Annotated in this window: 51 protein-coding genes (2 of these 51 only partly in view); 23 read left to right on the top strand and 28 right to left on the bottom strand. The window is 58.1% G+C overall.

The window, feature by feature from the left end; genetic code table 11:
- Positions 1-623 carry the 5' portion of an IclR family transcriptional regulator domain-containing protein gene (locus BJF97_RS06995; RefSeq protein ID WP_014228177.1) on the bottom strand. Its footprint begins 136 nt before the window's first position, so 623 of the gene's 759 nt are visible here — the first part of the coding sequence; the start codon lies at positions 621-623; its stop codon lies beyond the left edge, outside the window.
- Positions 624-776: 153 nt separating this feature from the next.
- On the opposite strand from BJF97_RS06995, the gene BJF97_RS06990 reads away from it, so the two are divergent.
- The 9 genes from BJF97_RS06990 to BJF97_RS06945 all read left to right on the top strand — a co-directional run bounded on the left by BJF97_RS06990 (position 777) and on the right by BJF97_RS06945 (position 12,174).
- Positions 777-1,598, top strand: a complete 822-nt coding sequence (locus BJF97_RS06990; RefSeq protein ID WP_014837586.1) for a shikimate dehydrogenase family protein — start codon at positions 777-779, stop codon at positions 1,596-1,598.
- On the top strand, positions 1,595-3,268 hold the full coding sequence (locus BJF97_RS06985) for an FAD-dependent oxidoreductase (protein ID WP_014837585.1): 1,674 nt from the start codon (positions 1,595-1,597) through the stop codon (positions 3,266-3,268). The genes BJF97_RS06990 and BJF97_RS06985 overlap by 4 nt, the downstream gene beginning before the upstream one ends.
- Before the next feature lie 13 nt (positions 3,269-3,281).
- Complete coding sequence (locus BJF97_RS06980) at positions 3,282-3,602, top strand: NIPSNAP family protein (RefSeq protein ID WP_014228174.1); 321 nt, start codon at positions 3,282-3,284, stop codon at positions 3,600-3,602.
- Positions 3,603-3,612: 10 nt separating this feature from the next.
- On the top strand, positions 3,613-5,316 hold the full coding sequence (locus BJF97_RS06975; RefSeq protein ID WP_032694149.1) for an FAD-dependent oxidoreductase: 1,704 nt from the start codon (positions 3,613-3,615) through the stop codon (positions 5,314-5,316).
- 65 nt (positions 5,317-5,381) lie between these two features.
- Positions 5,382-6,200, top strand: a complete 819-nt coding sequence (locus BJF97_RS06970) for a sugar phosphate isomerase/epimerase family protein (RefSeq protein WP_032694148.1) — start codon at positions 5,382-5,384, stop codon at positions 6,198-6,200.
- Between the two features lie 10 nt (positions 6,201-6,210).
- Positions 6,211-7,575 (top strand): MFS transporter, encoded by a 1,365-nt coding sequence (locus BJF97_RS06965; protein ID WP_032694147.1) that lies wholly within the window; start codon positions 6,211-6,213, stop codon positions 7,573-7,575.
- A gap of 407 nt (positions 7,576-7,982) precedes the next feature.
- A complete protein-coding gene (locus tag BJF97_RS06955; RefSeq protein WP_004129763.1) occupies positions 7,983-9,383 on the top strand; it encodes an MFS transporter in 1,401 nt (466 codons plus the stop codon).
- A gap of 92 nt (positions 9,384-9,475) precedes the next feature.
- A complete protein-coding gene (locus BJF97_RS06950; RefSeq protein WP_014228169.1) occupies positions 9,476-10,654 on the top strand; it encodes a Gfo/Idh/MocA family protein in 1,179 nt (392 codons plus the stop codon).
- A 155-nt stretch (positions 10,655-10,809) separates the two neighbouring features.
- Positions 10,810-12,174 carry an MFS transporter gene (locus BJF97_RS06945; RefSeq protein ID WP_004848226.1) on the top strand — a complete coding sequence of 455 codons (1,365 nt, stop codon included), beginning with the start codon at positions 10,810-10,812 and terminating at the stop codon, positions 12,172-12,174.
- Positions 12,175-12,277: 103 nt separating this feature from the next.
- Here BJF97_RS06945 and BJF97_RS06940 read toward each other — a convergent pair whose 3' ends face one another.
- Positions 12,278-12,769, bottom strand: a complete 492-nt coding sequence (locus BJF97_RS06940; RefSeq protein ID WP_004129715.1) for a YajQ family cyclic di-GMP-binding protein — start codon at positions 12,767-12,769, stop codon at positions 12,278-12,280.
- Positions 12,770-12,911: 142 nt separating this feature from the next.
- On the opposite strand from BJF97_RS06940, the gene panE reads away from it, so the two are divergent.
- Together panE and yajL are read left to right on the top strand one after the other, a co-directional pair.
- Positions 12,912-13,823 carry a 2-dehydropantoate 2-reductase gene (gene panE / locus BJF97_RS06935; protein WP_004848223.1) on the top strand — a complete coding sequence of 304 codons (912 nt, stop codon included), beginning with the start codon at positions 12,912-12,914 and terminating at the stop codon, positions 13,821-13,823.
- The gene (gene yajL, locus BJF97_RS06930) at positions 13,786-14,376 is read left to right on the top strand and encodes a protein deglycase YajL (protein WP_070082855.1); all 591 of its coding nucleotides are present in this window, start codon (positions 13,786-13,788) and stop codon (positions 14,374-14,376) included. The genes panE and yajL overlap by 38 nt, the downstream gene beginning before the upstream one ends.
- 57 nt (positions 14,377-14,433) lie before the next feature.
- On the opposite strand, the gene thiI is transcribed toward yajL, so the two are convergent.
- Complete coding sequence (gene thiI, locus BJF97_RS06925) at positions 14,434-15,882, bottom strand: tRNA uracil 4-sulfurtransferase ThiI (RefSeq protein WP_014228166.1); 1,449 nt, start codon at positions 15,880-15,882, stop codon at positions 14,434-14,436.
- Between the two features lie 198 nt (positions 15,883-16,080).
- Between thiI and xseB the strand changes: the two genes are divergently transcribed.
- Genes xseB through BJF97_RS06905 form a run of 4 tightly spaced genes read left to right on the top strand, consistent with a single transcriptional unit; the run spans position 16,081 to position 20,139 of the window.
- Positions 16,081-16,323 carry an exodeoxyribonuclease VII small subunit gene (gene xseB / locus BJF97_RS06920; RefSeq protein WP_004099468.1) on the top strand — a complete coding sequence of 81 codons (243 nt, stop codon included), beginning with the start codon at positions 16,081-16,083 and terminating at the stop codon, positions 16,321-16,323.
- Entirely contained in the window at positions 16,324-17,223 is a 900-nt protein-coding gene (gene ispA / locus BJF97_RS06915; protein ID WP_004848218.1) for a (2E,6E)-farnesyl diphosphate synthase, read from the top strand. It abuts the gene before it with no gap.
- Positions 17,224-17,241: 18 nt separating this feature from the next.
- Positions 17,242-19,104 (top strand): 1-deoxy-D-xylulose-5-phosphate synthase, encoded by a 1,863-nt coding sequence (gene dxs / locus BJF97_RS06910; RefSeq protein WP_004129698.1) that lies wholly within the window; start codon positions 17,242-17,244, stop codon positions 19,102-19,104.
- Positions 19,105-19,164: 60 nt separating this feature from the next.
- Positions 19,165-20,139, top strand: a complete 975-nt coding sequence (locus BJF97_RS06905) for an aldo/keto reductase (RefSeq protein WP_014228165.1) — start codon at positions 19,165-19,167, stop codon at positions 20,137-20,139.
- Between the two features lie 189 nt (positions 20,140-20,328).
- Here the strand turns inward: BJF97_RS06905 and pgpA are convergent, their stop codons facing one another.
- The 6 genes from pgpA to nrdR form a co-directional block, all read right to left on the bottom strand.
- Entirely contained in the window at positions 20,329-20,796 is a 468-nt protein-coding gene (pgpA, locus tag BJF97_RS06900; RefSeq protein ID WP_029669799.1) for a phosphatidylglycerophosphatase A, read from the bottom strand.
- Positions 20,797-20,824: 28 nt separating this feature from the next.
- Positions 20,825-21,799 (bottom strand): thiamine-phosphate kinase, encoded by a 975-nt coding sequence (thiL, locus tag BJF97_RS06895; protein WP_032694146.1) that lies wholly within the window; start codon positions 21,797-21,799, stop codon positions 20,825-20,827.
- A gap of 75 nt (positions 21,800-21,874) precedes the next feature.
- Positions 21,875-22,294, bottom strand: coding sequence for a transcription antitermination factor NusB (nusB, locus tag BJF97_RS06890; RefSeq protein ID WP_004099457.1), 420 nt, complete (start codon positions 22,292-22,294; stop codon positions 21,875-21,877).
- Between the two features lie 19 nt (positions 22,295-22,313).
- Positions 22,314-22,784: a 6,7-dimethyl-8-ribityllumazine synthase gene (gene ribH / locus BJF97_RS06885; protein ID WP_004129690.1), complete on the bottom strand. Its 471-nt coding sequence runs from the start codon at positions 22,782-22,784 to the stop codon at positions 22,314-22,316.
- A 93-nt stretch (positions 22,785-22,877) separates the two neighbouring features.
- Positions 22,878-23,981, bottom strand: a complete 1,104-nt coding sequence (ribD, locus tag BJF97_RS06880) for a bifunctional diaminohydroxyphosphoribosylaminopyrimidine deaminase/5-amino-6-(5-phosphoribosylamino)uracil reductase RibD (protein WP_032694145.1) — start codon at positions 23,979-23,981, stop codon at positions 22,878-22,880.
- A 4-nt stretch (positions 23,982-23,985) separates the two neighbouring features.
- Complete coding sequence (gene nrdR / locus BJF97_RS06875; protein WP_014228162.1) at positions 23,986-24,435, bottom strand: transcriptional regulator NrdR; 450 nt, start codon at positions 24,433-24,435, stop codon at positions 23,986-23,988.
- 147 nt (positions 24,436-24,582) lie between these two features.
- Between nrdR and BJF97_RS06870 the strand changes: the two genes are divergently transcribed.
- Positions 24,583-25,125, top strand: a complete 543-nt coding sequence (locus tag BJF97_RS06870; RefSeq protein WP_004848204.1) for a DUF3251 domain-containing protein — start codon at positions 24,583-24,585, stop codon at positions 25,123-25,125.
- Between the two features lie 296 nt (positions 25,126-25,421).
- Positions 25,422-26,306, top strand: a complete 885-nt coding sequence (locus BJF97_RS06865; RefSeq protein WP_004848202.1) for a nucleoside-specific channel-forming protein Tsx — start codon at positions 25,422-25,424, stop codon at positions 26,304-26,306.
- A 43-nt stretch (positions 26,307-26,349) separates the two neighbouring features.
- On the opposite strand, the gene BJF97_RS06860 is transcribed toward BJF97_RS06865, so the two are convergent.
- From BJF97_RS06860 to queA, 8 genes are all read right to left on the bottom strand, one after another.
- Complete coding sequence (locus BJF97_RS06860) at positions 26,350-27,039, bottom strand: helix-turn-helix transcriptional regulator (RefSeq protein ID WP_014228161.1); 690 nt, start codon at positions 27,037-27,039, stop codon at positions 26,350-26,352.
- A gap of 14 nt (positions 27,040-27,053) precedes the next feature.
- Positions 27,054-27,419 (bottom strand): VOC family protein, encoded by a 366-nt coding sequence (locus BJF97_RS06855; protein WP_014228160.1) that lies wholly within the window; start codon positions 27,417-27,419, stop codon positions 27,054-27,056.
- A 64-nt stretch (positions 27,420-27,483) separates the two neighbouring features.
- Positions 27,484-28,875 carry a M24 family metallopeptidase gene (locus BJF97_RS06850; RefSeq protein WP_032694144.1) on the bottom strand — a complete coding sequence of 464 codons (1,392 nt, stop codon included), beginning with the start codon at positions 28,873-28,875 and terminating at the stop codon, positions 27,484-27,486.
- 116 nt (positions 28,876-28,991) lie between these two features.
- On the bottom strand, positions 28,992-29,963 hold the full coding sequence (gene secF, locus BJF97_RS06845; RefSeq protein ID WP_004848195.1) for a protein translocase subunit SecF: 972 nt from the start codon (positions 29,961-29,963) through the stop codon (positions 28,992-28,994).
- Between the two features lie 10 nt (positions 29,964-29,973).
- Positions 29,974-31,821 carry a protein translocase subunit SecD gene (gene secD, locus BJF97_RS06840; protein WP_071846141.1) on the bottom strand — a complete coding sequence of 616 codons (1,848 nt, stop codon included), beginning with the start codon at positions 31,819-31,821 and terminating at the stop codon, positions 29,974-29,976.
- A 27-nt stretch (positions 31,822-31,848) separates the two neighbouring features.
- Entirely contained in the window at positions 31,849-32,181 is a 333-nt protein-coding gene (gene yajC / locus BJF97_RS06835; RefSeq protein ID WP_004099423.1) for a preprotein translocase subunit YajC, read from the bottom strand.
- 22 nt (positions 32,182-32,203) lie between these two features.
- On the bottom strand, positions 32,204-33,331 hold the full coding sequence (tgt, locus tag BJF97_RS06830) for a tRNA guanosine(34) transglycosylase Tgt (protein WP_004129667.1): 1,128 nt from the start codon (positions 33,329-33,331) through the stop codon (positions 32,204-32,206).
- Between the two features lie 109 nt (positions 33,332-33,440).
- The gene (gene queA, locus BJF97_RS06825; RefSeq protein ID WP_032694142.1) at positions 33,441-34,505 is read right to left on the bottom strand and encodes a tRNA preQ1(34) S-adenosylmethionine ribosyltransferase-isomerase QueA; all 1,065 of its coding nucleotides are present in this window, start codon (positions 34,503-34,505) and stop codon (positions 33,441-33,443) included.
- A 91-nt stretch (positions 34,506-34,596) separates the two neighbouring features.
- On the opposite strand from queA, the gene acpH reads away from it, so the two are divergent.
- Positions 34,597-35,178 carry an ACP phosphodiesterase gene (gene acpH, locus BJF97_RS06820; protein WP_014228156.1) on the top strand — a complete coding sequence of 194 codons (582 nt, stop codon included), beginning with the start codon at positions 34,597-34,599 and terminating at the stop codon, positions 35,176-35,178.
- Positions 35,179-35,348: 170 nt separating this feature from the next.
- On the top strand, positions 35,349-35,951 hold the full coding sequence (locus BJF97_RS06815) for a peroxiredoxin (RefSeq protein WP_004099418.1): 603 nt from the start codon (positions 35,349-35,351) through the stop codon (positions 35,949-35,951).
- 47 nt (positions 35,952-35,998) lie between these two features.
- Here BJF97_RS06815 and BJF97_RS06810 read toward each other — a convergent pair whose 3' ends face one another.
- The 5 genes from BJF97_RS06810 to BJF97_RS06790 form a co-directional block, all read right to left on the bottom strand.
- Positions 35,999-37,393: a DUF3999 domain-containing protein gene (locus tag BJF97_RS06810; protein WP_032694141.1), complete on the bottom strand. Its 1,395-nt coding sequence runs from the start codon at positions 37,391-37,393 to the stop codon at positions 35,999-36,001.
- Positions 37,390-40,047 carry a DUF2339 domain-containing protein gene (locus BJF97_RS06805; RefSeq protein ID WP_032694140.1) on the bottom strand — a complete coding sequence of 886 codons (2,658 nt, stop codon included), beginning with the start codon at positions 40,045-40,047 and terminating at the stop codon, positions 37,390-37,392. Before BJF97_RS06805 ends, BJF97_RS06810 begins: the two co-directional genes overlap by 4 nt.
- A gap of 136 nt (positions 40,048-40,183) precedes the next feature.
- The gene (locus BJF97_RS06800) at positions 40,184-42,052 is read right to left on the bottom strand and encodes an amidohydrolase (protein ID WP_032694139.1); all 1,869 of its coding nucleotides are present in this window, start codon (positions 42,050-42,052) and stop codon (positions 40,184-40,186) included.
- Between the two features lie 24 nt (positions 42,053-42,076).
- On the bottom strand, positions 42,077-42,622 hold the full coding sequence (locus BJF97_RS06795) for an antibiotic biosynthesis monooxygenase (RefSeq protein WP_014228152.1): 546 nt from the start codon (positions 42,620-42,622) through the stop codon (positions 42,077-42,079).
- 505 nt (positions 42,623-43,127) lie between these two features.
- The gene (locus tag BJF97_RS06790; protein WP_004848179.1) at positions 43,128-43,769 is read right to left on the bottom strand and encodes a hydrolase; all 642 of its coding nucleotides are present in this window, start codon (positions 43,767-43,769) and stop codon (positions 43,128-43,130) included.
- A 291-nt stretch (positions 43,770-44,060) separates the two neighbouring features.
- On the opposite strand from BJF97_RS06790, the gene BJF97_RS06785 reads away from it, so the two are divergent.
- Positions 44,061-44,963 (top strand): LysR family transcriptional regulator, encoded by a 903-nt coding sequence (locus BJF97_RS06785; protein WP_014228151.1) that lies wholly within the window; start codon positions 44,061-44,063, stop codon positions 44,961-44,963.
- On the opposite strand, the gene malZ is transcribed toward BJF97_RS06785, so the two are convergent.
- The 5 genes from malZ to phoB form a co-directional block, all read right to left on the bottom strand.
- The gene (malZ, locus tag BJF97_RS06780; protein ID WP_032694138.1) at positions 44,960-46,777 is read right to left on the bottom strand and encodes a maltodextrin glucosidase; all 1,818 of its coding nucleotides are present in this window, start codon (positions 46,775-46,777) and stop codon (positions 44,960-44,962) included. The two genes, BJF97_RS06785 and malZ, sit on opposite strands and share 4 nt — an antisense overlap.
- A 153-nt stretch (positions 46,778-46,930) precedes the next feature.
- Positions 46,931-48,301, bottom strand: a complete 1,371-nt coding sequence (gene proY / locus BJF97_RS06775; RefSeq protein ID WP_014228149.1) for a proline-specific permease ProY — start codon at positions 48,299-48,301, stop codon at positions 46,931-46,933.
- 123 nt (positions 48,302-48,424) lie between these two features.
- Positions 48,425-49,744: a branched-chain amino acid transporter carrier protein BrnQ gene (gene brnQ, locus BJF97_RS06770; RefSeq protein WP_032694137.1), complete on the bottom strand. Its 1,320-nt coding sequence runs from the start codon at positions 49,742-49,744 to the stop codon at positions 48,425-48,427.
- A 418-nt stretch (positions 49,745-50,162) separates the two neighbouring features.
- Positions 50,163-51,452, bottom strand: coding sequence for a phosphate regulon sensor histidine kinase PhoR (phoR, locus tag BJF97_RS06765; protein ID WP_004848171.1), 1,290 nt, complete (start codon positions 51,450-51,452; stop codon positions 50,163-50,165).
- A 21-nt stretch (positions 51,453-51,473) separates the two neighbouring features.
- On the bottom strand, positions 51,474-52,163 hold the full coding sequence (phoB, locus tag BJF97_RS06760; protein WP_004099401.1) for a phosphate response regulator transcription factor PhoB: 690 nt from the start codon (positions 52,161-52,163) through the stop codon (positions 51,474-51,476).
- 278 nt (positions 52,164-52,441) lie between these two features.
- Here phoB and sbcD point away from each other — a divergent pair, with 278 nt between their 5' ends.
- The 3 genes from sbcD (at position 52,442) to BJF97_RS06745 (ending at position 57,426) form a co-directional block, all read left to right on the top strand.
- Complete coding sequence (gene sbcD / locus BJF97_RS06755) at positions 52,442-53,644, top strand: exonuclease subunit SbcD (protein WP_014228147.1); 1,203 nt, start codon at positions 52,442-52,444, stop codon at positions 53,642-53,644.
- Positions 53,641-56,775: an exonuclease subunit SbcC gene (gene sbcC / locus BJF97_RS06750; protein ID WP_032694136.1), complete on the top strand. Its 3,135-nt coding sequence runs from the start codon at positions 53,641-53,643 to the stop codon at positions 56,773-56,775. The genes sbcD and sbcC overlap by 4 nt, the downstream gene beginning before the upstream one ends.
- A gap of 288 nt (positions 56,776-57,063) precedes the next feature.
- Positions 57,064-57,426 carry an NUDIX hydrolase gene (locus BJF97_RS06745; RefSeq protein WP_014228145.1) on the top strand — a complete coding sequence of 121 codons (363 nt, stop codon included), beginning with the start codon at positions 57,064-57,066 and terminating at the stop codon, positions 57,424-57,426.
- Positions 57,427-57,474: 48 nt separating this feature from the next.
- Here the strand turns inward: BJF97_RS06745 and mak are convergent, their stop codons facing one another.
- On the bottom strand, positions 57,475-57,671 hold the final stretch of the coding sequence (gene mak / locus BJF97_RS06740; RefSeq protein ID WP_014228144.1) for a fructokinase. 709 nt of this gene lie beyond the right edge of the window; 197 of the gene's 906 nt are visible here — the last part of the coding sequence; its start codon lies off the right edge, out of view; its stop codon occupies positions 57,475-57,477.

The following is a 57,671-nucleotide window of genomic DNA, read 5'->3' as shown; positions in this document are numbered from 1 at the left end:
ACGGCCAGGACCAGCATGCCAATTTCAAACTCCTGCTCAATCGCGGCGTATCCCTGGCGACGAACCTGAGCGATCTTTTCCATTAACGCCGCCACGTCCGTCACCGTATAGGGCGTACGCTGCTCGCGGCGGATCCGCTGCAAAACGGTTTCACACTCGGCTTCCTCTAACGAAGCCAGCCATAGTCGCCCTCCGGCGGTACAGTAAATCGGCACTCTCTCCCCCAGACGCACTGAAGTCGAGTTAAACGGCGTGTGTTTACTGCGGGCGATATACACCAGCTCATCATCATCGATCACGCCGACCGAAGCGTGCTCTTCCGTCCGGCTGGCGATGTACTCCACGATCGGTCGTACCATGCGTGGGAACTGCGCCGAATCGACATACGCCTGCCCCAGCCTTAACGCTTTAGGCGTTAGCCAGTAATGGCGTCCGTCGGTTTGCAGATAGCGCTCATGGAGCAGGGTAAGGAAAAAGCGCCGCGCGGCGCTTTGCGTCAGGCCGCTCATTTTCGCCGCCTGCGGCACGGTGAGCCGGGGGAACTCTTTTGAAAATAGCTGGATCAGCGCCAGCCCTTTTTGCAGGCCGACGATCAGATCGCGGGTATGAATCTGGTTTTGCATACTTGTTCACACTTTCGCAACAATACAATCAGTTTAGCGCGATTATCGCAGTGGTAGTGCGATTAACAACCAGTATGGCCGAATTCTGCGTTGTCGCTCTCAGCTTCCGCTGAAATACTTTCACAACATTCATTTAACAAAATGAGGTTTGAAATGGTCAGTGGATTCACTCAGGTCGTCGCCGTCATCGGCCACCCGATTACCCAGGTTAAGTCGCCGGAGAATTTCAACCGCTTCTTTGCTGACCAGCAGATGGACAGCGTCATGATCCCGGTTGATATCGCCCCCGAAGCCGTTACTGACTTTCTGCAGGCCCTGCGCGGCTGGCACAACATGAGCGGCGTCCTGGTCACCGTTCCGCACAAACAGCGGGCCGCCGCCCTGGTCGACGAGTTAACCCCGCGAGCTCAGCACCTTAATGCCATTAACGTCATCCGTAAGCTGGCCGATGGCCGTTTACAGGGCGATATGCTCGACGGCGTCGGTTTTCAGCTTGCCGCAGAGGCGCACGGCTTTAGCGCCGGCGGTAAAAAGGGGCTGCTCTCCGGCTGCGGCGGCGTCGGCAGCGCTATCGCGTGGGGGCTTTGCGAAGCGGGCATCCGCCAGTTGGCCCTTTATGATCAGAATCCCGCCACCCTTCAGCTGCTGCATAACCGGCTGGCCACCCATTTTCCGCACGTTCATCTCGTCGACCTGCCCGCTACGCTTGCCGGCCTGGATTTGCTGGTGAATGGTTCCCCGGCGGGAATGGCCGGTTTCGAGCCGTTGCCGCTGCCGCAGTCGCTGCTGGAAACCCTTCCGCTATCCACGCATGTCGCCGACGTGGTGACCGCCCCGATCATCACCCCGCTCCTCGCCTTCGCCCGGGATCGCGGCTGCGCGATCCAGACCGGGCCGGAGATGGCGCTGGCGCAGATGAAACTGATGGGGCAATTCATCGGCGCCATTGCGCAGGAACAAGGAGCGGCGGCATGAAAAGCTGGGATGTCATCGTTATCGGCAGCGGCGCCGCAGGCTTTGCCGCGGCGGTGACCGCCAGCTGTAAGGGACTGTCGGTACTGATGCTGGAAAAAGCCCCGCAGTTTGGCGGCACCTCCGCCATTTCCGGCGGCGCGGTGTGGATCCACGATAGCGATCAGGCGCGGAAAATGGCCGTGGGCGGCAGCCCGCAGGCTATCGAAACCTATCTGCGGACGATTATCGGTGAGCCTCATTATCGTCAGGATCTGGTGGATGCCTTTATCGCTTCAGGGCGTGAGGCGCTGGCATTTCTTGAAAAAGAGGGCGCGGTGAAATATAGCCTGCGCCCGCTCTCTCCGGATTATTACCCGGATGAGCCCGGCGCCGTCGATGTCGGGCGGGCGCTGGAGGTGGTGGAGTTTGACGGACGGGAACTGGGTGCGCATTTTCGCGACCTCCGCTCTCCCCCACCGGGAATGCTGCTGTTTGGCGGGATGATGGTTAACCGGGTTGATATCCAGCACTTTCTCGATATGCGCCGCTCCCCGCGCTCGTTCGCGCACTGCTGCAGACTGCTGCTGCGCTTCGGTCGCGATCGCCTGCGGTACCCTCGCGGTACCCGCCTGGCGATGGGCAACGCGCTGATCGCCCGCATGGCGACGCTCGCCTTTCGCAAAGGTATGCAGCTCAGGCTCAACGTCAACGTGCTTTCGCTGAGCGAACGCAATGGCGAGGTGACCGGTGTAGTAATTGAGCGCGAGGGTCAAAAGCAGGCTCTTGAAGCCCGCTGCGGGGTGGTACTGGCGGCGGGTGGTTTTGCCGCAGGCAGGCTGGCTGAACGCTATCGCCCCCAGACCCGCGAGCACTACACCATGTCCGCCGCCAACGACGGCGCCGCGCTGCGCCTTGCCGCCGCGGTCAATGCCCGGGAAGGGGCTGACCTGCCGTCTAACTTTTTCTGGGCGCCGGTCTCGGTTTTACAGCATCCCGACGGCACGCAAGAGCGCTTCCCTCACCTGGTCACCGATCGCGCCAAACCCGGAGTGATTGCCGTCAACCAGCGCGCGGTGCGCTTCGTGAACGAATCTAACTCTTATCACCACTTCGCCAGCGCCATGCAAAGCCGGGCAGAAAATGCGCCCTGCTTTCTGATTTGCGACGCCCTGGCCATGAAGCGCTACGGCCTCGGCCTGGCGCGCCCTGCCCCGGTCAATAACGACGCGCTGGTGAAAGCGGGCTATCTGCATAAGGCCGATACGCTGCCTGAACTGGCGCAGCGGCTCGGCCTGGATCCGCAGACGCTCGCTGACACGGTGGCACGCTACAACCGCGATGCCGCTCAGGGCCTCGATCCGGCGTTCACCAAAGGCGGCAACAGCTATAACCGCGCGATGGGCGACCCCGGCCACCGGCCAAACGCCTGTAACGCTCCGCTGACCCGCGCGCCGTTTTATGCCGTCACCCTCTATACCGGCGATCTCGGTACCTCGCGCGGCCTGGTCACTACCGCCGATGCTCAGGTCATTAACCAGCACGGTGAGCCGATCAAAGGCCTCTATGCCGTGGGTAATGATATGGATTCGATGATGGCCGGAACCTACCCCGGCCCAGGTATTACGCTCGGTCCGGCGCTCACCTTCGGCTATCTCTCAGCCAGCCATATGGCGCAACAACACGCACTATAAACAGGAGAAAATCATGATCTATGAAAAACGCACCTACACCATCAATCCGCTGAAAATGGCCGACTGGCTGGCGCTGTACAAAAGCGATGCTTACGCCGTGCAAACCGAGCACCTCGGTAAGCTCATCGGCTTCTTCTTTACCGAAATTGGCGTGGTCAATCAGGTGGTGCATATCTGGGCCTATGAAAGTCTGGACGATCGCCTGGCGCGTCGGGCGCGCATGACGCAGGACGAACGCTGGCTGACGTTCTCGCGCAAAAACCGCGAGCTGGCCGCCGTCGAGCGCCTGGAGTCGGTGCTTCTGCGCCCCACTGATTTTTCACCACTGCAATAAGGAGAGGGTCATGAGCGGGCAGATGAACGTGGATGTTCTGGTCGTCGGCTCCGGCGCGGCGGGGCTCTCTGCCGCCGTCACCGCCGCGCTCGGCGGCGCCAGCGTACTGGTTGCGGAGAAAGAGTCGGTCATTGGCGGCACCAGCGCCTGGTCCGGCGGCTGGCTGTGGATCCCGCGTAACCCGCTGGCTCGTGAAGAAGGGATTGAAGAAGAGCCCGGCGCGCCGCTCGCTTATTTACGCCATGAAATGGACGGTGAGCCTGCCGATGCGCGTCTGCTTGCCTTCTTACAGTACGGACCGGAGATGATCGACTTTTTCCGCCGCCGCACCGCCGTGCAGTTTCTTTCCGGCAGCAAAATGCCCGATTTTCACGCTTCACCGGGCGCTGCGCTGGGCGGCCGCTCGGTCACGGCGCAGCCTTTTGACGGACGGCTGCTGGGCGACTGGCTGCATCGCCTGCGGCCTCCGCTGGAGACCATCAGCCTTGCGGGTATGGGCATTGCCGGCGGCACGGACATGGCGCACTTTTTCAACGCGACCCGCTCACCGGGCTCGGCGCTGTATGCGACCCGCCGCCTGCTGCGTCACGGCTGGCAGCGGCTGCGCGCCGGTCGCGGACAGCATCTGGTTAACGGCAACGCGCTGGTCGCCCGCCTGCTGCGTTCGGCGCTGGATGCGGGGGTTAATTTTCAGCTTAACGCGCCGGTAGAACGTCTGCTTACCGACAACAACGGCGTTGCAGGCGCCATATTACGCAGCGACGGCGGCGCGCTGGAGGTTCGCGCCGGCGCGGTGATCCTCGCCTGCGGAGGCTTTCCTCACGACAGGCAGCGTCTGGCCGAAAATGTGCCGCACGCCGCCAGCGGCTACGGCCACTTCTCCGCCGCGCCCCCGGGCAATCAGGGGGATGGCATTCGGCTCGGCGAAGCGGTCGGCGGCCAGTTTGATACCTCACTCAGGCACGCCATGGCCTGGGCGCCGGTGTCGCGCGTTACCCTCGCCAGCGGACTGCAGCTGCCGTTCCCGCATCTGGTTGAGCGCGCCAAGCCCGGCTTTATCGCCGTGTTGCCCAACGGTAAACGCTTCACCAATGAGGCCGACTCTTATCATGATTTTATTGCCGCGCTGCTGGACGCGACGCCGCCGGGCGAAACGCCGCAGGCGTGGCTAATTGCCGACGGCCGTGCGCTGCGGCGCTACGGATTGGGCCATGCTCGCCCCTTCCCGTTTACCCCCGAGGCCTGGCGACGAACCGGCTATCTGTACGTCGGTGAGACGCCGGAAGCGCTGGCGAAAACATGCGCCATCAATCCGCAGCAGCTAACGGAAACGATCGCCCGGTTTAACGGCTTTGTAGACCAGGGAGAGGATAAGGATTTTCGGCGCGGCGCCTCGGCCTATAACCGCGCGCAGGGTGACGCCAGCCGCTCGCCCCACCCCACGCTCGGGAAACTCAGCCATGGGCCTTTTTATGCGGTACGCATATTGCCCGGCTCGCTGGGTTCCTTCAGTGGATTAATCACCGATGAAAATGCCCGTGTTCTCAACGCCCAGCGGCAGCCGATCCAGGGGCTTTTCGCCATCGGCAACGATATGTCGAGCGTGATGCGGGGATTCTATCCCAGCGGCGGTATCACGCTTGGTCCGGCCATGACTTTTGGCTATCTGGTCGGAAAAAACCTGGCAGAAAATCTCAATAAAACAACACAGTAAAAGCATTCCACCAGGGACGGCAATACGCATAACAACAATCACCTGCAACTGCACTGGAGTCCTTTATGAACATGCGAACCCTCTCACTCGCCGCGCTTACCCTCCTCGACGTTCCGCCGCCGGAACAGGTACGCATTGCGGCCCAGACCGGATTCACCCACGTTGGTCTGCGCCTGCTTCCCGCAACCCCATCAGATCCGGATTACGACATGCTCGGCGACACCGCCGCCGTACGCGATACCCTGGCGGCGCTGATGGAAACCGGCGTTCGCGTTTCGGACGTTGAGATCGTCCGCCTGACGGCAGATTTTTCATTGGACGCTCGTTTGCAGCTTTTTCTGACGACCGCCGCGCGCCTTGGCGCAAAGCAGGTTTTAGTGGCAGGAAACGATGATAACCGCGCGCGCAGCGCGGAAAATCTCGCCCGACTTGCCGAAGCCGGCCAGGAGCATGGATTAATCATGAACCTGGAGCCCATGCCCTGGACCCACCTGCGCACCATTGCCGAAGCCCGGGCGCTCATCAACGCCAGCGGCCGCAGCGATATCGGTATTTTGATTGACGCTATTCACTTCTGGCGGGCCGGCGAATCCCTGTCCACGATCGCGGCGCTACCGCAAAATTGCCTCAACTATATGCAGCTTTGCGATGCCTTACCGCAACCCCCCGCTGACGAGCAGGAGCTGATTTACCAGGCCCGCGCCGCGCGCCAGGTCCCCGGCGAAGGCGGACTCGACCTGCACGGTCTGATGGCGGCGCTTCCGGCCACGCTGCCGGTATCCATCGAGGTCCCGTTAAGCGGCGCTCGGGGTGCGCTGCCGGCGCTCGCTCGCGCTCAGCTACTGTTTAACGCCGCGCAGTCCTACCTGCGCCCTTGCGCATAAGGAGAGTCCCATGACACAGACTCAACGCCTGGACGTCAGGGAGTTAATCAACGCCAATCCGCTAAGCCGCTTTCAGAAGCTGGTGGTGTTTTTAGGCTTCTGCGTTATCGCGCTGGACGGCTTTGATATCGCCATCATGGGATTTATCGCCCCGACGCTGAAGCAGAAATGGGGAGTAAGCAATCACCAACTCGGTTTTGTCATCAGCGCCGCGCTGATAGGCCTGGCGCTGGGGGCCATTTTCTCCGGGCCGCTCGCCGACTGGCTGGGACGGAAAAAAATTATCATTAATAGCGTCTTCTTCTTCGGCTTCTGGACCATCGCCACCGCCCTTTCACAAAATATTGAGCAGATGATGGTTTTCCGCTTCCTGACCGGGCTGGGATTAGGCGCCGCCATGCCGAATATCGGCACCCTGGTGTCAGAGTATGCGCCGGAGCGCCAGCGCTCGTTCCTGATTACGATTATTTTTTGCGGCTTCACCTTTGGCGCGGCGGCGGGCGGTTTCTCCGCATCCTGGCTAATCCCGCAGTTTGGCTGGCACTCGCTGATGCTGCTTGGCGGGATCCTCCCGCTGCTGTTCGCTCCGGTCCTGATCTGGCTGTTACCGGAATCGGTGCGTTTTCTGGTCGTTAAGCGCGCGCCTGCCGAACGTATTCGGCGGATTATGCAGCGCCTCTATCCGGGACAAATCCCCGATGAGGCCGAGTTCAGCCTCCCGGCCCAGCCCGTTCAGGCAAATGCCATGCGCATCGTTCTCTCTCGCCAGTATCGCTTCGGTTCGATGATGCTCTGGCTGGTTTACTTTATGGGCCTTTTTTTGGTTTACCTCCTCGGCAGCTGGCTACCGACGCTGGTAAAAGAGGTGGGCTTAACGGTCGGCCAGGCGGCGGTAATGACCGCAATGTACCAGGCGGGAGGAACCCTTGGCTCGCTGTTTGCGGGCTGGCTAATGGACCGGATCAACCCACATCGGGCGCTCGGGCTGATTTACGCGGTTGGCGGCCTGTTTACGATGGCGATGGGCTATGCCGCGGCAAGCTTTGCGCTCATCTGCCTGTTGGCGTTTATCAGCGGAGCCTGCTTGAACGGCGCCAATACCGGCATGAACGCGCTCTCCGCCCGCTACTATCCTACCGAAGCACGGGCTACCGGCTCCAGCTGGATGCACGGCATTGGCCGCATGGGCGCGATCCTGAGCGCCTTTGCCGGGGCGGAGATGCTGGCGCTGAATATCAGCTTCGAAAGCGTTTTCCTGATCCTTGGCATTCCCGCCGCGATAACCGTCGCCGGGCTGGCGGCCAAAGGTATTTTCGCGGCTGGCCCGACGGCAAGGGCCACCGCGTCAACCGCGCCCGTCAGAAGTACATTTTAAACGTTGACGCGAAGGCGGGCGTGTTTCAAAAACACGCCTGCCAAAAAAAGAAAAATTAATTTCATTTAAATGAACAATGAAAAATAAAAATGCCATGCAGTATCGATTCACTTCACAAAATCACAGCGCAAAATCATTAAATCCATACAATAAACAAATCAAACATCGTCCAGAAAAACACTTAATAACCTTATCAATCAGAATGACTTGATAGCTGTAGCCAAAAAATTTACGGCTCAATTTTTACGGTTTTTCGATCCGCCTCGCATATACAGAAATTAAATTCCAAACAAACATTGAAATGAAATAAATATTTCCTTATGTTCTGGCTGATATTCAGGATAAGGTCGTGCCGGTGGAACTGGCGCAGAGGTCCTGACTTGTCCTTCCAGACAAAGGAATTGACCATGAGTGAACAGCAGATTCTTCTCTCTCCCGCGGCAGCACGCGGCGATAAGCTAAGCTGGGCTACCCGAATCGCTTACGGCGGCGGCGATACCGCCTGTAACGTCGTTTTCGGCATGATCGGCACGGTTTTAACCCTGTTTTATACCGACTATGTCGGCATCAGCATCGCCACCGTTGGCCTGGTGATGCTGATCTCACGTCTGTTTGACGGCGTTTCCGATGTCATAATGGGCCTGATGGTGGAACGCACGAACTCTCGCTGGGGTAAATCACGACCCTGGCTGCTGTGGATGAGCGTACCCTACGCCGTATCGGCAATTTTACTGTTCACCGTCCCGCAGACCACCGGCACGCTGCAGTTTCTCTATCTGCTGGTCGCCTATAACTTCTGCACCACCGTGTGCTATACCGCCATCAACCTCCCCTACGGCAGCCTCTCTGCGATGATGACCCGCGCCTCATGGGAAAGGGATATGCTCAGCATCACCCGAATGTCGATGTCGCCTTTTGGTCGTATTCTCGCCGTTGCCTGCACATTGCCGCTGGTGAAGTACTTTGGCGACGATCAGGCGGCGTGGATCAAAACCATGTCTATTTGGGCTTTTCTGGCGCTGCTGTTGCTGCTGTTTTGCTTTTATAAATGCGAAGAGAAGGTGGTCATCAAAGCGCGAGAGAAACAGGGAAACGTACCGGTAAAAACCCAGCTTTCCGCGCTTTTTCGTAACCAGTACTTCTGGGCCAGCGCCATCCTGTGGACCGCGCAAAGCGTGTACTACACCGTGGTAGGGATCGCGCTGCCTTACTACTGCCGCTACGTGCTCGGTGACGATACCTTCTATAGCTCCATTTTCGTTGCCGAAACCGCCTGCATTATTATTTTCACCTTCCTGAGCTCCGTGCCCATCCGCAAATACGGTAAACGCAACGTTGCCCTCTGCGGCATCGTGCTGGCGACCATCGGCCAGGTGCTGTTTATGTTTAACTCTGATGATTACCACTGGGCGCTGGCTAACGCGATTATTCGCGGTATTGGCTTCGCCCCGCTGAACGCCGTGCTGTTCGGCTTCTGCGGCGATGCCGTCGAATTCGGCCAGTGGAAAACGCGCGTCAGACAGGAAGGGATGATCTTCTCCGCCGGTTCCGTTGGAACGAAACTCGGCGCAGGTATTGCCGCCGCGGTTATCTCGGGCCTGCTGAGCATGGCGGGTTACGTCAGCTCCAGCAGCGGATCCGGCGTTCAGCCGCAAAGCGCTATCGACATGATTAACCACGTTTATCTCTACGGCTCTTTCTTCCTGTGGATCGTGGTCATTATCACCCTGCTGTTTTATCGCCTGGATAAGCAATACCCGCAGATCATGCATGACCTGAAAGAACGCGAAGCCCGTGGCGAGATGTAAAACCTTAGAACCAGGCCCGCGCTCGGCGAGCGCGGGTACACAGAAGAACATCTGAAATCCGTAGGATCTCTATCATTGAGGAGTGCACCATCATGTTAAACGGCATGAAACCCTTATCCCGCTCCCTGCGCTGGGGCATGGTCGGCGGCGGCGGCACCAGCCAGATTGGCTACAGCCACCGCTGTGCGGCGCTTCGCGACAACGTCTTTACTCTGCTCGCCGGCGCGCTTGATATCGATGCCGAGCGCGGTCGTCAATTCGGCGAACAGCTCGGCATCGCTCCTGAACGCTGCTACGCCGATTACCAAACGCTGTTCGCGGAGGAGGCCAAACGCCCTGACGGCATTGAAGCCGTATCGGTCACTACGCCGAACAATACTCACTTCGCTATCACTAAAGCGGCGCTTGAAGCCGGGCTGCACGTGATTTGCGAAAAACCGCTGTGCTTTACCGCCGACGAAGCGCGCGAGCTGCTGGCGCTAAGCAAAAAGCAGAATAAAATTATCGGCGTCACGTACGGTTATGCCGGACACCAGATGATCCAGCAGGCGCGGCAGATGATAGCGGAAGGGAAGCTCGGCGAGATCCGCATTATTAATATGCAGTTCGCCCACGGTTTTCATAATGAAGCCGTTGAGCTGCAGGCTGAATCCACCCGCTGGCGGGTAACGCCCAAATATGCCGGCCCTAGCTATGTGCTGGGGGATCTGGCAACCCACCCGCTATTTATTGCCGAGACGATGGTGCCGAACCTGAACATCACCCGCCTGATGTGCGCGCGTCAAAGCTTCGTCAAATCTCGCGCGCCGCTGGAAGATAACGCCTTTGTGCTGATGGAATATAACAACGGCGCCGTTGGCTCACTGTGGACCAGCGCGGTCAACAGCGGCGCGATGCACTCGCAAAAAGTCCGCGTTATTGGCGAAAAAGCCAGCATCGAATGGTGGGATGAGCGTCCAAATCAGCTCAGCTATGAGGTACAGGGCGAACCGGCCCGCGTCCTCGAGCGCGGGATGCCCTATCTCAGCCAGCAGGCGCTGGCGGACGACCGCATTGGCGGCGGTCACCCTGAAGGGCTGTTCGAGGCGTGGGCCAACCTCTATCGCCGCTACGCTATCGCCATCGACGCGATGGATCGCGGGGACCAGGCGTTCCTGGAGACCTTCTGGTATCCGGACGTCGAAGCCGGTCTTCACGGTGTTTACTGGGTTGAGCAGTGCGTCAAATCCGCCGACGCAGGCGGCCAGTGGGTTGACTTTAACTGCCAATAACCGCTGAACACCAGTGGAGGCCCCTCCACTGGTTTTTTCTTTCTACCGTACTCACCTCATCATGCAACACAGTCGTAATATCTGTTAAACAAACATTTATTTACGCTTCTGTTTCCCCCCACTACACTATGCGCAGTTTTTATATTGAGGTGGTAATGAACGATAATAAAATGACGCCAGGCGAACTGCGTGCGACCTGGGGTTTGGGGACCGTATTCTCTTTGCGCATGCTTGGCATGTTTATGGTCCTGCCGGTTCTGACCACTTACGGCATGGCGTTACAGGGCGCAAGCGAAGCCCTTATCGGACTGGCAATTGGAATTTACGGGCTGGCCCAGGCGCTATTCCAGATACCTTTCGGACTGCTTTCTGACCGCATTGGCCGTAAGCCGCTGATCGTCGGCGGCCTGTTAATCTTCGTTGTCGGCAGCGTTATCGCCGCGCTTTCTGACTCTATCTGGGGCATTATTCTTGGCCGCGCGCTGCAGGGCTCCGGGGCGATTGCCGCTGCGGTCATGGCGCTGCTTTCCGATTTAACCCGCGAGCAAAACCGCACTAAAGCCATGGCGTTTATCGGCGTCAGCTTTGGCGTTACCTTTGCTATCGCTATGGTTCTCGGGCCTGTCGTTACCCACCAGCTCGGCCTGCACGCCCTGTTCTGGATGATTGCTGTTCTGGCGACGCTCGGCATCCTGCTGACGCTATGGGTTGTGCCGAACAGCCAGAATCACGTGCTGAACCGCGAGTCCGGTATGGTGAAAGGCTGCTTCAGCAAAGTTCTTGCCGAACCAAAACTCCTGAAGCTCAATTTCGGCATTATGTGTCTGCATATCATGCTGATGTCCACGTTTGTCGCTCTGCCGGGCCAGCTTGAGGCCGCCGGTTTCCCCGCCGCCGAGCACTGGAAAATCTATCTGGTCACCATGCTGGTCTCATTTGTCGCGGTGGTGCCGTTTATTATCTACGCCGAAGTGAAGCGCAAAATGAAGCGCGTCTTCCTGCTGTGCGTCGCCATCCTGCTGATTGCTGAAATCGTACTCTGGGGTGCCGGAGGCTATTTCTGGGAGCTGGTCGCCGGCGTTCAGCTATTTTTCCTCGCGTTTAACCTGCTGGAAGCGCTGCTGCCGTCGTTGATCAGCAAAGAATCACCGGCCGGATATAAAGGCACCGCGATGGGCATTTACTCCACCAGCCAGTTCCTTGGCGTGGCCATCGGCGGAGCGCTCGGCGGCTGGGTGGATGGCTTTTTTGATTCGCAAACCGTCTTCCTGCTCGGCGCCCTGCTGGCGATGCTGTGGCTGCTGGTGGCCAGCACCATGAGCGAGCCGCCCTACGTTAGCAGCCTGCGGGTCGAAATCCCGGAGGATATCGCCGCGGACAAAATGCTCGAAGCGCGCTTACGGGCTAAAGAGGGCGTCAAAGAGGTGCTGGTGATTAGCGAAGAGCGTTCGGTGTATATCAAAATCGACAGCAAGATCACTAACCGCTTTGAAATTGAGCAGGCAATCAAAGGGATATAAAAGCGAGCACCTTTGTTCAGGCAGGCAAAAACGGTTCTGAGCGGTGCTTTGTGTCCTGCCGGGCGGCGGCTAACGCCGAGCCCGGCCGACAGACGGGACTCTTTTAATCGCGGAAGTTTTTGAACTGGAACGGCTGGCCTAAATCACCGCCGCGCACCAGCGCCATAACCGCCTGCAGGTCGTCGCGAGATTTACCGGTAACGCGAATCTCTTCGCCCTGGATCTGCGCCTGTACTTTCAGCTTGCTGTCTTTAATCAGCTTGACGATTTTTTTCTGCGTCGCGCTCTCAATGCCCTGCTTCAGCTTCGCATCGACAAACCAGGTTTTACCGCTGTGCACGAACTCGTCCGGCACTTCGATAGAACTGCCCTCAATTCCGCGTTTCAGCAGCTTGGCGCGTAGAATATCCAACAGCTGGTTAATCTGGAAATCAGACTCGCTGAGGACCTTGATGGTCTCGTTTTTTTCGTTCAGCTCAAAGCTCGCTTCGACGTTACGGAAATCAAAACGCGATTCAACTTCGCGGGTCGCGTTCTCTACGGCGTTTCGAACTTCCTGAAGATCGACTTCAGAGACAATATCGAAAGATGGCATCTTTTCCTCTCCTTCAGTTTCTTTTGCGTTGCATAATACCCGCAACGCGACATAACTCAACTTGTTATCCCGAAAGGATAACTGATAACGCTATACTTTAGCCATGAGCACCTGATGCAGCACTCACAGGTGAGGAGGAATAATGAAAGTAACCGTACTCGGATGCGGTGCACTGGGACAGTTATGGCTAACTGCGCTGTACAAACACGGACATGAAGTCCAGGGCTGGTTACGCGTCCCACAGCCATTCTGTAGCGTCAATGTGATTGAAACCGACGGCAGCGTGTTTAATGAATCGTTTACCGCTAACGATCCTGATTTTCTCGCCAGCAGCGACCTGCTGCTGGTCACCCTCAAAGCCTGGCAGGTCTCTAACGCGGTAAAAAACCTGAGCGCCATCCTGCCGTCGTCAGTACCTGTTCTGCTCATGCACAACGGTATGGGTACCGTTGACGAGCTTAAGAGCCTCAAACAGCCGCTACTTCTGGCTTCGACAACGCAGGCGGCCCGCCGCGACGGCAACGTGATCGTCCACGTCGCCAACGGCACCAGCCATATTGGCCCGGCGAAAGCCTATCCTGAGGATTATAGCTATCTCGCCGATGTACTGCAGAGCGTGCTGCCCGACGTCGCCTGGCATAACAATATCTACCCCGCGACCTGGAGCAAGCTGGCGGTAAACTGTGTGATTAACCCGCTGACGGCGTTAAAAAACTGTCAGAACGGCGATTTACGCGAATACCCGCAGGAGGTCGCCGCGATTTGTTATGAAGTTGCGGCGGTGATGGATCGCGAGGGGATGCATACCTCGCCGGAAAACCTGTTATTCTATGTACATCAGGTTATTGAAAGTACGGCAGAAAATACCTCCTCCATGCTGCAGGATATTCTCGCCCAGCGCCATACGGAAATCGACTATATCACCGGTTATCTGTTAAAACGCGCCCGAGCCCACGGTATCGCCGTACCTGAGAATACCCGCCTGTTTGAACTGGTAAAGCGTAAGGAGAATGAATATGAGCGCGTCGGCACTGATTTGCCTCGCCCCTGGTAGCGAAGAGACCGAAGCGGTCACCACCATTGATTTACTCGTTCGCGGAGGCGTAAAGGTCACGACCGCCAGCGTTGCCAGCGATGGCAGCCTGACCATTGTCTGCTCGCGCGGCGTTAAGCTGCTGGCCGATGCGCCGCTGGTCGAAGTGGCCGATGGCGATTTCGATATCCTTGTTCTACCCGGCGGCATTAAGGGTGCGGAGTGCTTTCGCGACAGCCCGCTGCTGGTTGAAACAGTACGTCAATTCCATCTTTCCGGGCGCATCGTTGCGGCGATTTGCGCCGCGGCGCCGACCGTGCTGGTGCCGCACAACCTTTTCCCCATCGGCAATATGACCGGCTTTCCGGCGCTGAAAGAACGCATTCCCGCCGAGCAGTGGCAGGATAAGCGCGTCGTCTGGGACGCTCGCGTTAAGTTGCTCACCAGCCAGGGGCCGGGAACTTCAATTGATTTCGCCTTGAAGATGATCGACCTGCTGGTTGGACGCGAAAAAGCGCACGAAGTCGCTTCACAGCTGGTGATGGCGGCAGGAATTTATAGCTACTACGAATAAATGCAAAACGGCAACCCAGGGTTGCCGTTTTCATGATTGCGCCTTGCTCCTGAAGAACTAGGGGCGATATACCTTCACGTTTTCAAAGCCCTGCTCGCGCAGATACAGCGCCTGCAGGCGGCTCATCACCCCACGCTCGCACCACAGCAGCCAGGTTTTACTCTGGTCGAGATCGCCAAATTTGGTGCTCAGCTTATAGAACGGCAGAGAAACCACGTCCACGCCTTCCACCTTCAGCGGCTTATCGTCCTGCTCGTCGATAGAGCGGATATCGAGGATCGCGTCGTCAGGGCCAAAACCGCTGACGGTTTCCACTTCCACTACGTCCTGCTCGGTCTGCTGAGCGATATCGCGGATATCAATGTTGCTCGCTTCCGCCACCACTTTCTCAAGGATGCTGAAATCGAAGTGCTCTTCTTCCGCCTCGATCTTCGCCTTCACCGCTTTCACGGTGGGGCTCTTCGAGATAACGCCGCAGTATTCCGGCATGGTGCGGGCAAAATCTTCGGTGCCGATTTCACGCGCGAGGTCAATAATGTGCTCTTTATCGTGCGAAATCAGCGGACGCAGAATCAGCGTATCCGAGACGTTGTCGATCAGGCGCAGGTTGGTCAGCGTCTGGCTGGAAACCTGGCCTAACGCCTCGCCGGTGACCAGCGCCTGGACGCCGTAGCGCTCGGCGACTTTTGACGCCGCGCGCACCATCATCCGCTTGAGCACCACGCCCATCTGACCATCGTCGACTTTCTCAAGGATCTCACCCACCACCGGCTCGAAGTTAATCGCCACGAAGCGCACGCGGTGTGAGCTGCCGAAGCGGTTCCACAGATAGTGCGCGACCTGACGCACGCCGATTTCATGGGCCGCGCCGCCGAGGTTAAAGAAGCAGTAATGCACGCGGCAGCCGCGGCGCATCAGCATATAGCTGGAAACGCCGGAGTCGAAACCGCCGGAAATGAGCGACAGCACGTCTTCCTGGGTGCCGATCGGGAAACCGCCGATACCTTCGTAGCGCCCTTTAACCAGCAGCAGGCGATCGTTTTCGATCTCGAGGTTAACCGTCACATCGGGGTCGGTCAGCTTCACCCGCGCCGTTTCAATATGCTGGTTCAAACCGCCGCCGACGTAGCGCTCCACTTCGATTGAGGTAAACTCATGCTTACCGCGACGCTTAACGCGCACGCAGAACGTTTTACCTTCCAGCGCGTCACGCCACAGCGGCAGCGTCTGCTCGAAAATATCGTGCAGGGAGGTATAAGGAACGTCTTCGACTTCCAGAATATGGTGGATACCGGGGATACGGGTCAGGGCATCGCGAATAGCCGGACGCTGGTTTTCATCCTTCGCCCGGACCTCGATATGATCCCAGTGACGAACGACGGCAAGCGTCTCATCATAGTTTTTGAGAACGTTACGAATGTTCCCGGTTAAAATTTTAATGAAGCGCAATCGCACAGATTGGCTTTTGATGGTGATTTCCGGGAACAATTTAATGATAAACTTCATGGCGACACTATTCGTTGGCAAGCCCGACGGGGCTTTAAGCATAAAAAGTTGTACAGGCGCGACTGGCGTCTGCATCCAGGGCGCGGAGTATACCACTATTGGACGCTTTTCACCTGGCATTGCGCGTTATTTGATTAACCGCGCGACTTCGTTACCATATTGATAGCCATCGAGACATTACAAGAGTCTATATTCACTATGCCAAAGAAAAATGAGGCCCCGGCCAGCTTTGAAACCGCCCTGGGCGAGCTGGAGCAAATTGTTAATCGTCTGGAAAGCGGCTCGCTGCCGTTAGAAGAAGCGCTCGGCGAATTCGAGCGCGGGATCCAGCTGGCGCGCCAGGGGCAGGCAAAGCTGCAGCAGGCCGAACAGCGCGTACAAATTCTGCTGGCGGATAGCGAAGACGCGCCGCTTACCCCTTTTACGCCGGACGCTGAATAAATGGACTTCCCGCAACAGCTACAGGCGTGCGTCGAGCAGGCTAACGAAGCGCTGCGCCGTTTTATCGCTCCGCAGCCCTTTCAGAACACTCCGCTGGTCGAAGCCATGCAGTATGGCGCACTATTAGGCGGCAAACGCCTGCGCCCGTTCCTGGTTTACGCGACCGGCGATATGTTTGGCGTTAGCCGCGCTACGCTGGATGCCCCTGCCGCCGCCGTCGAATGCATCCATGCCTATTCGCTGATGCACGATGATCTTCCGGCGATGGACGATGACGATTTACGCCGCGGCCAGCCGACCTGCCATATAAAATTCGGCGAAGCGAACGCAATTCTTGCCGGAGACGCCCTACAAACGCTGGCGTTTTCTATACTAAGTGATGCGCCGATGCCGGAAGTGCCGGATCGCGATCGCCTGGCGATGATTTCTGAGCTGGCCCAGGCCAGCGGCATCGCCGGTATGTGCGGCGGTCAGGCGCTGGATCTGGAAGCGGAAGGCCATCAGGTTGATCTGACGTCGCTGGAGCGAATTCACCGCCATAAGACCGGCGCGTTGATTCGCGCCGCGGTACGAATGGGCGCGCTGAGCGCAGGTGAAGCCGGACGCAGGGCGCTACCCGCTCTCGATCGCTACGCCGAGAACATCGGTCTCGCCTTCCAGGTCCAGGATGACATTCTCGACGTGGTAGGGGATACTGCCACACTTGGCAAACGTCAGGGAGCCGACCAGCAGCTGGGCAAAAGTACCTACCCCGCCCTTTTGGGACTCGAGCAAGCCCGGAAAAAGGCCTTTGACCTGATTACCGACGCCCGCCGGTCGCTAACTGAGCTGGCCGCGCAATCTCTGGATACCACGGCACTGGAAGCGCTCGCGAATTACATAATTCAGCGTGATAAATAAACAATAAATGAGTCTCTGATGAGTTTTGATATTGCCAAATACCCGACCCTGGCGCTGGTGGATTCCACCCAGGAGTTGCGTTTGTTGCCGAAAGATAGCCTGCCGAAACTGTGCGACGAACTGCGGCGTTATCTGCTGGACAGCGTCAGCCGCTCCAGCGGACACTTTGCCTCCGGGCTCGGTACGGTAGAACTAACCGTGGCGCTGCACTACGTCTACAACACGCCTTTCGATCGCCTAATCTGGGACGTCGGCCACCAGGCTTACCCGCATAAAATTCTGACCGGACGCCGCGATCGGATCGGCACCATCCGCCAGAAAGGCGGGCTGCACCCCTTCCCGTGGCGCGGAGAAAGCGAGTATGACGTCCTGAGCGTCGGCCACTCGTCGACCTCCATCTCTGCCGGAATCGGCATAGCTATCGCCGCAGCCAAAGAGGATAAGCAGCGCCGCGCGGTTTGCGTAATCGGCGACGGGGCGATAACCGCCGGGATGGCGTTTGAAGCGATGAACCACGCTGGCGATATCAAACCCGATCTGCTGGTGGTGCTCAACGACAACGAAATGTCGATCTCCGAGAACGTCGGCGCGCTAAACAATCATCTGGCGCAGCTGCTCTCCGGCAAACTCTACTCCACGCTGCGCGAAGGCGGCAAAAAGGTCTTCTCTGGCGTGCCGCCGATTAAAGAGCTGCTCAAACGCACCGAGGAACATATCAAAGGGATGGTGGTTCCGGGGACCCTGTTTGAAGAGCTGGGCTTTAACTACATTGGGCCGGTGGACGGTCATGATGTTATCGGTCTGGTAAATACGCTGAAGAATATGCGCGACCTGAAAGGGCCGCAGTTCCTGCATATTATGACCAAAAAAGGCCGCGGCTATGAGCCCGCCGAAAAAGACCCGATCACCTTCCACGCGGTGCCAAAATTCGATCACACCAGCGGCGTGCTGCCGAAAAGCAGCGGCGGCCTGCCCTCTTACTCGAAAATCTTTGGCGACTGGCTGTGCGAAACCGCCGCGAAAGATGACAAGCTGATGGCCGTCACGCCAGCGATGCGCGAAGGTTCCGGGATGGTCGAGTTCTCGAAAAAATACCCCGACCAGTATTTCGACGTGGCCATTGCCGAGCAGCACGCGGTGACCTTTGCCGCCGGCCTGGCGATCGGCGGCTATAAGCCGGTGGTGGCGATCTACTCCACCTTCCTGCAGCGCGCCTACGATCAGGTGATTCACGATGTCGCCATCCAGAAGCTGCCGGTGCTGTTCGCTATCGACCGTGCGGGTATCGTCGGCGCCGATGGGCAAACCCATCAGGGCGCGTTTGATATCTCCTTCCTGCGCTGCATTCCTGACATGGTCATCATGACCCCCAGCGATGAGAACGAGTGCCGCCAGATGCTGTATACCGGTTATCACTACAACGACGGCCCGAGCGCGGTGCGCTATCCGCGCGGCTCCGGTACCGGCGCCGCGTTTGAACCGCTGGCCTCGCTGCCTATCGGGAAAGGCGTGGTGAAACGCGAAGGTGAAAAAATCGCGATTCTGAACTTCGGCACGCTGCTGCCGCAGGCGGCAAAAGTCGCGGAAAAGCTTAACGCCACCCTGGTGGATATGCGCTTTGCCAAACCGCTGGATGAAGCGCTGGTGCTACAGCTGGCCGCAGAACACGAAGTGCTGGTCACCCTGGAAGAGAACGCCATTATGGGCGGTGCGGGCAGCGGCGTGAATGAGCTGCTGATGTCCCGCCGCCGCGCGGTTCCTGTGCTCAATCTCGGCCTGCCTGATTTCTTTATCCCGCAGGGAACCCAGGAAGAAGCGCACGCCGACCTCGGCCTGGACGCCGCCGGAATAGAAGCCAAAATCCACGCCTGGCTGGCATAATTGCCGCCACCGCTCCTGCTATGCTTAAAGGATACCCTTTACCCGTAGCAGGAGCGCACTATGCACTATATCCCTCTTGGCGATACCGATCTCCGCGTTTCCCGACTCTGCCTCGGCTGTATGACCTTTGGCGAACCGGATCGCGGTAACCATGCATGGACCTTACCGGAAGAGAGCAGCCGCCCGCTGATAAAATACGCCCTCGAGGGCGGCATTAACTTCTTCGACACCTCGAATAACTACTCTGACGGCAGCAGCGAAGAGATCCTCGGGCGCGCGCTGCGTGAGTATGCTCGTCGCGATTCCGTGATCGTCGCCACTAAGGTTTACCATCAGGTGGGCGATCTGCCGCAGGGACTGTCGCGCGCGCAGATCCTGCGCTCCATTGACGACAGCCTGCGCCGCCTCGGCATGGAGTATGTCGATCTGCTGCAAATCCATCGCTGGGATTACACCACGCCCATTGAAGAAACTCTCGAAGCGCTCAACGACGTCGTCAAGGCGGGTAAAGCCCGCTATATCGGCGCATCGTCAATGCATGCCCGCCAGTTTGCCCAGGCGTTAGCGCTACAGCGGCAGAATAACTGGGCCCGCTTCGTCACCATGCAGGATCACTACAATCTGATTTATCGTGAAGAAGAAAACGAAATGCTGCCGCTGTGCAGCCGTGAAGGCGTCGCGGTGATGCCGTGGAGTCCGCTGGCGCGCGGTCGCCTGACCCGTCCGTGGGGGGAAACCACCGCCCGTCTGGTATCCGATGAAGTCGGTAAGGCGCTCTACAATGCCACTGATGAGAATGATGAACTGATCGCGACAAACCTGGCCGAAGTCGCGGAAGAGCTTGACGCCAACCGCGCGCAGGTGGCGCTGGCCTGGCTATTGAGCAAGCCGGGCGTGGCCGCGCCGATTATCGGCGCCTCAAGGCAGGAGCAGCTGGATGAGCTGCTGCATGCGGTCGATTTAACGCTGACGCCGGATCAGATTGAAAAGCTGGAGACGCCGTATAAACCGCACCCGATTGTGGGGTTCAAGTAACGCGCGGTTCCCTGCCGATTCCCGGCTCGCGCTGCGCTTAGCCGGGCTACAGGTTCACCAGCATCTGCGGGCGACTGACTCACCAACGCCTGCGGGCCGGTAGCCCGGACAGGTGCGCAGCACCGCCTCCGGGAAAAGCCTGCCTGCTCGATTTCCCAGAGGCGCGAGGCCAGCCGCGCCGGACCGGGTTTAAAAAAGACCAATCGGCCAGTGGTGGCCAATCACGTACAGCACCCCGGCGGAAATCACCCCGGCGACAATATCGTCCACCATGATCCCCATCCCGCCGTGGATATTGCGGTCGAACCAGCGGATGGGCCACGGCTTCCACATATCAAAGAGGCGGAAAATCACAAATCCAGCGGCGACCCACTGCCAGTCCATCGTCGGTAGAGCCATCAGGGTGATCCACATCCCGACAAACTCATCCCAGACAATGCTGCCATGATCGTGGGTACCCATATCTTTCGCCGTACGGTGGCAAATATAGACGCCAATGCAGATGCTCATCATCACCGCCAGCGAATAGAGCTGCCAGGGGAGTAAGGTCAGCAAATACCAGAAGGGGATCGACGCCAGCGATCCCATAGTGCCGGGAACCACGGGGCTAAGGCCGCTGCCAAATCCCGTTGCCAGCAGATGCCAGGGGTTGCTCATCTTCAGGCGGCTTTTCGCCACATCTCTACTACGCGCCAAAATGATCGTATCCCTTAAAATCGAACGTGACGGGCTTACCTTCGCGCGTGAACTGCAGACCTTCCGATTCCGGCAGGATCTGCCCAATGCAGGTAAAACGCGCGCCGAGGTTGGCAAGGGCCACGTCCAGCGCCCCGCGATTGAGTTCAGGTACGGTAAAGCACAGCTCGTAATCTTCACCGCCGGAGAGCGCCCAGCGCAGCGCCTGCTCAGGCTCAACCTGGCGCAGCATCGCATCCGAGAACGGCATCGCATCAAGATCGACGCGCGCGCCGCAGCCGCTGGCCTTGAGAATATGCCCCAGGTCAGAAATCAGGCCGTCGGAGAGATCGATGGCGGAGTTCGCCAAATCGCGCAGCGCCTGCCCCTGCAGAACCCGCGGCAGCGGACGCAGATGGCGCGCCAGGAGATAATCCGCGTCGGCGTCATCTTCAACCTGCAGCCGATCCTGCAAAATCGCCAGACCCGCGGCGCTGTCTCCCGGCGTGCCGGTGACGTAAATCCAGTCGCCATGCTTTGCCCCGGAGCGCTTCAAAGCGCGTCCCGTCGGCACATAGCCGTGAATACCCAGCGTCATCGACAGCGGTCCGCGCGTGGTATCGCCGCCAATGAGCTGCATATCGTAATAATTAAGCTGCACGAACAGGCTGTCGCTAAAGGCCTCAAGCCAGGCTTCGTCCGCTTCCGGCAGGGTCAGGGCCAGGGTTAGCCACGCCGGTTCAGCGCCCATTGCCGCCAGGTCGCTCAGGTTGACCGCCAGCGCTTTACAGGCGAGGTCGGCAGGGTCGATATCGGGTAAAAAATGGTTTCCCGCCACCAGGGTGTCGGTGCTGATTGCCAGCGTTTTTTTCTCGGGGATGTTCAGGAGCGCGCAGTCGTCGCCAATGCCGGTTTCAACATCAAGACGTGCGCTTTTTACGCGATCAAAATAACGGGCAATCAGGGAAAATTCGCCGCATGCCATACGTTATGCCTCAGAAAAAGAAAAGAATAAGGCCGGTTTGCAGAAGTGAGACTCTGCAAAAACCGGCCCTGGAATTTACTTTTTGTTGGGACGAATTACCGGGGCAGCTTTGTCCAGCACGCCGTTGACAAACTTATGGCTATCTTCAGCGCCAAAGGTTTTCGCCAGTTCGATGGCTTCGTTAATCGCAACTTTGTACGGTACATCGCTACGCTTTGACAGCTCAAACAGTGCGATACGCAGCACCGCTTTTTCCACCTGACCCAGCTCGTCCAGCAGACGAGAAAGATACGGCTTCATCAGGCCGTCGAGATACGCGCTGTTAGTCGCCACTCCGGACAGCAGTTCGCGGAAATACAGAACGTCTACATCTTTCACATCCTGTTCCGCCAGGAACTGGTATTCGACATCAGCGATGTCGTTTTTGGACAACTGCCAGGAGTAAAGCGCCTGGACAGCACACTCACGGGCGCGGCGACGAGCAGCAGGTTTCACGGAATTCCCCTTACAAAAATCAGGCCTTGATGGCTTTCAATACGTTAATCATTTCCAGCGCGGTCAACGCGGCTTCAGCGCCTTTGTTACCGGCTTTGGTGCCAGCGCGTTCGATGGCTTGTTCAATACTTTCTGTGGTCAGAACACCGAAGGCTACCGGGATTCCGCTGTCCTGAGCGACGTGCGCCAGGCCATTGCTTGCACCGCCAGCCACATATTCAAAGTGCGCGGTGCCGCCACGGATAACGGTACCCAGCGCGATCACTGCGTCATACTTACCGGTTTTCGCCAGTGCATCAGCCGCCAGCGGCAGCTCATACGCGCCTGGAACCCAAACCACGGTAATGTTTTCATCTTTGACCTGGCCAATACGCTTCAGGGCGTCAATCGCGCCATCCAGCAGGCTGTCGTTGATAAAGTTGTTGAAACGCGCGATGGTGATGGCGACGCGAGCGTCCGGGGTAGCAACGTTAGCTTCAATAATGTTCATACTCTTCCTTCGGGTTCAGTTCATTTGGCCCCGCAAGGGGGGCGGATTCTATCATAATAATCGGCGCACTGCTTTCCCTTTTGTCCGGGGAAATCAAGCGTTCACTAAATGCAGGCAAATATCCGGGCCTACATGACGTATCTCATTGAATTTGAAATGGGGTGCTTGCTCAAGTTTCTCAAGCCCCGGCAGTACACATAATCCGCGCGCATCGCTGCCTAACAGTTTAGGCGCAATATAGACGATAAGCTCGTCCACCAGCCCGGCCTCCAGCAGCGCGCCGGCAAGGGTGGGGCCTGCTTCCACCCAGATCGAGTTAATTTGCTGTTTGCCCAGCAGCATCATCAGGACCACCAGATCCAGGCGACCGTTATGCTCCGGCACCAGCAGCGTGCGTACGTTCTCCGGCCACTGGCGTTCATCTGCACGGGTACGGGCAAACAGCGTTTCACCCACCTGCTCCACGATACGATGCTGCGGCGTGACGCGATTCTGACTATCGATAACGATGCGCAAAGGCTGGCGCAGGTTTTCCTGCGGGTACAGCGCCTGAGTGTCGGCGTTGAGCTCGTCCCAGCGTACGGTTAGCGCCGGGTCATCCGCCAGCACCGTCGCGCTGCTGGTCAGGATGGCGTGGCTTTGCGCGCGCAGGCGCTGCACATCGCGCCGCGCCTGCGGTGAGGTGATCCACTGGCTCTCTCCGCTGGCCATCGCCGTGCGCCCATCCAGCGATGCGCCCATTTTTAACTGAATCCAAGGAAAACCGGTGCGCATCCGCTTAAGAAAACCTTTATTCAGCGCCTCGGCTTCGTTCATCATCAGCCCGTGACTGACGTCGACCCCTTCCTTCTGCAAACGGTACAAACCGCGACCCGCGACCTGCGGGTTCGGGTCCTGCATCGCCGCAACCACGCGGGTCACCCCTGCGGCAATCAGCGCCTCGCAGCACGGCGGCGTGCGCCCGTGATGGCTACAAGGCTCCAGCGTGACGTACGCCGTCGCACCTTTCGCTTTTTCGCCCGCCATGCGCAGCGCGTGCACTTCCGCGTGCGGTTCACCGGCGCGATAGTGAAAACCTTCGCCGACGATCTGGCCATCTTTAACGATCACGCAGCCGACATTCGGGTTTGGGTGCGTGGTGAAGCGTCCGCGCGCGGCCAGCTTCAGCGCTCGCGCCATGTATATTTCATCCTGCATGGGCTCAGTCCTGTAAGCGGGCGATCTCTTCGCCAAACTCTTTGATATCTTCGAAGCTGCGATAGACGGAAGCAAAGCGGATGTAGGCGACTTTATCGAGCTTCTTCAGCTGCTCCATCACCAGGTTGCCGATCATTTTGCTCGGCACTTCCCGCTCGCCGGTCCCGCGCAGGTGGGTTTTTATATGGTTAACCGCCATTTCGACATCGTCTGAGCTGACCGGGCGCTTCTCCAGCGCTTTCAGCATACCGCTGCGCAGTTTGTCCTCATTAAAAGGCTCGCGCACGTCGTTGCTTTTTACGACTCGCGGCATCACCAGTTCCGCCACTTCAAACGTCGTAAAACGTTCATTACAGACCAGACACTGACGACGACGACGCACGGAAGAGCCCTCGCCCACCAGACGAGAGTCGATAACTTTGGTATCTACGGCGAAACAGAAAGGGCAATGCATGGCGCGTCCTGACATGTAGTTAAACTAACGGGTAGTTTACCGCGAAGTGACCCGACAACAAAGAAAGAGCTTTTGAGACAAAGGATCTATAGTGCGATTATCCGATCGGTCTACCATTAAGCATCCTCTGTTAACGGAATCCCAACTATGACAAGACGTTATTTAAAGCTGGCCATCGTGGGTAGCATTTTCACCCTCAGCGCCTGCGCGCAGCAAAGCGAAATCCGCCAGATGAACCAGAGCGTGAGCACGCTGAGCAAAGAGATGACCCAGCTCAACCAGCAAACGGTCAAAATTACCCAACAAAACGTGCTGAATGCGAAATCGAGCAGCGGCGTATACCTGCTGCCGGAGGCGAAAACGCCGGCCCGTCTCAAAAGTCAGATTGGTACGCTACGCATGTCGCTGCTCAATATCGCGCCGGATGGCGACGGTACCCGCCTGACCCTGCGTATCCAGGGTGAATCAAACGATCCGCTGCCGGCCTTTAGCGCGACGGTCGCCTCCGGGCAGATCAGCGGCACCACCGATAGCTATCAGGAAGTTAACGTACAAAATCAGCTGATTAGCGCGCCGGCAAGCGTTCTGGCGCCGAGCGACGTCGATATTCCGCTACGCCTGAATGGCGTAACGCCCGAGCAGGTTGGCTTTGTCCGCATCCACGATATCCAGCCCGCAAACACGCCGTAACGCCCTCAGTCGGATGCCCTGAACATCCGGCTCCCCTCCCCTCATGCTAATCCACTTACAGATTTTCCATTCAGTTCACTAAAAATTGCCAGAATTTATGAATTTCGGTGGCATTCCCGCAAGAAATGCATAAAATCGTGAACGCAATCGATTACGCATATGTTCGTTATGTGAAACAACACATATTTTTGTGAGCAATGATTCCTATAATAGACGCCACAGAAATACGAAATATTTAGAAACGCTTCGGCGCTTCTTTTAACGCCTTCAGGCTTAATTTAAACAGTGGCATCATTATGAAAAAAACATTACTGGCAGCCGGCGCAGCTCTGGCGCTCTCCGCATCTTTCTCTGCCAGCGCGGCAGAAAACGACAAACCGCAATACCTGTCTGATTGGTGGCACCAGAGTGTAAACGTGGTGGGTAGCTACCACACTCGTTTTGGGCCGCAGATCCGTAACGATACTTATCTGGAATATGAAGCGTTCGCCAAGAAAGACTGGTTTGATTTCTATGGCTATATGGATGCGCCGGTATTCTTCGGTGGTAACACCAACGCGAAGGGTATCTGGAACCACGGTTCTCCGCTGTTTATGGAAATTGAGCCGCGCTTCTCCATCGACAAACTGACCGGTACCGACCTCAGCTTCGGCCCGTTCAAAGAGTGGTATTTCGCTAACAACTATATCTACGACATGGGCCGCAACAAGTCCGGTCGTCAGAGCACCTGGTATATGGGTCTGGGTACCGATATCGATACCGGCCTGCCGATGAGCCTCTCGCTCAACGTCTATGCGAAATATCAGTGGCAAAACTATGGCGCATCAAACGAGAACGAGTGGGACGGCTACCGCTTCAAAGTGAAATACTTCGTGCCGCTGACCGACCTGTGGGGCGGTTCACTGAGCTATATCGGCTTCACCAACTTTGACTGGGGCTCCGATCTGGGCGATGACAACGCTTATGATTTGAACGGTAAGCATTCACGCACCAGCAACTCCATCGCGTCCAGCCATATCCTGGCGCTGAACTACGATCACTGGCACTACTCCGTCGTGGCGCGTTACTTCCACAACGGCGGCCAGTGGGCGGATGACGCGAAGCTGAACTTCGGCGACGGCGACTTTAACGTCCGCTCTACCGGCTGGGGTGGTTACTTCGTGGTCGGCTACAACTTCTAATCGGCTCGATGATCCCCGGCAACTACGCCGGGGATCATAAAAGCTAACGCTCTTCGCATCTCACCTTACGCAAGAAATCACTCAATGAGCGATCGGCTCGTTCGCTGAAATGACGCCCGGTGGCGGAAATCTCCAGACAGCGGTCGAGGCGAAAACAGCGATAATCTTCCCGCAGTTCGCACCAGGTCACCAGCAGCCAGCGCTCGCCCCAGAAAAAAAGCCCCAGCGGCAGTACGTCACGCTGCGACACGTTTCCCGCTTCATCGCGATAGCGCAGCCCCAGCGCCTGCTGGGCGGAGACTGCCCGATGCACTATATCAAACTGATCTTTACTATAGCCCTGCGCACCAAAGTCCGGTGCGAACACGCGCGACTGCTCCGCCTTACGCCGGCTCTCGGCAGGCAAAATAGCCAGCACTTTTTCCTGCGCCGACTCCAGCGCCTGGGACAGCGAGGCGCCGCCCCAGGTTTGCAGCAGCCGTATAGCGGCCATCAGCGCTTCCGATTCCTGAGTTGTCAGCATCAGCGGCGGTAGGTCATAGCCCGCCAGCAGCCGGTAGCCGCTCCCGGCTTCCCCCTCAACCGGGACGCCGGAGAGCGAGAGGTCGCGAATATCACGGTAGATGGTGCGCTCTGACACGCCGAGCCGCTCGGCCAGCAGCCCGGCGGTGGTTAATCTCCTCCCGCGCAGGATCTGGACGATTTGAAAAAGACGGTCGGCGCGTCGGCTCATTTCTGTTTTCTCATTTACGCGGGTTGGTGAAGGCCAATCCGATTACCCTCACTGTCGATAAACAGGGCAATAGTGCCGATATCGTCCGCCAGCTCAAGGGGGCCAAACACGCAGCTTCCGCCCGCCGAGTTGACGCGATCGAGCGTGGCCGCCAGATTGTCAGTATGCAGATAGATAATACATCCCTGATCGGAGGGCTTAACGCCATCGAACTTTGCCAGCGCGCCGCCGGGAGCCGGATCCTCATGCGGGAAAACGGCCATCTCGATGCAATCCATTTTTTCCCGACGCAGCGTCACCTGCATCACCGGCTCGTAAAACGCCACGGCACGATCCATCTCCGCAACCGGGATCTCAAACCAGTTAATTACGTTGTTCATACATCCTCCTGTCCATTGTTTGGGTTCAGGAGGAGTGTAAGACAGACCTACTGACAGCATTGTGTCAGTATGGTGCGCACACCAGCGCGCGCTCGGGACTCAGCAGCCACGGACGCAGGTATCCCACGGTACTGGAAAATGGCAGCACCTCTTCAGGAAGCACAATGCCAAGCTGCTCGCCGATATACAAGCGCCGGGCGACGATACGCTGCCAGAGTTCGGGATAGCGCTGCGCCAGCTCCCGACGCAACGCGCTATCGGCAAGCGCCACGGTATCTTCAATGCTTGCGCCGCCGTAGCCCGGGCGGGAAGGAATGATGTCGATTTGCAGTATCATCCCGCTTTGCAGGCAGGCGGTTGAATGGGGGCCAATGGGCGAACAGAGCCACTCCTCATCCGCGACCAGATGCCCCGGATTCAGGTGCCAGTGATATTCCGCCTTCGGCAACGCCTGCTCTATCAGCGTATACATATCGCCGCCGCGCATGCCGATGCGCAGATTTTCCAGCCAGTTCACCACCGCGTTGAAATAGGGCTTCGCCACGACCTCGAGATAATCAGCCACCTCGGGCGCCAGTTCGCTCTCATCGGCCACCACGTAGGCGGCGCGGCTGCTCAGGCCGCCTTTGAAGCCGGTGGTCAGCGAGAATTTATCTCCGCGCTGAATCACCTTATCGCCCGGATAGAGATTCGCCCAGGCGAAGCGCTCGCCGGTAGCGGCAATCATCACCACGCTATTAGGCTGCCCTTCCGCCGCCAGCAGCGCGCCGATTTGCTTTTCCGTTTTACCCGGCGCAACGGCGTTAAGCGCGGTGAGAATCGCGGTGGAAGCCAGATTTGCGCCGTACTCATAGTGCGCCAGCTCGTTGGCATTATTGGTGACTCGCGCTCCGCTTGCCGGGTCGATAAAAATGCCGGTGGCGTTAGTTAATCTTGCCTGCGGGCCGGCGGCCTGGCGAATAGCGTCCACGATAAAGGCAGGCAGATCGAACATCTGCGCGCGGTCATCCGCCGCACCGGTAAAGAGCTTCCAGCCCGCCAGGCCAATTCGGTTTTCCGCCGCAACGCCCGCCTCCTGAAGCCGCTGAGCCAGCGTTTTACCGGTTTCCATCGGCTGATTGGGCAGCGAAAACCACGGGGCGTGAATCACACGGTTTTCCAGCCGGGCATGGCCTGCCAGCTTGAGATTCTCGTTACCCAGCACCAGCACCGCTTCACCGTCCCGATGCAGCACCAGCAGCGCCTCTTCGAAACGGGGAATAAAGCCGGTGAGATACTCAAAGTTGCCGCCGTGCTCTTTGTCGGCATAGACAATAAGCGTGTCTACGCCGGACTGACGCATATTTGCCAGCACCCTGGACTTGCGCAGCCGCAGCGTGTCGTCGTTAAGCGTAACGGAAGGCACATCGTGCCAGAGCGGGGGTTGAGGAACGGTGGAAAGCGTTACGACAGCCATCGGCATTTCTCCATGTCATTGCGTGCTGATACGGGAGAGTAACCAAAATCCGGGCGGCTGTAATAAAAAAATCCCGGCCTTGCGACCGGGATTCGTTTTATCGCTACGCGATTGCCTTACGGCAGAATTGACGGCTGATCCGCCCCTTCTTTCTCGACTTTCTGCTGCAGCATGTGCTCGCGCTTCATGCCCAGCTTCAGCGCCAGCGCGGACGCGACGTAGATAGAAGAAGCCGTACCGATGGAGACACCGATCAGCATGGTCAGCGAGAAGCCTTCCAGAATCGGACCGCCGAAGAGGTACAGCATCAGGATAACCATCAAGGTTGTCCCGGAGGTGATCAAGGTACGGTGCAGCGTTTGCGTCAACGACACGTTAAAGATTTCGTACGGCGTACCGCGGCGAATCTTGCGGAAGTTTTCACGAATACGGTCGGATACCACGATACTGTCGTTCAGCGAGTAGCCGATAACCGACATCAACGAGGCCACAATGGTCAGGTCGATCTCGATATGCAGTAGCGACAGCACGCCCATGGTGATCACCACGTCGTGCGCCAGCGCGATAACCACCCCTGCCGCCAGACGCCACTCAAAGCGGAAGCCGACGTAGATCAGGATACACACCAGCGCGGCTATCAGCGCCAGCGCGCCGGTCTGCGCAAGGTCCGCGCCAACGCTCGGCCCCACAAACTCAATACGTTTGACCGTCGCGTTCTGGCTGGTCGAGTCGTTAATCACGCTAACGACCTTGCTGCCCAGCTCCTGGCTGCCGTTGGCGTCATGCACCGGCGGCATACGCACCATGATGTCGCGGCTGCTGCCGAAGTTTTGCAGCTGCGGCTCTTCAAAGCCCGCCTTCTGCAGCGACTGACGCACCTGGTCCATATCGACAGGTTTTTCGAGGGTGATCTCAATCACCGTACCGCCGGTGAAATCCAGACCCCAGTTAAACCCGCGCACGCCAATAATAGCGATGGACAAAATCAGCAGAAAACCTGAAATGCCGAAAGCCCAGTAGTCCCAGCGCATAAAGTCCCAGACTTTACGGCCGTGGTTCAATTGTTCAACAGTATATTCCTGTGCCACAACGCACTCCTCAGATAGACAGCTTTTTAACGCGCTTGCCGCCGTACAGCAGGTTCACGATGGCACGGGTGCCGACGATAGCGGTAAACATTGAGGTCGCAATACCGATACCGGTGGTAATCGCAAACCCTTTAATGGCACCGGTACCGACCGCGTACAGGATAATGACTTTGATAAGCGTCGTAATGTTGGCATCAAAGATGGAGCTGAACGCGCCGCGATAACCTTCGTCAATCGCCTGCTGCACGGAGCGCCCGTTGCTCAGCTCTTCTTTAATACGTTCGTTAATCAGAACGTTCGCATCGACCGCCACCGCAAGGGTTAACACGATCCCCGCAATCCCCGGCATGGTCAGCGTCGCCCCCGGAATCAGGGACATAATGCCGACAATCAGCACCAGGTTAGCCACCAGCGCAGAGGTCGCAATCAGGCCGAACTTCTTGTAGAAGAAGATCATAAACAGGATAGAGACCACCAGACCGGCCAGACACGCTTCCAGGCCCTGCTTGATGTTCTGCATACCGAGGGTTGGACCGATGGTCCGTTCTTCAACAATCTGAATCGGCGCAATCAGCGCGCCTGCACGCAGCAGCAGGGAGAGCTGGCGCGCTTCGGTCGGGTTGCTGATGCCGGTAATACGGAAGCTGTTACCCAGACGAGACTGGATGTTGGCGATGTTAATCACCTCTTCCTCTTTCGCCAGAATCGCGCGCCCGCTGGCATCTTTCTTCCCGCTGTCTTTGTACTCCACAAACAGGGTCGCCATCGGTTTACCGATATTGTCCTTGGTGAAGTTAGACATGATGTTGCCGCCAGCGCTATCCAGGGAGATGTTAACCTGCGCCTGGTTGTACTCATCCATGCTCGACGTCGAGTCGGTGATGTGGTCACCGGTGAGGATGACGCGCTTGTACAGCACAACCGGCTGGCCTTCGCGGGTATATTTAACTTCCGAGTCGCCCGGAACGCGACCGGCGGCCGCCGCGGCGCTATCAACGTTAGTGTTAACCAGACGGAATTCCAGGGTCGCGGTCGCGCCGAGGATCTCTTTCGCACGCGCGGTGTCCTGGATACCCGGCAGTTCAACCACAATACGGTCGGCGCCCTGACGCTGAACCAGAGGTTCGGCAACGCCCAGCTGGTTTACACGGTTACGCAGGATATTGATGTTCTGCTGAACGGCATATTCGCGGGCTTCTTTCAGACGGTCGTCGGTCATCACGGCTTTCAGGCCAGTGCTGCCCTGAGTGGAGATAACCAGATCGCGGTGACGAGGGCTAAGGTATGAGATAGCCTGGTCGCGCGCGGCGCTGTCGCGGAAAGCGATGCTCAGGCCGTAGTTGTCTTCTTTACGCACGGTCGCGTAAGGAATGCCTTTATCACGCAGCTCGCTGCGCAGGCTGTCGATATTTTGTTCCTGCAGTTTGCCCAGCGCGGTGTCCATGTCGACTTCCATCAGGAAGTGCACGCCGCCGCGCAGATCAAGACCCAGCTTCATCGGCTCGGCATACAGGGCCGCCAGCCAGCGCGGGGTTGCCGGAGCAAGGTTAAGCGCCACGACGTATTTGTCACCCAGCACGCCCATCAGCGCTTCGCGCGCGCGCAGCTGGATATCAGTGGTGTCGAAGCGCGCAAGAATTGCGCCCTCTTCCAGTGCCACAGACTTCGCGGTAATTTTTTCTTCTTGTAGTGTTTTCTGGACCTGGATCAGCGTTTGCTCACTGGCGGCGACGCCGCGCGCGCCAGTGATTTGAACGGCCGGATCCTCACCATACAGGTTGGGAAGCGCATACACTAAGCCGACGACAATGACGACGACCAGCATGACGTACTTCCACAAAGGATAACGGTTTAACACGGCAGTTCCCTTAGGGAAAATGGGTAATTACAGCGCCTTCATGGTGCCTTTCGGCAGAACGGCAGCTACGAAGTCACGTTTGATAACCACTTCAGTGGTATCGTTCAGCGCGATAGCGATGTAGCCGCTTTCCGCGACTTTAGTGACGCGCCCAACCAGGCCACCGTTGGTCAGTACTTCATCGCCTTTGGCAATGGAGTTCATCAGGTTTTTATGTTCCTTGGTGCGTTTCTGCTGTGGGCGCAGGATCATGAAGTAAAAAATCAGACCAAACACCACCAGCATCAGGATCAGAGACATCGGGCTGCCCTGCGCCGCGCCACCGGTTGCTGCTACCGCATCAGAAATAAAAAAGCTCATTGAAATTCCCTCATTATTAAAATTAGTCAACGTTCAAAGGTGGAACGGTTCGACCCTGACGTTGGTAAAAATCGGTCACGAAGCTCTCTAATTTACCCTCTTCAATAGCCTTGCGTAAACCAGCCATTAAGCGCTGATAGTATCGCAGGTTATGAATGGTATTGAGTCGCGCGCCCAATATTTCGTTGCAACGGTCAAGATGATGCAAGTAAGCGCGTGAATAGTTGCGACAGGTGTAGCAATCACATTCTGCATCCAGCGGCGAAGTATCGCTCTTGTGCTTCGCGTTACGGATTTTCACCACGCCGTCGGTGACGAACAGGTGGCCGTTGCGCGCATTGCGCGTCGGCATGACGCAGTCGAACATATCGATCCCGCGACGCACCCCTTCAACCAGATCTTCCGGCTTACCGACGCCCATCAGGTATCGCGGCTTGTCGGCCGGGATCTGCGGGCAGACGTGCTCCAGAATACGGTGCATATCTTCCTTCGGCTCGCCGACAGCCAAACCGCCGACAGCGTAGCCATCAAAGCCAATCTCTACCAGACCTTTAACAGAGATATCACGTAAATCTTCGTAAACGCTGCCCTGAATGATGCCAAACAGCGCGTTTTTGTTGCCCAGACCGTCAAACCGATCGCGGCTGCGCTTCGCCCAGCGCAGGGACATTTCCATTGAGCGCTTAGCGTAATCCCAGTCCGCCGGATACGGCGTACATTCGTCGAAGATCATCACGATATCGGAACCGAGATCGTACTGAATCTCCATGGATTTTTCAGGATCGAGGAAAATCGGATCGCCGTTGATCGGGTTGCGGAAGTGCACGCCCTGCTCGGTGATTTTGCGAATATCGCCGAGGCTGAAGACCTGGAAGCCGCCGGAGTCGGTGAGGATCGGTCCTTTCCACTGCATAAAGTCGTGCAGATCGCCGTGCAGCTTCATGATCTCCTGACCAGGACGCAGCCACAGATGGAAGGTGTTGCCGAGGATGATTTGCGCGCCGGTCGCTTCAACTTCTTCCGGCGTCATCCCTTTTACGGTGCCATAGGTGCCAACCGGCATAAAGGCTGGCGTTTCAACGACGCCGCGCTCAAACACAAGACGGCCGCGGCGCGCGCGACCATCGGTGGTATCTAACTCAAATTTCATTATCACTCCCGCGTCAGAAAAACAGTCTGACGTTTAACGACTCGCTACGGAATGATTCCATAGCTAATAAATTCCTGAAGGCGTCAAAATAACCAGCGCGACAGCCTTCTTATGGGCGCTCAAAAATAGCCTGCGGATTGTACGTGATAAACATCGCGTCCCCGTAGCTAAAAAAGCGATATTTTTGTTCTACCGCAGCCTTATAGGCGTTCATGGTGTGCTGATAGCCGGCAAATGCGGAAACCAGCATAATCAGCGTGGATTCAGGCAGATGGAAGTTGGTCACCAGCGCATCAATGACTTTGTACTGATAGCCCGGGTAGATGAAAATCTGCGTATCGCCGAAGAAAGGCTCAATCAGGTCGTTTTTCGCCGCCTGCGCCGCGCTTTCCAGCGAACGCACCGAGGTCGTGCCCACCGCAATCACCCGGCTGCCGCGCGCTTTTGCCGCCAGCACCGCATCGACCACCTCCTGCGGCACTTCCGCATATTCAGAGTGCATAATGTGCTCTTCAATGCTGTCTACGCGTACCGGCTGGAAGGTTCCTGCCCCCACGTGCAGCGTGACGAACGCCATCTCAACGCCCTTTTCGCGAAGCTTCGCCAGCATCGGCTCATCAAAGTGCAGGCCGGCGGTTGGCGCCGCAACGGCGCCCGGTTTTTCGCTGTATACGGTCTGATACAGCTCGCGGTCGGCGTCTTCGTCAGGACGATCGATGTACGGCGGCAGCGGCATATGGCCGATAGCGTTGAGAATGTCCAGCACGCTGCGCGCGTCGTCGAACTCAACTTCAAACAGCGCGTCGTGGCGCGCAACCATGGTCGCTTTAATGCTTTCATCGTCGCCGAGCAGCAGCGCCGCGCCCGGTTTCGGCGCTTTAGACGCGCGAATATGTGCCAGAATACGTTTATCATCGAGCATGCGCTCGACCAGTACCTCAATCTTGCCGCCGCTGGCTTTACGGCCAAACAGGCGGGCCGGGATCACGCGGGTATTATTAAAAACCAGCAGATCGCCAGGGTTGAGCTTGTCGAGTAAATCGGTGAAAGTACCGTGCGTCAGCGCGCCCGTCGGCCCGTCTAATGACAGCAAGCGGCAGCTGCTGCGCTCGGGCATGGGATAGTGGGCAATCAGGGATTCGGGTAATTCAAAGGAGAAATCGGCGACGCGCATGGCATATACTCATGACTTAAAAACAGGCGGCTTAGTCTAGTGCTCACACCTCTTCGCTGCAACAACTAGCCGTATCCGGATAACGAATCGCATGAATTTTCTCGCACACCTGCACCTCGCCCATCTCGCTGACAGCTCCCTTTCCGGTAATTTACTGGCCGATTTCGTTCGCGGCGACCCCGCCGGCGAGTGGCCCGCTGACGTCGTGGAGGGCATTTTTATGCACCGCCGGATCGATGTACTGACGGATAACCTGCCCGAAGTCACCGAAGCCAAAGGGTGGTTTCGTCCCGAAACGCGCCGGGTCGCGCCAATTACGCTGGATGTGATGTGGGACCATTTCTTATCACGCCACTGGACGCAGCTGTCGCCCGAGCTGCCGCTGCCGGAGTTTGTCCGCTACGCCCACGCCCAGGTCTCGTTTATTTTGCCCGATTCCCCGCCGCGTTTTGTCAATCTCAACGAATACCTGTGGTCAGAGCGCTGGCTTGAACGCTATCGGGATATGGCGTTTATTCAGCGGGTTCTGAACGGTATGGCCAGCCGCCGTCCGCGGCTGGACGCCCTGCGCGACTCCTGGCAGGATCTGGATACCCATTACGATCGTCTTGAGCAGCAGTTCTGGCGCTTCTACCCGCAGATGATGGCGCAGGCGAAAAAAGGTGAACTGTAAAAGATTGCGCTTTTTTGGCAAAAGACTATTCTGAATAGCCGTTTCAAATAACGATTGATAGGCAAAACCTATCTCATCGATTGTCAGCGTCACGTTGAGTTCGCCGGCGCCTCTCCCTATACTTGCCCGCGTTGCGTTCCAATTAACCTTAGTATTAACAGGAGAATCATATGGTTCTGGTTACTCGTCAGGCTCCGGACTTCACCGCGGCAGCGGTTTTAGGTAACGGCGAAATCGTTGAGAAATTCAACTTCAAACAGCACACCAGCGGTAAAGCCACCGTTCTGTTCTTCTGGCCAATGGACTTCACCTTCGTTTGCCCGTCTGAACTGATCGCGTTCGATAAGCGCTACGAAGAATTCCAGAAACGCGGCGTAGAAGTGGTTGGCGTTTCTTTTGACTCCGAGTTCGTCCACAACGCGTGGCGTAACACCCCGGTAGACCAGGGCGGCATCGGCCCGGTTAAATACGCCATGGTTGCTGACATCAAACGCGAAATCCAGAAAGCGTACGGTATTGAGCACCCGGACGAAGGCGTTGCCCTGCGTGGTTCCTTCCTGATCGACGCCAACGGCGTTGTTCGTCACCAGGTGGTTAACGACCTGCCGCTGGGCCGTAACATCGACGAAATGCTGCGTATGGTTGACGCGCTGCAGTTCCACGAAGAGCACGGCGAAGTTTGTCCGGCGCAGTGGGAAAAAGGAAAAGAAGGTATGGCCGCTTCTCCGGAAGGCGTCGCTAAATACCTGACCGAGAACGTATCCAGCCTGTAATCGGCGTACGTTCGGCAAAAGGCTCGCAGATGCGAGCCTTTTTTGTTTTATACGGAGCCGCTTTTTTTCACTTCGCGCCAGATTCGCCACGCCATCAGCGCCAGCACCAGGACGCCCACTATTAGCGCTCCCCATACCAGCAGCGTTTTCCAGCCGCTCTGCTGCTCGGTAGCCGATGTCGCCGTCAACCGCGCTTCACCGCCGAGGGTGACGCTCTCCTGCGCAACGGCCAGCGGTAGATCGCTTACAGCCTGCGTTTTGCGCAGCGACGCCGGGATCAGCATGTCCATGGCGACATCTGCCTTTGGCGCCGCCCGGTTGCCCCAGGCCAGCATATAAGGCCCTTTTCCCTGGGTATTAAAAACCAGCTGGTATTTGTCTCGCGCACCGCTTATCGCGGGCAGCGACGTCGGTAATCTGGCGTTAATCGTTGTGATCCGCACCGCTTCAACCGGCTGGCCTGAAAGTTGAATATCCTGCGAACGCTTGCCGTCCAGTCGATACAGCACGGTTTTGGTCAGCGGCTGCCAGGCTTCTTTTTCGCCGCTGCGCCAGGAGAGCGCGACCGGCAGAACCCCTTCGCTGGCCATCGATATCCTGAGCGAAGTCAGCGGCTGAGGCCGGGCCCAGCGCCAAACGGCTTCCTCATCTGAAATCTTGTTCGCCTGCGCATCAAGCTCAATGCGCGTAGACTCGGGCTCTCTGCGTTCGGCCAGGGCCGTCACGCTATTTAACACGACCGCCTTGCTTTGCGAATCGAGGATCACCAGCAGGTAACGATTCCCGTCCGCGGAGAGCGTCAGGTCAGCGCTAATGGTATCCATTTTCAAACGATCGCTATCGCGCGCCAGATCCATAAGGGGCGCATCCTCCTGGACAGGGCGCCAGTACTTCAAATCCCGACTGGAATAGACCGATGCTTTCCCCTGCCAGCTGCCTGCCAACGCCGCCCAGTTCAGCCGCAGCTGAGCCAGCGCAAACGCGTCCGTTTTCTCCGTCGGCAGCGTCAGTAAGTAGCTCTGCCCGAGCGCCTTCGCATCATCGGTTTCCAGATGAATTTCGATCCCCGTTGTTGAACGCAGGACCAGTGATTCTCCGCCGCGTCGCCCCTCTTCGCGCGGCGGAACCGGCGACATCTCCAGAGGGAAAAGCCGCAGCGTCATCGCTTCAGGCGTAACGGGCTGCGCCTTCTGCACCTGCAGCGCGAACGGTACGGTCTCTCCCTGATGGTTAAATACCCGCACATCGCGCAGGTCAGGCCACGCCGTCCCCTGATAGAGCAGCGGGGAAAGCTCGACGCGATACCAGGGCGACGCGCCGGTGGTTTCCAGCATCACCCCCTGCATATAGTCCAGTGGTTTTTCTCGCGCTTCATCGCCGCTGACAGCCGCGCCCGTCACGCCCAGCAGCACGCTGCATAACACCGCTTTCATCCATTTCATTTTTCTTCTCCTGCTTTGGGCGGTAACGGGGAAAAATACCCGACGATCAACACCAAAATAGCCACGCCGATAAACGCGACAGCGCGCGCCAGCCCGCCGCCGCGCGCGCTGTCCACCAGCATGAGTTTCACAATGACAACGCCTAACAACGCCGCGCCGCACAGCCATTCGCGGCGGGAGTGTCGCCGCGTCGCACGCAGCATGACCGCCAGCGCCGCCAGCGTCCAGACCAGAGCGAAAGTGGTCTGAATTAAGCGCGAATGCCACAGCGCCTCTATATTCCAGGCCACCTCGCCGTACCAGGCCAGGGCGCGCAGCAGCAGGCCATTCAGCCACCAGAAGCCGAGCGCCAGCAGCGCGATCGCGGGCCAGGGGCGGCATACCGATAGCTGCAGCGGAAAATAACGCCGCGAAACGCGATAAAATATCGTCAGCCCAAGCAGCGCAAAAGCGGCGCCCTCTTCCAGCGGGTTAATCAACGGCAAATAGGTCTGACCGTAGACCGTACCATCCTGCACGTTCGTCAGCGTTAGCAGGCATCCCAGCGCAACCGCCACCGGTATCATGGCCTGAGAGGCATACAGCCCAGGCCATACCCGGAATGGCCATATTTGCCGATGAACGGCTTCAGAGACAAGGAAGATCAGCCCCCCGCCTGCCGCCATCATTAATCCACTCGCCCAGGCCGACATGCCCCACGGCAAATCCCGGGTAAACCAAAACAGCTCCATCGCCAGCGCCAGCAACACCATCCAGAACAGCGACAGGTGGGCGAGCCTGTTTATGCGCGGCGGGAGCGAAGGCCCATCACGCCAGAGCAGCGCCGCCGCCGCGGGCAGCGCCGCGCACCAGGCCAGATTTTGCCAGCCAGCAGCGAAAATCTGCTGTTGGGATAGCTGATAAAACAGCACTATCAGCATCATTGGCCACAACAACCATTTGCTGGCATCCAGCTCTTGCCAGACTAAACGCGCAGCGACCGCGCGCCAGCACCATACCGACGCGGCCAGCGTCGCCAGCACGCCAAATATAATCTGCGAGTCTTTACTCAACGCCAGCTGCGATGCGCCGACAAGCGCCACCACCCAGAACAACAGCCCGCCCAAAAGCAGTCCCCCACTGGCGTGCACCTCAATGCTTCGCCACAGCCAGGCGGCGACCAGCCAGCTAAGGCTGAGTACAGCGAAAATCAGCAGCAAAGAAAGCGGCGTGGCGTTATTTGCCTGCGCCCAGAGCGCGCTGCCAACCGCCAAAAAGAGTAGCGCAGTCCCACTATAGCTCATACGCCGCTGCTGCTGTTGCACGCCCAGCCAGAGGATCCCGAGCCCCTCCAGCGACCAGGCCATCGCGGTCCAGCGAGCCGAAAGCGCAAGGGGAATAGCAAGGGTGGTAAATGCGCCGCCGAGCGCCAGCGCGGCCAGTACCAGCGGCTTCCCTAAAGAGGGGTAGCGACGCAGTGCCAGCCAGGCTAAAGCCAGATAGAAGCCACCGTAGCCCAGCGCGCTGAGCGCCGGACCATATTCCATATGCCGGGTGATAGCGTACTGCATACCAAAGCCGACCAGCGGCGGTGCAAACAGCAGAACGCCGTCAATAATCTGCTTACCCTTTTCCTGCGCCCGCAGCGACAGCGCCACGCTCAACACGCCAAAAATAATCGTATTGGCGATTAAGAACAGCTGGCAGCTCAGGTAATACTCTGGCCGATAATCATTCAGCCCCCACAGGCCACCGACGCCAAAGGTAAACAGCAGGCCAAGCAGATTAAGCTCCCGCCAGTGCTGGCGGATGCTGATGGTAAGAATGCCCACCGACAGCAGAAGATAGAATGAGAACAACGCCACATGACTGCCGCCGCCGGTAGAGAGCAGCAGCGGCGCAAGATAACCGCCAAGACTCGCCAGCATGGCCAGGCTGAGCGCTTTTTGCACAATCGCCAGCCCTACGCTCGCCGCGCAAATCACCACCAGCAGCGCAAACGCCAGGGTCATCGGCAGCATCTGCCACAGGCGAAAGGCGCCAAAAACGGTGAGATAGAGCGCCCCCGTTGCCCCACCCTGTAAGATCAGGGCGTACATCGGTTGCTTATGCCGCAATCGCCATCCGACAGCCAGCAGGACAATGGCGAACAACGATGCCGCGACCAGACGTAACTCGAGGGGGAAAAGAGCGTGTTCCACGGTATAGCGCAGCAGAAAGGAGAGGCCAAGAAACAGCAGCAGGATCCCGAGCTTCGCCAGCGGGTTACCCTGCATAAACCAACGAACCAATGACGATACCATCCCGCCAAACGCGGAAGGTTGTTCGGTTTCAGGAGCCGATTTCGCCATCTGCTCCGGCTTCGGCGTTGGCTTCGGCTGCGAAAGCCATGGGTCAACGGCTTCCGCCACGGGCGCCGGTGATGGCTCGTGTTCTACCAGCGCTGTTGCGTCAACAGAGGCAACGACTTCCGGAGCAGTCGGCACGACGCCACTTGCCTCCGCCACCGGTGCCTGCGCAACGCCGCGCAGCTCAAGCTCCTCAACCCGACGCTGCAAAGCCGCCAGTTCCACACGGACCGCCGCGCTGCGCCTGAGCGCGGCAATCGCCACGAGCGGCCCAACCACCAGCCCACAGAATAAAATCACAGCGCCAAAGATCAGTAGATCATCCATGTTCTCACCTTCACTGTTTGAAGAGGGAGCAGAATGACACACATTGTCTTATCAGCGCTATCCGAGAAAATGAAAAAGGCCAATGAGGGCGTGGATGCTCTCATTGGCCTACCGGTACTAATAAGCGTCCGTCGCGCTAAAAAGCAAAGCAGGAGCAGCCGAGTACGCCCCAGAACGCCTGCTCATCGGCAACCGGAATCGCCGATTTGCGCGCAATATCATGCTGATGCCCATGTACGCCGCAGCTGCCGCAGCACTGGTGCATCTGAACTATCGCGCCGATATTCGCGGCCGTCGGCGGCGCGGAACGGTAATGGCCCGGAACTTTCACCACCGGCGACCACTCGGGCAGCACCGGAATGGGCGGCGGCGCCAGCGGCGAAAAGTGTCCCGCCGCGTACACCACCTTGCCGTCCACCACCGTCAGCACCGACTCGATCCCCTTGATTTCCTCTTCCGCGACGCTGAAGTAGTCTTTCGACAGCACCACCAGGTCGGCAAGCTGGCCTTGCTCAATGCGCCCTTTCTTGCCCTGCTCGCTGGAAAACCACGCGCTTCCCGCCGTCCACAGCTCCAGCGCCACGTCGCGCGGCAGGCGGTTGCTGTCGTCGTACATCGCCATCCCGCCGACGGTACGCCCTGATACCAGCCAGTAAAGCGCGGTCCACGGATTGTAGCTCGCCACGCGGGTGGCATCCGTCCCCAGACCCACCGGAACCTCCAGTTCGAGCATTTTCGCGACCGGCGGCGTATGTTTGACCACGTCTTTACCGTAGCGGTCGACAAAATATTCGCCCTGGAAAGCCATACGGTGCTGCACGGCAATGCCGCCGCCCAGCGCTTTAACGCGTTCGATATTGCGCTCGGTGATGGTTTCCGCATGATCGAAGAACCAGTGCAGCCCGTTGAACGGAATATCGCGATTCACCTTCTCGAAGACGTCGAGCATCCGGCTGATGGATTCATCATAGGTGGCGTGCAGGCGGAACGGCCAGCGGTGTTCAACCAGATGGCGCACCACCCGCTCCAGCTCATCTTCCATCCCTTCCGGCAGATCCGGACGCGGCTGGAGGAAGTCTTCGAAATCCGCCGCCGAGAAAACCAGCATCTCCCCGGCGCCGTTGGCGCGGTAAAAATCGGTGCCCTGTCCCGGCTTGAGCATATCGGTCCAGCGCTCAAAATCTTCCAGCTCCTGCTTAGGCCGCTGGGTAAACAGGTTATAGGCGATACGTACGGTCATCTGCTCTTTGGCGTGCAGCTGTTCAATAATTTCATAATCTTCCGGGTAGTTCTGGAAACCGCCCCCGGCATCAATAGCGCTGGTCAGCCCCAGACGATTAAGCTCGCGCATAAACTGCCGCGTTGAGTTGACCTGAAGTTCCAGCGGCAGCTTCGGCCCTTTGGCCAGCGTCGAGTAGAGGATCATCGCATTGGGTTTGGCGATCAGCATCCCGGTCGGGTTGCCGTTACCGTCGCGAACGATCTCGCCGCCCGCCGGATCCGGGGTCTCTTTGGTGTAGCCCACCGCCTTCAGCGCCGCGCGGTTTAGCAATGCGCGATCGTACAGATGCAGGACAAATACCGGCGTATCCGGCGCCGCATCGTTAAGCTCCTCCAGCGTCGGCATCCGCCGTTCGGCGAACTGGAACTCGCTCCAGCCGCCGACCACCCGCACCCACTGCGGCGACGGCGTGCGGTCGGCCTGATCTTTTAGCATCCGCAGCGCGTCCGCCAGCGAGGGAACCCCCTCCCAGCGCAGCTCCAGATTGTAGTTCAGGCCGCCGCGGATCAGGTGCAGGTGGGAGTCGTTCAGGCCGGGGATCGCCGTATGGCCTTTGAGATCGATAATTTGCGTCCCGTCCGCGGCAAAGCTCATGATCCGATCGTGGCTACCGACGGCGAGAATTTTACCGTCAGCGATCGCCACCGCATCGGCCAGGGGATTTTGACGATCGAGAGTATGAACCCGACCGTGGGTCAGGATCAGTGTGGCAGTTTGCGACATAACGCACTCCTTCAGGAGGCTGGCTCAGTTTTTCTTTAACCAGCCAGCAAACAGACGGGTCACGATGGGCATCCAGAACCAGACCACCAGCGCGACCACACAGGCATCATTGATCAGATGCAGCAACAGGCTTCCCTTCAACGAGGGCAACAGTATTCCGGTTATTGATGGCACCAGATTAGTACTGGGGAAAATCACCAGCAGGGTGATTAAAAATTGCTTCCAGCGTCGCGGCTGGCGCACGTTCGCCGCGGGCGGCGTAAACCAGAAGGCCGGTTCAGTCCGGACTTCGGTACGATCGCCTTCGCTCAGCAGCGGCGCAATTTCCGCCACCAGCTGGCGGCGGGTCTCCGACTGGGTCCAGGCGTAAAGATGCTCAATGGTGTCGAAGCGAATAATCACGCTCCATAAATTCTGCCCGGGGGCCGGACGAATGACGTTTGCGCCAAGATGGCCGGGAAACTCTGCCGCAATCGGCATAATTTTGCCCAGCCACGCTTCATACTGCTGGCCATGCTCCGGGTCGAGCACATGGCTGATCACCAGGGTCACCGATTTCTGTTGCGCCATTAAGAGTTCCTTGCTTCAGGGAATGGCGGGTTGTCCGCCGCCATTCGCTATACATGACCATACAAAAAATCATTCATGCTGCGTCGAGGCGGGCAGACGAAGCCAACAAAGAGGCAGCTTGAAGGATGAGGCCAATACACAAAATCATTCATGCTGCGTCGAGGCGGCAAGGTTGTTCGTCCCCGGGAGCTGACATGAGTCAGTGACCGGGGCGGGCAGACGAAGCCAACAAAGAGGCAGCTTGAAGGATGAGGCCAATACACAAAATCATTCACGCTGCGTCGAGGCGGCAAGGTTATTCGTCCCCGGGAGCTGACATGAGTCAGTGACCGGGGCGGACAAACGAAGCCAACAAAGAGGCAGCTTGAAGGATGATGCCAATACACAAAATCATTCACGCTGCGTCGAGGCGGCAAGGTTGTTCGTCCCCGGGAGCTGACATGAGTCAGTGACCGGGGCGGGCAAACGAAGCCAACAAAGAGGCAGCTTGAAGGATGAAGTGTATTTAAGCTTTACGCTCTGGCGCGCCGTGCACCATGGTATAAGCGTAATCCACGCCCATCCCGTAGGCGCCGCTGTGCTCGCGCACCAGGTCCATCACCGCGTCATACGTCTCTTTACGCGACCAGTCGCGCTGGTACTCCAGCAGCACCTGCTGCCAGGTTACCGGCACCGCGCCGGCCTGCACCATACGGTCAATGGAGCGTTCGTGGGCATCAACCGAGGTGCCGCCGGAGGTATCGGTCACCACGTAAACTTCATAGCCCGCATCCAGCGCCATCAGCGCCGGGAAAGTCAGGCAGACTTCTGTCCACAGTGCGGAAATAATCAGTTTCTTGCGTCCGGTCGCCTTTACCGCTTCAACAAAAGCCGCGTCTTCCCAGGAATTCATTGAGGTACGTTCAATAGGTTTCACATCAGGATGTACGGCCAGCAGTTCCGGCCAGATATAGCCGCTGAAGCTTTTGGTTTCTACTGAGGTATAAATCACCGGAACATTAAAAATTTTGCCCGCTTTGGCTAAGGCCACCGTATTATTTTTCAGGGTCTGACGGTCAATATTGGCCACGCCAAAAGACATTTGCGGCTGGTGGTCAATAAAAATAAGCGCTGAGTTTGAGGGATCGATCAGTTCACGAATAGACATAACATATCCTGTTAATCAATGAGTTAAAAAGATACTACCGTTTCCGTTGTGCTGTCTGGATCCTGACTGATAAAGCATGGTGAGTATAGTCAGTAATTTCTAACGAGTTATTAAAGATTTTTTTCTGATTTATTTCCAAAGCGAAAAGTGATGGCTATTCGATTAACCATTACAAGATGGACGAAATTATGTTTTTCAAATTTTTACGGTTAACCGTTCTAAATTATTCACTGGAATTGAACAGGACGCTCCGGTAAAACGGAGGCACTCTTTTTTACCGGAAGCTGACGCATGCGCCTGAACCTTGATGTCCTGTTGATTCTCGACGCGCTGGACAAACATGGCTCTTTTGCCACCGCCGCAGAATCGCTATTTAAAACCCCTGCCGCGCTGAGCTACATGATTCAAAAGCTGGAAAACGATCTGAATATCACTCTGTTGGATCGCTCCGGGCACCGGGCAAAATTTACCGATACGGGCAGAATGATGCTGGAGAAAGGCCGATTGCTGCTGAATGCCGCCAAAGATCTGGAAAAGCAAGCGGTGCAGCTCAGCGCCGGTTGGGAGCGGGATCTGGCTATCGCCCTGGATGACTCTTTCCCGTTTAGCGCGCTGCTGCCGCTGATCGACGCGTTCTACGCCCAGCATCCGCAAACCCGCCTTAACTTTACCCACCATACCCTTGCGGGCTCGTGGGAAGAGCTCACCCACAACGGCGCGGATATTATTCTCGGGGCGATCAATGAACCGCCGACCTCCGCCGAATGGTCGTGGAAAATGCTCGGCGCCATGGACAATATTTTCGTCATCGCGCCGGGGCATCCGCTGGCGGAAACAACCCAACCGCTGACCAACAAGCAGCTCAGCCTGCATCGCGCGGTGGTCATCAGCGACAGCGCCCGCTACTGCCATCCGCTCAACAGCAACCTGCTCGACGAGCAGCCGCAAATCCGCGTCGATGATTTCGCCAGTAAAGTCGAACTCTTGCGCGCCGGGCTGGGCTGCGGCTTTTTACCGCGCCACATTGCCCGGCCGTGGCTGGAAAAAGGCGAGCTGGTCGAAAAGGCCGTCATCTCCTGCCGCGAGAAAGATATCACCTATATGGCCTGGCGCAGCGGCAACGACGGGCTGGCCCAGCGCTGGTGGCGCGAGGCCATTTTGCAAAGTGAAAGCCTGAGCCAGCTTTACGACTAGCGGCTAAACCAGACGCTGGCGGAGATCGCCGGTAGCGTCAGCACGCCGTCGTGTAGCGCCCCGGCGCCCTCTTTCAGCTGCCAGCCGGTGACGTCGAGCAGCGGCGAATCCTCCACCACCACCTCGCAGGCTTCGCCGCGGTTGATCGCCACCAGCACGCGCTGCTGCTTATAGACGCGCACGAACACCACCACGTTATCTTCGGCATAAATCACCTGACAGCCGCCGTAGCGCAGCGCCTGATTGGCCTTACGCAGCTTGCTCATCCGCTTGTACAGTTCGAGCAGAGCGCCATCCTGCAAAGCCGGATCCCACGGGAACGGCTTACGGCAGAACGGATCGTTATTGCCGTCCACGCCCACTTCATCGCCGTAGTAAATGCACGGCACGCCCGGCCAGCTAAATAGCCACACCACCGCCAGCGGCAGGCGGGCAACATCTTTGCCGAGCAGAGACTTAAAGCGCGCGGTATCGTGGCTATCGAGCTGGTTAAACATCCGCAGCTGCTGCTGGTGCGACAGTCCGGCGCGATAGTTATCCATCCACGCCATACAGGTCTGCGCATCGATTTTCTGCGGATCGTAGGAGATATCGGTGTTCGCGAGAAAGCCCCACAGCGGAAAGGTAAAGCCGCGGTAGTTCATCGCCGAGTCTTCAACGTCGGCCTGTAGCCACTGGCGCGCGTCGCCGAAATGCTCACCGAACACGAAAGCGTCCGGCCGCTCCAGCTTCGCCGCCTGGGTAATGCCGGCGATATGGCGCAGGTTATTGCGCGCCCCGCCCTCTTCGCCCAGCATATGCACCACGTCCAGGCGCCAGCCGTCCATGCTCCATGGCGCTTTCAGCCAGTGGCGCACGATACTATCTTCCCCGCCATAGATTTCATCGATCAGCGTCGACGACCGGTAGTCCAGCTTAGGCAAGCTGGCGTATCCCAGCCAGTCGTGGGCAACGCCCTCGGGGGAAAAATTATACCAGTCGCGCCACGGCGAATCGGCGTTATGGCAGGCGCCGCCGCTACCGCGCTGGTGGCGGTCGAACCAGGCATGCGAATCGCCGCTATGGTTGAACACGCCATCGAGGATCAGACGCATTCCCTCTTTTTGCGTATGGTGGCGCAGGCGCAGCAGCGCCGCATCGCCGCCAAACTGCGGATCAACGCGACGATAATCCTCGGTATCATATTTATGCACGCTGGGGGCGACAAATACCGGGTTCAGGTACAGCGCCGTTACGCCAAGCTGCTTCAGGTACGGCAGCCGCTCGCTGATACCATCGAGATCGCCGCCGTAAAAGGTGGAGCCGCCCGCCTCGGCGGTTAGCGGTTCATCCCACGCTTTGCGTACGATGTCGTGACCGGCGGCGTGATGGTAATAAATCGCATCCTGTCCCGCTTCGCGAGACTCGCTGCGGGCAAAACGGTCAGGGAAGATTTGATAAAATACCTGATCGGCTACCCACTGCGGTCCGCTGTCCGGCAGATCGACCGCAAACTGCTCCAGCCTCGCCGGCGGAAAGCGGTTGAACCCCTGCGGCGTGAACCACAGCTGGCGGTCGGCCCACAGCAGCTTGAAGCTGTAGCGCCGACGCGGCTGCCCGTTAACGAGGCTGATTTCCCCGCGCCACGCCACCACGCCCGGATGCGGCTCCTGCCGCAGGCGGTGCATCGGCAGCGACAGCTCTTCGTTATCCTCTTCCGCGCGCAGCGTGACCCGCGGCGGCAGATCGTCCCCGCTTAACCATAGCGTAATAATCAGTCGTTCCTGCTGTTCCTTAATAAACGGAGCAACCGGGAGGTGCCATGCCTTCAACATCATTATTCCTCTCTTTGCAGAATGGGCACACCTTGCCACAGCGTACTGGCGTATGACTCATCATCGGCAGAATTATTGGGGGAGGATGGCGGGGGTGGAGGGATAGCTTGCCGGATAGCCCGTGCGTATCCGGCAAGAAGAGAACGAAAATGACTAGGCTTTCGCCAGTTTTCGCTCGCGGCGGGTTTTAAACTGCCAGCCAATCAGCAGCAGGAGAATCCACGCAAAGCCAACGTACAGCGAGATGCGGGTATCAGGATGGTAGCCGATCAGACCGATAATAAAGACCAGGAACAGCAGGCCAATCACCGTGGTCGCGACCCCGCCAGGCACCCTGAACTTCAGCGCCTTCGCCTCTTCCGGCGGCAGGCGGCGACGGAAGGCGATCTGCGACAGCAGGATCATAATCCACACCCAGACGGTGGCGAAGGTCGCCAGCGAGGCGATCACCAGGAAGACGTTCTCCGGCATAATGTAGTTAAGATAGACCGCGAACAGCAGGGCAATCGTCATCACCGTCACCGTCACCCACGGCACCCCGCGACGGGAGGTTTTCGCGAACATCTTCGGCGCGCTGCCCTGTTCCGCCATGCCGTGCAGCATACGCCCCACGCCAAAGACGTCGGAGTTAATCGCCGACAGCGAAGCGGTCAGCACCACAAAGTTCAGGATGCTGGCGGCAAAAGTGATGCCGAGATGCTGGAAGGTCAGAACGAACGGGCTGCCGTTGGTCCCCACCTGGTTCCACGGATAGATAGACATAATCACAAACAGCGTCCCGACGTAAAACACCAGGATACGCATCGGCACCGAGTTAATGGCGCGCGGAATGGATTTCTCCGGATCTTTCGCTTCGCCGGCGGTGATACCGATGATTTCGATTCCGCCGTAGGCGAACATTACCATCTGCAGCGACATCACCATCCCCAGCCAACCGTTGCTGAAGAAGCCGCCGTTGCTCCAGAGGTTGTGGATACCCGTCGGCTGCCCGCCGTTGCCAATACCCCAGATAATGATGCCGAAACCGGCGAGGATCATGATGATAATCGTGGCGACTTTGAAGAAGGAGAACCAGAACTCCAGCTCGCCGAAGACCTTCACGCTCATCAGGTTGACGGCGCAGATAATCAGCACCACGCTGAGTACCCAGATCCAGTGCGGTACCGCCGGGAACCAGACGCCCATATAGATACCGAAGGCCGTGACGTCGGCGATGGCGACAATCAGAATTTCGAAACAGTAGGTCCAGCCGGTGATATAGCCCGCCAGCGGACCAAGATAATCCTGCGCGTAGCGCGAGAATGAACTGGCGGCCGGGTTATGCACCGACATCTCGCCCAGCGCGCGCATGATAATGTAGGCCGCGGCGCCGCCGATAATATAAGCCAACAGAACGCTCGGACCCGCCATTTTAATCGCATCAGCCGAACCATAGAAAAGGCCGGTACCGATTGCCGACCCCAGCGCCATAAAGCGAATATGCCGGGTACTTAGCCCGCGCTTAAGCTTGTTACTACTTTCCATCGTGTTCCATGCCGTTTTTCTCCTCTGGCCTTCGCGGGGGCAAAGAACAAAGGAGGGTGACCAAAAAAACAAAAAACCACGGGACCTGAAGTCCCGTGGTTAAACACCTGTGTAAAGCGTCGGTTAATGCGCGCTGGATGTCACCTGACGTCCCGCTGCGCGATCCCAGATAACCGCCAGCACCACCATAACGGCGGTTGGCATCAGCCAGGCCAGGCCCTGCTCCGCCAGCGGCAGACGCGCGGTCCAGGACGGCATTATCTCTGCAAACGCCGACGCTTTAATGCCGTCAATGATACCAAACATCAGGCTGATAAACATTGCCGGGGCGATAACGCGGGACGAATTATGCCACCAACCGCGGGTAAAGCTTAATACAACCAGTGCGATACACGGCGGATAGATAGCCGTCAGCACCGGAATCGAAATCTGAATCAGGTGGCTCAGGCCGAGGTTGGAGACCGCCATCGAAAACAGGCCGAGGATAAACACCAGCGTACGGTAGGAGAACGGCAGGTACTGGGCAAAGAACTCCGCGCAGGCGCAGGTCAGGCCCACCGCCGTCACCAGACAGGCGATAAAGATCAGCGCCGCCAGCAGGAAGCTTCCCGCGCCGCCGAAGGTGTGCTGGACGTAAGCATGCAGAATCGCCGCGCCGTTAGCGGACTGCTCCACCAGCGTGCCGCTATCGGAACCTAAACGGAACAGCGCCAGGTACAGCAGCGTCAGGCCCACGCCGGCCATCAGGCCAGCCCAGACGGTGTAGCGGGTCAGCAGACGGGCTTCGCTCACCCCGCGAGAACGCGCGGCGTTGACAATCACGATACCAAAGACCATTGCCCCGAGGGTGTCCATGGTCAGATAGCCGTTGACGAAGCCGTTAGAGAACGGCGCGGTGCGGTAGGCTTCCATCGCGTGGCTCAGGGGACCGGCAGGCCAGACGATTGCCGCCACGGCGAGAATAATCAGGGCGATAATTTTCAGCGGCGCGAGGAAATTCCCCACGGTGTCCAGCAGCTTGCCCGGGTAGAGCGAAACGAGGATCACCAGCGCAAAATAGATAACGCTGTAAATCAGCAGCGGCAGCGGGCCGTCGCCGGTCAGCGGCGCAATCCCCACCTCAAAAGAGACGGTCGCGGTACGCGGGGTCGCGAACAGCGGCCCAACGGCCAGGTAGCAGACGACCGCCAGCAGGATACCGGCGACTTTACCAATCGGCGTGCTCAGGCTCTCTACGCCGCCGCCGACTTTTGCCAGCGCCACGACCGTTAGCACCGGCAGACCCACGGCGGTAATCAGAAAGCCAATGGCCGCGCTCCAGACGTGTTCGCCGGCCTGTAAGCCAACCATTGGGGGGAAGATAATATTGCCTGCGCCGACAAACAGCGCGAAGGTCATAAAGCCCAACGCTATGATGTCGCGAGATTTTAACTGATGGGTCATAAATTCATTACAGCCTGTGGATGTGGTGTTGTAAAAACGGATAAATACCGCGCCTTTCCCCTGGGGATGATACAGCGGCCATTGTCAGTAAACTCAGCGGGATATGCTCCCAAAGCGGCGTGGAAAAGAATTGTTTTTTGAATTACCACGCAAAAACAGTCTGTCTGCGACCGTAGGGGGGCAATTTAAACGCTTATAACGTTTTAAAGCAAGGAGGGATCGCAAAAGCAGATGATTATGCTAACTCTATTTTGATGCGTAGAATTATTTACCTGATGGATAGAAAACATCTGGCTTATCATGCGAACAAAAAAGCAGCGAGCGTTCGTTAATTACGCAGCTATGATTGCGCTGCAAAGGAAAATGACCAACCGAAGCTGGTCATTGGCAAGTTATTCTGACACCCGGCCGCTCGGGCTCAATTTTTGGCAATTAAACGTTCCGGCAACAGGAAGCTAAAGCGGGTGCCTTTCCCCAGCGTACTCTCAATTTCGAGGCGGCTATCGTGATGGCTGACGGCGTGTTTGACGATCGCCAGCCCCAGACCGCTGCCGCCGGTCTGCCTTGAACGCGCTTTATCCACCCGGTAGAAACGCTCGGTCAGACGCGGAATATGTTCCGGCGCGATGCCCGGCCCGTTATCTTCGACGCTGAACAACGCTCCGTGCGGCGCGCGCTGCCAGCTTACGGTAATGTCCGTGCCCGGCGGCGTATGGTTGACCGCGTTATAGACCAGGTTGGAAATGGCGCTGCGCAGCTGTTCTTCATTACCCAGTACTTTCAGCGATTCATCGACCGAAAAATGCAGCACCTGCCTCTGCTGGCTTAGCGTTTGCGCCTCGCGCTCGACCACCCGCAGCATCATCGGCACATCGATTTTATCGTTCATCGCCAGTACCGGCGCGGCTTCGATTCGCGACAGCGTCAGCAGTTGCTTAACCAGGCCTTCCATGCGCTGGGTTTGTTCACGCATGGTGTGCAACGCTTTTTCGCGCGTTCCCCCTTCCAGCACCTGCTCCTGCATCATCTCCAGATACCCCTGCAGCACCGTCAACGGCGTGCGCAGTTCGTGGCTGACGTTGGCGAAAAAGTTTCGCCGCGCCCCTTCCAGCTGGTGCATCTGCGTGACATCGCGCGCCACCATCAGCAGCTGTTTATCGCTATAGGGCATCACGCGAATTTCCAGATGACGGCCGTTATTCAGCACCAGATTGAGCGGTTTGGAAAAATCACGGTATTTCAGATAATTAGCAAATTCAGGGTAGCGTAAGAGGTTAAGGATGTTCTGCCCGTTATCGTCAGGCCAGCGCAGATTCAGGATCTGCTGGGCCAGACCGTTGCACCAGAACATCACCCCTTCTTCGGTGGTCAGCACCACCGCATCCGGCAGAGACTCCGCCCCGCTGCGAAAGCGCTTAATCAGGCTTCCCAGCTCACGGCGGCGCTTTTTATTACGCATCTGCATCTGGTGCAGTCCGTAAAGCAGCGGCTCCCAGCTGCCGCTGCCCGGCGGCGGCGTCATGCTGCGATCAACCCACAGCCACCACGACAGGCGCATCAGATTCCAGAAATGCCAGACAAGAAGACCGGTCACTGCCGCCAATAAAAACCACGGCAGGTAACCTAAAAACGCCCCGAGGATCAGGGCCGGGATACAACACAAGAAAAGCTCAAGCGCCAGCCTTTTCCATGACAGCCGTTCCAGCACGGTTCACACTCCTGTCAGCATTCAGAAACGGGCGGAGAAACGATATCCCGTACCGCGAACCGTTTGTACCATCCGGTCATGGCCGCTATGTTCCAGCGCTTTGCGCAGACGGCGAATATGCACGTCTACCGTTCTGTCTTCGACATAAACGTTGGTTCCCCAGACGTGATTCAGCAGCTGTTCGCGGCTATAGACTCGCTCCGGGTGCGTCATGAAGAAGTGGAGTAATTTAAACTCCGTAGGCCCCATATCCAGCGGGTTTTCGCCGGTCATGACGCGATGCGAAGAGGGGTCGAGGCTCAGCCCCTGCATTTCAATCACCTCCTCCACCGCCATCGGCGAAATGCGCCGCATCACGGCTTTAATTCGCGCCACCAGCTCTTTCGGGGAAAACGGCTTAGTGATGTAGTCATCGGCGCCGGTCTCCAGGCCGCGGACGCGATCTTCCTCTTCGCCGCGGGCGGTCAGCATCACCACCGGAATATCACGGGTCATCGCTTCACGCTTGAGCTGTTTAATAAACTGCAGACCCGACCCGCCCGGCAGCATCCAGTCAAGGAGGATCAAATCAGGCCAGGGTTCATTGAGCTGATTGACCGCGCTGTCAAAATCTTCCGCCTCGACGGGCTGAAAGCCGTTTTGCTCCAGAACAAAGCAAACCATTTCGCGGATTGGAGCTTCATCTTCAACGACCAGAATTCTTCTCGCCATTATTTACCCTGTATTTTTTAGCCATCAGTATAGAAGTGCGCGGCCATTATGCGTCAGATTTATGACAGATTTATGAAAAAAATGACCGCCAGATGAACGCGGATTTCGAATTGTGACACGGACTTAACTCCCCCAAAAGCAGCGTTATCCCCTCAATAATTCAGGTTTCACTCCCCACAAGCACAGGTAACCAGGTGGCTGGACGTAGCCAACGCATAAGCAACTTGAAGGATGACGGGTATATAATGCCGCTTACGCTTTTTCTCCAGGGAACAACTATGCGCATCCTTCACACCTCTGACTGGCACCTTGGGCAAAATTTTTACAGCAAAAGTCGCGCCGCCGAACATCAGGCGTTTCTCGACTGGCTGCTGGCCAGCGCGCAGGAACATGATGTCGATGCCATTATTGTTGCGGGCGATATTTTTGATACCGGCTCACCGCCGAGCTACGCGCGCGAGCTGTATAACCGCTTTGTCGTTCAGCTGCAGCAGACCCGCTGCCGGCTGGTGGTGCTGGCGGGAAACCACGATTCGGTCGCCACCCTCAACGAGTCGCGAGACATTCTCGCCTTCCTGAATACGACGGTGGTGGCCAATGCCGGCCACGCCCCTTTTATCCTGCCGCTGCGCGACGGTACGCCGGGGGCAATTTTTTGTCCGGTACCGTTCCTGCGCCCGCGTGAGCTGGTGACCAGCCAGGCCGGGCACTCTGGCGGCGAAAAGCAGCAGCTGCTGCTCAGCGCCATCAGCGATTACTACCAGCAGCAGTACCAGCTGGCCTGCGAACTGCGCGGCGACCGGGCGCTGCCGATTATCGCCAGCGGCCATTTAACCACCGTCGGCGCCAGCAAAAGCGACGCGGTTCGCGAAATCTATATCGGTACGCTGGACGCCTTCCCGGCGAGCCGTTTTCCGCCCGCCGACTATATCGCGCTCGGCCACATTCACCGGGCGCAGGTGGTCGGCGGCTGCGAACATATCCGCTACAGCGGTTCGCCCATCCCGCTGAGCTTTGACGAAACCGGGAAAAATAAGAGCGTCAATCTGGTCACTTTCGCTAACGGCTGCCTGACGGACGTCACGCCGCTTATCGTCCCCGTCACCCAGCCGCTGGCGGTCCTGAAGGGCGATTTCGCCAGCATTAGCGCACAGCTAAACCAATGGCAGAATAACGACCAGCAGCCCTCAGCGTGGCTGGATATCGAAGTCACCAGCGACGAATATATGCATGATATCCAACGTAAAATCCAGGCGCAGACCGAAACGCTGCCGGTAGAAGTGCTGCTGGTGCGCCGCAGCCGCGCCCAGCGCGATCGCATTCTGGCCGGCGCTCAGCGCGAGACCCTCAGCGAACTGCAGGTGGAGGACGTCTTCGCCCGCCGTCTGGCGCTGGAAACGCTGGAAGCGACGCAGCAGCAGCGCCTGGAACAGCTCTTTAATGAAACGCTGCATAGCCTGAACGGTGAGGATCGCCTGTGAAAATACTCAGCTTACGCCTGAAAAACCTCAATTCACTCAAAGGCGAATGGAAAATTGATTTCACCGCTGAGCCCTTCGCCAGCAACGGACTGTTCGCGATTACCGGGCCAACCGGCGCCGGAAAAACCACCCTGCTGGATGCTATCTGTCTGGCGCTGTATCACGAAACCCCGCGCCTGAGCAGCGTGTCGCAATCGCAGAACGATCTGATGACCCGCGACACCGCCGAATGCCTGGCGGAAGTGGAGTTTGAGGTAAAAGGCATCGCCTACCGCGCCTTCTGGAGCCAGAACCGGGCGCGAAACCAGCCGGACGGCAACCTGCAGGTTCCGCGCGTCGAGCTGGCGCGCTGCGAGGACGGCAAGATCCTCGCCGATAAGGTCAAAGATAAGCTGGAACTGACCGCCTCGCTCACCGGCCTGGACTATGGCCGCTTCACCCGCTCGATGCTGCTGTCGCAGGGGCAGTTCGCCGCCTTCCTGAACGCGAAACCGAAAGAGCGCGCCGAGCTGCTGGAGGAGCTGACCGGCACCGAGATTTACGGCCAGATTTCGGCACAGGTCTTTGAAAAGCATAAGCAGGCCCGCGTCGAGCTGGAGAAAATTCAGGCCCAGGCCTCCGGCGTGCTGCTGCTGAGCGACGAACAGCAGCAGGCGCTCCAACAAAGTTTGCAAACGCTTACTGATGAAGAAAAACAGCAGGTTAGCGAACAAACCCGCCTGCAAAATGCCCGTCAGTGGCTGGTACGCGGCGCAGAGCTGACGGCAGAAGATCGGCAGGCTCAAACCGCGCTACGCGAAGCGCAGGCTGCGCTGGAGCAGGCGCAACCGCAGCTTACCGTATTGCTGAATGCCCAGCCCGCGGAGCAGCTACGCCCGCAGTGGACGCGTCAACAGGAGCAAATCGCCGCGCTGGCGCAAACCCGCAATCTGAGAGAAGAAGTAAATACTCGCTTACATGAACGACTGCGGCTGCGGGCGGGGATTCGCCTCGCCGCCCGGCAGCAATCTGAACGCCTGCAGAACCACCAGCAAACGCTCGCCGCATGGCTAAAAGAGCACGACCGCTACCAGCGATGGGGCAATGCGCTGGCGGGCTGGCGGGCCGCTTTCCAGCAGCAGGCCCGCGATACGCAGCAGCAAGCCGCTCTGCAGCAGCGTCTGGCGGAAACCAGCCGCCGGCTGGGCGAACTGCCGCCCGACGGGCTGGCGCTGGATGCTGAGCAGGTCAGCGCCGGCCTCGCGCAGCACGCCGCGGCGCGCGCTCTGCGCCAGCAGCTCGCGGCCCTGCATGGCCAGCTGCAGCCGCTGAGCCAGCGTTTATCCCAGCTTCATGCCGCCGGGCAGGCCAGTAAGCAGGAGCAGGAGCGGCTGGAAACCACCCTGGCCCAGCGCCGTCAGGCCTATAAAGAGAAGAATCAGCAGTTTAGCGATGTCAAAGCCCTGTGCGAAATGGAAGCGCGCATTGCCGGCCTGGAGGCCGAGCGAGCCCGCCTGCAGCCCGGTTCCCCCTGTCCGCTCTGCGGTTCCGCGCAGCATCCGGCCGTAGCCGAGTATCAGGCGCTGGTTCCCGGCGTAAATCAGGCGCGGCGCGATGCGCTTGAGCGCGAAGTCAAACAGCTGGCGGAGGCCGGCGCCCTGGTGCGCGGCGAGCTGGACGCCCTGCTTAAGCAGCAGCAGAAAGAGGCCACCGAGAAAGCATCGCTTCTGCAGCAGGAGCAAGCGCTTACCTCACGCTGGCAGGCGACGATCGCCGGATTAAATATCGACCTGACGCCAAAGGATGACATTCCCGGCTGGCTAAACGCGCAGCAGGAGCATGAACAGCGGCTGTATCAGCATCAGCAGCGTCTGGCCTGGCAGGCCCAGCAGCAGGAGTGCCAGCAGCAGCTCCAGCAGCTCCAGCAGGAACAAGCGCAGCGCAGCGCCGCGCTGGCGGCTGAACTGGCCGCATTTGCGCTGAGTTTACCGGCAGCGGAGCAGGCCGCAGGCTGGCTGGCGCAGCGGGAAGACGAGACCCGCGGCTGGCAGACCAAACAGAACGAACTGATCGCCCTGCAGGAACAGCTTCAGCAGCTGACCCCGCTGCTGGAGTCCTTGCCGGAAACGGACTTAGCGGCGGAACCCGCGCCGCTGGACGGCTGGCGCCAGGTGCACGACGACTGCCTCGCGCTTCAGAGCCAGTGGCAAACCCTGGGGCAGCAGGAGAGCCGGCAGCAGGCTCAGTTGAAAGAGAGCGAAGCGCAATTCAGCGCGGCGCTGGCCGCCAGCCCGTTCGCTGACCAGCAGGCGTTTCTCGCCGCGCTGCTCGATGAGGAGACGCGCCGGCGCCTTGAACGCCTGAAGCAGACGCTGGAAAGTACGCTACAGCAGAATCAGGCGCTGGCGATGCGGGCCCGCGAGGCGCTGGACAGCCACCGCCAGCAGCCGCCGGCGGAAACGGATATCAGCCAGCCTCTTGAGCGGGTACAGGAACAGCTTCAGCAGCTGACGACGCTGCTGCGGGAAAACAGCGCCCGTCAGGGAGAGATTCGCCAGCAGCTGAAGCAGAATGCAGAAAACCAGCAGCGTCAGCAGTCGTTACGCCAGCAGATGGAACGCGCTGCGCAGGAAGTGGAAGACTGGGGATGGCTGAACGCGCTTATCGGCTCCAGAGAGGGCGATAAATTCCGTAAGTTTGCGCAAGGACTGACGCTGGATAACCTGGTGTGGCTGGCCAACCATCAGCTCAACCGCCTGCACGGCCGCTATCTGCTGCAACGCAAAGCCAGCGACGCCCTGGAGCTGGAAGTGGTCGATACCTGGCAGGCGGACGCGGTGCGCGACACCCGGACGCTGTCCGGCGGCGAGAGCTTCCTCGTGAGCCTCGCGCTGGCGCTGGCGCTTTCCGATCTGGTGAGCCATAAAACGCGGATAGACTCGCTGTTTCTCGATGAGGGCTTCGGCACTCTGGACAGCGAAACCCTGGATACCGCTCTGGATGCGCTGGACGCGCTCAACGCCAGCGGCAAGATTATCGGCGTCATCAGCCACGTTGAGGCGATGAAAGAGCGCATTCCTGTGCAAATTAAAGTTAAAAAAATCAACGGGCTGGGCTATAGCCGTCTCGATAAAGCTTTCGCCGTCGAATAAATTTCCCCCTCGCACCTGTCTTCAAGCCTCTCCCCCACGGGAGGGGTCGCGCCGTTGCCCGGGCTCAGCATTCACGATAAATCTTGATATTGCACGAATTTGCATGATAAGTTTAAATTCGTTGCTTTAACGATGAGTATCAGGCGAAATCATGCATAAAAACCGTGCTTATTATTTTAACCACATCATTTCGTGCAAAAACGTGCATTGATAACTTTTTCTGAGGGCGTGCTGCTGCCTCCGGCAGCATCGTCCCATCCCCTCTGGCCCATTAAGAAGGTCTTAACCATGAAAAGCTTACTTATTTTGATTGCCGGCCCGGTACGCAGCGGCACCCACAATCGCGCGGAACTTATCGACGCTAACCTGAACAATATGGCCCAGGTTGCGCTACGCGTTTACCAGAAAGGCCATATCCCCGTGGTCGGCGAATGGCTGGCTCTGCCCATCGCCAAAGCTGCGGGTTCAACGGAAATTGGCGATGCGATTAGCGAGGAATATCTCTATCCGGTCGCTCACCGTGTCATTAGCCGCTGCGACGCTATATTGCGCATGCCGGGCGAATCCCGGGGAGCGGACCTGGATATTGAGGAGGGTAAAAAAAGGGGGCTGTCGATTTACTACAGCCTGGAGGAGATCCCGGACCGGTAATCCACGGGGTACCCGCTGCGCCGTTCAGGCCGCGCAGCGGATTGATGATTACAGCGGCCACAGCCAGGCCGCGCCGCGCACGCCGCTGGAGTCCCCGTGCGCCGCCCGGCGAATCGGCGTCTCGCATTCACCGCCGAATACCCATGGTTTTAGCAGATTCGGCACCGTCTGGTAGAGACGGTCAACGTTGCTCATTCCGCCGCCAAGCACAATAACGTCCGGATCGAGGATGTTAACCACGTGAG

It is taken from the genome of Klebsiella sp. LTGPAF-6F (genome assembly GCF_001753185.1).
Classification (GTDB): Bacteria; Pseudomonadota; Gammaproteobacteria; order Enterobacterales; family Enterobacteriaceae; genus Klebsiella; species Klebsiella michiganensis.
The sequence above is the reverse complement of the archived record's forward strand: the minus strand, read 5'-3'. Positions and strand labels throughout refer to the sequence as shown.

Bases quoted from the DNA above. Each gene is read 5' to 3' on its own strand.
- BJF97_RS06865 (WP_004848202.1), top strand. From the start codon at position 25,422: ATGAAAAAAACATTACTGGCAGCCGGCGCAGCTCTGGCGCTCTCCGCA.
- BJF97_RS06855 (WP_014228160.1), bottom strand. From the start codon at position 27,419: ATGAACAACGTAATTAACTGGTTTGAGATCCCGGTTGCGGAGATGGAT.
- BJF97_RS06800 (WP_032694139.1), bottom strand. From the start codon at position 42,052: ATGTCGCAAACTGCCACACTGATCCTGACCCACGGTCGGGTTCATACT.
- BJF97_RS06790 (WP_004848179.1), bottom strand. From the start codon at position 43,769: ATGTCTATTCGTGAACTGATCGATCCCTCAAACTCAGCGCTTATTTTT.
- tgt (WP_004129667.1), bottom strand. From the start codon at position 33,331: ATGAAATTTGAGTTAGATACCACCGATGGTCGCGCGCGCCGCGGCCGT.
- BJF97_RS06850 (WP_032694144.1), bottom strand. From the start codon at position 28,875: ATGGCTGTCGTAACGCTTTCCACCGTTCCTCAACCCCCGCTCTGGCAC.
- BJF97_RS06980 (WP_014228174.1), top strand. From the start codon at position 3,282: ATGATCTATGAAAAACGCACCTACACCATCAATCCGCTGAAAATGGCC.
- acpH (WP_014228156.1), top strand. From the start codon at position 34,597: ATGAATTTTCTCGCACACCTGCACCTCGCCCATCTCGCTGACAGCTCC.
- pgpA (WP_029669799.1), bottom strand. From the start codon at position 20,796: ATGAGCAACCCCTGGCATCTGCTGGCAACGGGATTTGGCAGCGGCCTT.
- BJF97_RS06860 (WP_014228161.1), bottom strand. From the start codon at position 27,039: ATGAGCCGACGCGCCGACCGTCTTTTTCAAATCGTCCAGATCCTGCGC.
- BJF97_RS06975 (WP_032694149.1), top strand. From the start codon at position 3,613: ATGAGCGGGCAGATGAACGTGGATGTTCTGGTCGTCGGCTCCGGCGCG.
- ribD (WP_032694145.1), bottom strand. From the start codon at position 23,981: ATGCAGGATGAAATATACATGGCGCGAGCGCTGAAGCTGGCCGCGCGC.
- BJF97_RS06785 (WP_014228151.1), top strand. From the start codon at position 44,061: ATGCGCCTGAACCTTGATGTCCTGTTGATTCTCGACGCGCTGGACAAA.
- BJF97_RS06950 (WP_014228169.1), top strand. From the start codon at position 9,476: ATGTTAAACGGCATGAAACCCTTATCCCGCTCCCTGCGCTGGGGCATG.
- BJF97_RS06965 (WP_032694147.1), top strand. From the start codon at position 6,211: ATGACACAGACTCAACGCCTGGACGTCAGGGAGTTAATCAACGCCAAT.
- BJF97_RS06985 (WP_014837585.1), top strand. From the start codon at position 1,595: ATGAAAAGCTGGGATGTCATCGTTATCGGCAGCGGCGCCGCAGGCTTT.
- ribH (WP_004129690.1), bottom strand. From the start codon at position 22,784: ATGAACATTATTGAAGCTAACGTTGCTACCCCGGACGCTCGCGTCGCC.
- brnQ (WP_032694137.1), bottom strand. From the start codon at position 49,744: ATGACCCATCAGTTAAAATCTCGCGACATCATAGCGTTGGGCTTTATG.
- BJF97_RS06955 (WP_004129763.1), top strand. From the start codon at position 7,983: ATGAGTGAACAGCAGATTCTTCTCTCTCCCGCGGCAGCACGCGGCGAT.
- sbcD (WP_014228147.1), top strand. From the start codon at position 52,442: ATGCGCATCCTTCACACCTCTGACTGGCACCTTGGGCAAAATTTTTAC.
- ispA (WP_004848218.1), top strand. From the start codon at position 16,324: ATGGACTTCCCGCAACAGCTACAGGCGTGCGTCGAGCAGGCTAACGAA.
- BJF97_RS06795 (WP_014228152.1), bottom strand. From the start codon at position 42,622: ATGGCGCAACAGAAATCGGTGACCCTGGTGATCAGCCATGTGCTCGAC.
- BJF97_RS06905 (WP_014228165.1), top strand. From the start codon at position 19,165: ATGCACTATATCCCTCTTGGCGATACCGATCTCCGCGTTTCCCGACTC.
- BJF97_RS06815 (WP_004099418.1), top strand. From the start codon at position 35,349: ATGGTTCTGGTTACTCGTCAGGCTCCGGACTTCACCGCGGCAGCGGTT.
- thiL (WP_032694146.1), bottom strand. From the start codon at position 21,799: ATGGCATGCGGCGAATTTTCCCTGATTGCCCGTTATTTTGATCGCGTA.
- BJF97_RS06940 (WP_004129715.1), bottom strand. From the start codon at position 12,769: ATGCCATCTTTCGATATTGTCTCTGAAGTCGATCTTCAGGAAGTTCGA.
- BJF97_RS06870 (WP_004848204.1), top strand. From the start codon at position 24,583: ATGACAAGACGTTATTTAAAGCTGGCCATCGTGGGTAGCATTTTCACC.
- yajC (WP_004099423.1), bottom strand. From the start codon at position 32,181: ATGAGCTTTTTTATTTCTGATGCGGTAGCAGCAACCGGTGGCGCGGCG.
- BJF97_RS06970 (WP_032694148.1), top strand. From the start codon at position 5,382: ATGAACATGCGAACCCTCTCACTCGCCGCGCTTACCCTCCTCGACGTT.
- xseB (WP_004099468.1), top strand. From the start codon at position 16,081: ATGCCAAAGAAAAATGAGGCCCCGGCCAGCTTTGAAACCGCCCTGGGC.
- panE (WP_004848223.1), top strand. From the start codon at position 12,912: ATGAAAGTAACCGTACTCGGATGCGGTGCACTGGGACAGTTATGGCTA.
- BJF97_RS06805 (WP_032694140.1), bottom strand. From the start codon at position 40,047: ATGGATGATCTACTGATCTTTGGCGCTGTGATTTTATTCTGTGGGCTG.
- queA (WP_032694142.1), bottom strand. From the start codon at position 34,505: ATGCGCGTCGCCGATTTCTCCTTTGAATTACCCGAATCCCTGATTGCC.
- dxs (WP_004129698.1), top strand. From the start codon at position 17,242: ATGAGTTTTGATATTGCCAAATACCCGACCCTGGCGCTGGTGGATTCC.
- BJF97_RS06945 (WP_004848226.1), top strand. From the start codon at position 10,810: ATGAACGATAATAAAATGACGCCAGGCGAACTGCGTGCGACCTGGGGT.
- nrdR (WP_014228162.1), bottom strand. From the start codon at position 24,435: ATGCATTGCCCTTTCTGTTTCGCCGTAGATACCAAAGTTATCGACTCT.
- thiI (WP_014228166.1), bottom strand. From the start codon at position 15,882: ATGAAGTTTATCATTAAATTGTTCCCGGAAATCACCATCAAAAGCCAA.
- BJF97_RS06810 (WP_032694141.1), bottom strand. From the start codon at position 37,393: ATGAAATGGATGAAAGCGGTGTTATGCAGCGTGCTGCTGGGCGTGACG.
- yajL (WP_070082855.1), top strand. From the start codon at position 13,786: ATGAGCGCGTCGGCACTGATTTGCCTCGCCCCTGGTAGCGAAGAGACC.
- phoB (WP_004099401.1), bottom strand. From the start codon at position 52,163: ATGGCGAGAAGAATTCTGGTCGTTGAAGATGAAGCTCCAATCCGCGAA.
- proY (WP_014228149.1), bottom strand. From the start codon at position 48,301: ATGGAAAGTAGTAACAAGCTTAAGCGCGGGCTAAGTACCCGGCATATT.
- BJF97_RS06990 (WP_014837586.1), top strand. From the start codon at position 777: ATGGTCAGTGGATTCACTCAGGTCGTCGCCGTCATCGGCCACCCGATT.
- malZ (WP_032694138.1), bottom strand. From the start codon at position 46,777: ATGTTGAAGGCATGGCACCTCCCGGTTGCTCCGTTTATTAAGGAACAG.
- BJF97_RS06745 (WP_014228145.1), top strand. From the start codon at position 57,064: ATGAAAAGCTTACTTATTTTGATTGCCGGCCCGGTACGCAGCGGCACC.